Origin of the sequence: Xenorhabdus japonica, from assembly GCF_900115195.1 — a bacterium.
Taxonomy (GTDB): domain Bacteria; phylum Pseudomonadota; class Gammaproteobacteria; order Enterobacterales; family Enterobacteriaceae; genus Xenorhabdus; species Xenorhabdus japonica.
On sequence record NZ_FOVO01000013.1, the window covers coordinates 1 to 57,671 of the forward strand.

Annotated in this window: 58 protein-coding genes and 9 tRNA genes (1 of these 67 running past the window's edge); 22 read left to right on the forward strand and 45 right to left on the reverse strand. The window is 41.2% G+C overall.

The genetic code is table 11. The features are described from left to right. Positions 1 to 84: 84 nt before the first annotated feature. From BM135_RS06850 to BM135_RS06870, 6 genes are all read left to right on the forward strand, one after another. A complete protein-coding gene (locus BM135_RS06850; protein WP_092519045.1) occupies positions 85 to 459 on the forward strand; it encodes a glycosyltransferase family 9 protein in 375 nt (124 codons plus the stop codon). Between the two features lie 250 nt (positions 460 to 709). Next, positions 710 to 1,081, forward strand: a complete 372-nt coding sequence (locus tag BM135_RS06855; RefSeq protein WP_092519046.1) for a YkgJ family cysteine cluster protein — start codon at positions 710 to 712, stop codon at positions 1,079 to 1,081. A 141-nt stretch (positions 1,082 to 1,222) separates the two neighbouring features. Next, positions 1,223 to 2,488, forward strand: a complete 1,266-nt coding sequence (gene mtnK, locus BM135_RS06860; protein ID WP_092519047.1) for an S-methyl-5-thioribose kinase — start codon at positions 1,223 to 1,225, stop codon at positions 2,486 to 2,488. A 9-nt stretch (positions 2,489 to 2,497) separates the two neighbouring features. Beyond that, entirely contained in the window at positions 2,498 to 2,812 is a 315-nt protein-coding gene (locus BM135_RS17320; RefSeq protein ID WP_245737313.1) for a translation initiation factor eIF-2B alpha/beta/delta subunit family protein, read from the forward strand. A 3-nt stretch (positions 2,813 to 2,815) separates the two neighbouring features. Further along, positions 2,816 to 3,598 carry an S-methyl-5-thioribose-1-phosphate isomerase gene (gene mtnA / locus BM135_RS06865; RefSeq protein ID WP_245737314.1) on the forward strand — a complete coding sequence of 261 codons (783 nt, stop codon included), beginning with the start codon at positions 2,816 to 2,818 and terminating at the stop codon, positions 3,596 to 3,598. Positions 3,599 to 3,619: 21 nt separating this feature from the next. After that, positions 3,620 to 4,219 (forward strand): L-fuculose-phosphate aldolase, encoded by a 600-nt coding sequence (locus BM135_RS06870; protein ID WP_092519048.1) that lies wholly within the window; start codon positions 3,620 to 3,622, stop codon positions 4,217 to 4,219. Positions 4,220 to 4,358: 139 nt separating this feature from the next. Here the strand turns inward: BM135_RS06870 and BM135_RS06875 are convergent. The 7 genes from BM135_RS06875 to BM135_RS06905 form a co-directional block, all read right to left on the reverse strand. Beyond that, positions 4,359 to 4,434 (reverse strand) — tRNA-Val (locus tag BM135_RS06875). Positions 4,435 to 4,456: 22 nt separating this feature from the next. Continuing rightward, a tRNA-Lys gene (locus BM135_RS06880) sits at positions 4,457 to 4,532 on the reverse strand. A 30-nt stretch (positions 4,533 to 4,562) separates the two neighbouring features. Further along, positions 4,563 to 4,638: transfer RNA gene (locus BM135_RS06885), tRNA-Lys, on the reverse strand. 30 nt (positions 4,639 to 4,668) lie between these two features. Then, positions 4,669 to 4,744, reverse strand: a tRNA-Lys gene (locus tag BM135_RS06890). Between the two features lie 45 nt (positions 4,745 to 4,789). Continuing rightward, positions 4,790 to 4,865 (reverse strand) — tRNA-Val (locus BM135_RS06895). A gap of 43 nt (positions 4,866 to 4,908) precedes the next feature. Continuing rightward, positions 4,909 to 4,984, reverse strand: a tRNA-Val gene (locus tag BM135_RS06900). Between the two features lie 35 nt (positions 4,985 to 5,019). Continuing rightward, a tRNA-Val gene (locus BM135_RS06905) sits at positions 5,020 to 5,095 on the reverse strand. 264 nt (positions 5,096 to 5,359) lie between these two features. Here BM135_RS06905 and gltX point away from each other — a divergent pair. The 4 genes from gltX to BM135_RS06925 all read left to right on the forward strand — a co-directional run bounded on the left by gltX (position 5,360) and on the right by BM135_RS06925 (position 9,022). Then, the gene (gene gltX, locus BM135_RS06910; RefSeq protein ID WP_092519049.1) at positions 5,360 to 6,790 is read left to right on the forward strand and encodes a glutamate--tRNA ligase; all 1,431 of its coding nucleotides are present in this window, start codon (positions 5,360 to 5,362) and stop codon (positions 6,788 to 6,790) included. 214 nt (positions 6,791 to 7,004) lie between these two features. Further along, positions 7,005 to 7,080 (forward strand) — tRNA-Ala (locus tag BM135_RS06915). A gap of 56 nt (positions 7,081 to 7,136) precedes the next feature. Next, positions 7,137 to 7,212, forward strand: a tRNA-Ala gene (locus BM135_RS06920). 463 nt (positions 7,213 to 7,675) lie between these two features. Continuing rightward, positions 7,676 to 9,022, forward strand: a complete 1,347-nt coding sequence (locus BM135_RS06925; protein ID WP_092519050.1) for an MATE family efflux transporter — start codon at positions 7,676 to 7,678, stop codon at positions 9,020 to 9,022. A 238-nt stretch (positions 9,023 to 9,260) separates the two neighbouring features. Here BM135_RS06925 and BM135_RS06930 read toward each other — a convergent pair whose 3' ends face one another. The 4 genes from BM135_RS06930 to zipA form a co-directional block, all read right to left on the reverse strand. Next, positions 9,261 to 9,476: a DUF3820 family protein gene (locus BM135_RS06930; protein ID WP_092519051.1), complete on the reverse strand. Its 216-nt coding sequence runs from the start codon at positions 9,474 to 9,476 to the stop codon at positions 9,261 to 9,263. Between the two features lie 111 nt (positions 9,477 to 9,587). Further along, positions 9,588 to 10,778, reverse strand: a complete 1,191-nt coding sequence (locus tag BM135_RS06935) for a NupC/NupG family nucleoside CNT transporter (RefSeq protein ID WP_092519052.1) — start codon at positions 10,776 to 10,778, stop codon at positions 9,588 to 9,590. Between the two features lie 170 nt (positions 10,779 to 10,948). Next, positions 10,949 to 12,967 carry an NAD-dependent DNA ligase LigA gene (gene ligA / locus BM135_RS06940; protein WP_092519053.1) on the reverse strand — a complete coding sequence of 673 codons (2,019 nt, stop codon included), beginning with the start codon at positions 12,965 to 12,967 and terminating at the stop codon, positions 10,949 to 10,951. Positions 12,968 to 13,026: 59 nt separating this feature from the next. Further along, positions 13,027 to 13,974, reverse strand: a complete 948-nt coding sequence (zipA, locus tag BM135_RS06945) for a cell division protein ZipA (RefSeq protein WP_175486003.1) — start codon at positions 13,972 to 13,974, stop codon at positions 13,027 to 13,029. A 220-nt stretch (positions 13,975 to 14,194) separates the two neighbouring features. Here zipA and cysZ point away from each other — a divergent pair, with 220 nt between their 5' ends. The 5 genes from cysZ (at position 14,195) to crr (ending at position 19,437) form a co-directional block, all read left to right on the forward strand. Continuing rightward, positions 14,195 to 14,971, forward strand: a complete 777-nt coding sequence (gene cysZ, locus BM135_RS06950; protein WP_092519054.1) for a sulfate transporter CysZ — start codon at positions 14,195 to 14,197, stop codon at positions 14,969 to 14,971. 229 nt (positions 14,972 to 15,200) lie between these two features. Beyond that, the gene (gene cysK / locus BM135_RS06955; protein WP_092519055.1) at positions 15,201 to 16,154 is read left to right on the forward strand and encodes a cysteine synthase A; all 954 of its coding nucleotides are present in this window, start codon (positions 15,201 to 15,203) and stop codon (positions 16,152 to 16,154) included. A 613-nt stretch (positions 16,155 to 16,767) separates the two neighbouring features. Next, the gene (gene ptsH / locus BM135_RS06960; protein WP_092519056.1) at positions 16,768 to 17,025 is read left to right on the forward strand and encodes a phosphocarrier protein Hpr; all 258 of its coding nucleotides are present in this window, start codon (positions 16,768 to 16,770) and stop codon (positions 17,023 to 17,025) included. 127 nt (positions 17,026 to 17,152) lie between these two features. After that, positions 17,153 to 18,880 carry a phosphoenolpyruvate-protein phosphotransferase PtsI gene (gene ptsI, locus BM135_RS06965; protein WP_092519057.1) on the forward strand — a complete coding sequence of 576 codons (1,728 nt, stop codon included), beginning with the start codon at positions 17,153 to 17,155 and terminating at the stop codon, positions 18,878 to 18,880. A gap of 47 nt (positions 18,881 to 18,927) precedes the next feature. Then, on the forward strand, positions 18,928 to 19,437 hold the full coding sequence (gene crr, locus BM135_RS06970; protein ID WP_092519058.1) for a PTS glucose transporter subunit IIA: 510 nt from the start codon (positions 18,928 to 18,930) through the stop codon (positions 19,435 to 19,437). A gap of 186 nt (positions 19,438 to 19,623) precedes the next feature. Here the strand turns inward: crr and cysM are convergent, their stop codons facing one another. From cysM to BM135_RS07000, 6 genes are all read right to left on the reverse strand, one after another. Further along, positions 19,624 to 20,505, reverse strand: a complete 882-nt coding sequence (gene cysM / locus BM135_RS06975) for a cysteine synthase CysM (RefSeq protein WP_092519059.1) — start codon at positions 20,503 to 20,505, stop codon at positions 19,624 to 19,626. A gap of 134 nt (positions 20,506 to 20,639) precedes the next feature. After that, on the reverse strand, positions 20,640 to 21,731 hold the full coding sequence (cysA, locus tag BM135_RS06980) for a sulfate/thiosulfate ABC transporter ATP-binding protein CysA (protein ID WP_092519060.1): 1,092 nt from the start codon (positions 21,729 to 21,731) through the stop codon (positions 20,640 to 20,642). A gap of 10 nt (positions 21,732 to 21,741) precedes the next feature. Continuing rightward, a complete protein-coding gene (cysW, locus tag BM135_RS06985; protein ID WP_092519061.1) occupies positions 21,742 to 22,620 on the reverse strand; it encodes a sulfate/thiosulfate ABC transporter permease CysW in 879 nt (292 codons plus the stop codon). Further along, positions 22,620 to 23,450, reverse strand: coding sequence for a sulfate/thiosulfate ABC transporter permease CysT (cysT, locus tag BM135_RS06990; RefSeq protein WP_092519062.1), 831 nt, complete (start codon positions 23,448 to 23,450; stop codon positions 22,620 to 22,622). The genes cysW and cysT overlap by 1 nt, the downstream gene beginning before the upstream one ends. Continuing rightward, positions 23,450 to 24,487 (reverse strand): thiosulfate ABC transporter substrate-binding protein CysP, encoded by a 1,038-nt coding sequence (cysP, locus tag BM135_RS06995; RefSeq protein ID WP_092519063.1) that lies wholly within the window; start codon positions 24,485 to 24,487, stop codon positions 23,450 to 23,452. The genes cysT and cysP overlap by 1 nt, the downstream gene beginning before the upstream one ends. Positions 24,488 to 24,667: 180 nt before the next feature. Next, positions 24,668 to 25,246, reverse strand: coding sequence for an RpoE-regulated lipoprotein (locus tag BM135_RS07000; protein WP_175486005.1), 579 nt, complete (start codon positions 25,244 to 25,246; stop codon positions 24,668 to 24,670). Between the two features lie 349 nt (positions 25,247 to 25,595). Here BM135_RS07000 and BM135_RS07005 point away from each other — a divergent pair, with 349 nt between their 5' ends. Next, the gene (locus BM135_RS07005) at positions 25,596 to 25,856 is read left to right on the forward strand and encodes a hypothetical protein (protein WP_092519064.1); all 261 of its coding nucleotides are present in this window, start codon (positions 25,596 to 25,598) and stop codon (positions 25,854 to 25,856) included. 47 nt (positions 25,857 to 25,903) lie between these two features. Here BM135_RS07005 and BM135_RS07010 read toward each other — a convergent pair whose 3' ends face one another. Continuing rightward, on the reverse strand, positions 25,904 to 26,326 hold the full coding sequence (locus tag BM135_RS07010) for a GNAT family acetyltransferase (protein ID WP_092519065.1): 423 nt from the start codon (positions 26,324 to 26,326) through the stop codon (positions 25,904 to 25,906). Positions 26,327 to 26,465: 139 nt separating this feature from the next. On the opposite strand from BM135_RS07010, the gene hemF reads away from it, so the two are divergent. The 4 genes from hemF (at position 26,466) to BM135_RS07030 (ending at position 30,488) form a co-directional block, all read left to right on the forward strand. Beyond that, the gene (gene hemF / locus BM135_RS07015; protein WP_092519118.1) at positions 26,466 to 27,374 is read left to right on the forward strand and encodes an oxygen-dependent coproporphyrinogen oxidase; all 909 of its coding nucleotides are present in this window, start codon (positions 26,466 to 26,468) and stop codon (positions 27,372 to 27,374) included. A gap of 249 nt (positions 27,375 to 27,623) precedes the next feature. Beyond that, the gene (locus tag BM135_RS07020) at positions 27,624 to 28,688 is read left to right on the forward strand and encodes a M4 family metallopeptidase (protein ID WP_092519066.1); all 1,065 of its coding nucleotides are present in this window, start codon (positions 27,624 to 27,626) and stop codon (positions 28,686 to 28,688) included. A gap of 225 nt (positions 28,689 to 28,913) precedes the next feature. Beyond that, on the forward strand, positions 28,914 to 29,972 hold the full coding sequence (locus BM135_RS07025) for a M4 family metallopeptidase (protein ID WP_092519067.1): 1,059 nt from the start codon (positions 28,914 to 28,916) through the stop codon (positions 29,970 to 29,972). Between the two features lie 273 nt (positions 29,973 to 30,245). Beyond that, positions 30,246 to 30,488, forward strand: coding sequence for a protealysin propeptide domain-containing protein (locus tag BM135_RS07030; protein WP_092519068.1), 243 nt, complete (start codon positions 30,246 to 30,248; stop codon positions 30,486 to 30,488). Positions 30,489 to 30,904: 416 nt separating this feature from the next. Here BM135_RS07030 and der read toward each other — a convergent pair whose 3' ends face one another. The 23 genes from der to trmJ all read right to left on the reverse strand — a co-directional run bounded on the left by der (position 30,905) and on the right by trmJ (position 51,100). Continuing rightward, a complete protein-coding gene (der, locus tag BM135_RS07035; RefSeq protein ID WP_092519069.1) occupies positions 30,905 to 32,395 on the reverse strand; it encodes a ribosome biogenesis GTPase Der in 1,491 nt (496 codons plus the stop codon). Between the two features lie 161 nt (positions 32,396 to 32,556). Continuing rightward, positions 32,557 to 33,729, reverse strand: coding sequence for an outer membrane protein assembly factor BamB (gene bamB / locus BM135_RS07040; RefSeq protein ID WP_092519070.1), 1,173 nt, complete (start codon positions 33,727 to 33,729; stop codon positions 32,557 to 32,559). Positions 33,730 to 33,745: 16 nt separating this feature from the next. Further along, entirely contained in the window at positions 33,746 to 34,366 is a 621-nt protein-coding gene (locus tag BM135_RS07045; RefSeq protein ID WP_092519071.1) for a YfgM family protein, read from the reverse strand. 12 nt (positions 34,367 to 34,378) lie between these two features. Next, entirely contained in the window at positions 34,379 to 35,656 is a 1,278-nt protein-coding gene (gene hisS / locus BM135_RS07050) for a histidine--tRNA ligase (protein ID WP_092519072.1), read from the reverse strand. 170 nt (positions 35,657 to 35,826) lie between these two features. Next, positions 35,827 to 36,948, reverse strand: a complete 1,122-nt coding sequence (ispG, locus tag BM135_RS07055) for a flavodoxin-dependent (E)-4-hydroxy-3-methylbut-2-enyl-diphosphate synthase (protein ID WP_092519073.1) — start codon at positions 36,946 to 36,948, stop codon at positions 35,827 to 35,829. Positions 36,949 to 37,087: 139 nt separating this feature from the next. Beyond that, the gene (rodZ, locus tag BM135_RS07060) at positions 37,088 to 38,164 is read right to left on the reverse strand and encodes a cytoskeleton protein RodZ (protein ID WP_092519074.1); all 1,077 of its coding nucleotides are present in this window, start codon (positions 38,162 to 38,164) and stop codon (positions 37,088 to 37,090) included. A 120-nt stretch (positions 38,165 to 38,284) separates the two neighbouring features. Next, positions 38,285 to 38,575 (reverse strand): hypothetical protein, encoded by a 291-nt coding sequence (locus tag BM135_RS07065; RefSeq protein WP_245737315.1) that lies wholly within the window; start codon positions 38,573 to 38,575, stop codon positions 38,285 to 38,287. Between the two features lie 200 nt (positions 38,576 to 38,775). Beyond that, entirely contained in the window at positions 38,776 to 39,903 is a 1,128-nt protein-coding gene (gene rlmN, locus BM135_RS07070; protein ID WP_479688437.1) for a dual-specificity RNA methyltransferase RlmN, read from the reverse strand. A gap of 292 nt (positions 39,904 to 40,195) precedes the next feature. Then, positions 40,196 to 40,624, reverse strand: a complete 429-nt coding sequence (ndk, locus tag BM135_RS07075; protein WP_092519077.1) for a nucleoside-diphosphate kinase — start codon at positions 40,622 to 40,624, stop codon at positions 40,196 to 40,198. A gap of 407 nt (positions 40,625 to 41,031) precedes the next feature. Next, a complete protein-coding gene (locus BM135_RS17325) occupies positions 41,032 to 41,349 on the reverse strand; it encodes a hypothetical protein (RefSeq protein WP_245737316.1) in 318 nt (105 codons plus the stop codon). A 67-nt stretch (positions 41,350 to 41,416) separates the two neighbouring features. Next, positions 41,417 to 41,623: a helix-turn-helix domain-containing protein gene (locus tag BM135_RS07085; protein ID WP_086109981.1), complete on the reverse strand. Its 207-nt coding sequence runs from the start codon at positions 41,621 to 41,623 to the stop codon at positions 41,417 to 41,419. Positions 41,624 to 41,631: 8 nt separating this feature from the next. Further along, a complete protein-coding gene (locus BM135_RS07090) occupies positions 41,632 to 42,186 on the reverse strand; it encodes a DUF2975 domain-containing protein (protein WP_175486008.1) in 555 nt (184 codons plus the stop codon). A gap of 256 nt (positions 42,187 to 42,442) precedes the next feature. Further along, a complete protein-coding gene (locus BM135_RS07095; protein ID WP_092519079.1) occupies positions 42,443 to 42,871 on the reverse strand; it encodes an enhanced serine sensitivity protein SseB C-terminal domain-containing protein in 429 nt (142 codons plus the stop codon). Positions 42,872 to 43,042: 171 nt separating this feature from the next. Next, the gene (gene pepB, locus BM135_RS07100) at positions 43,043 to 44,338 is read right to left on the reverse strand and encodes an aminopeptidase PepB (protein WP_092519080.1); all 1,296 of its coding nucleotides are present in this window, start codon (positions 44,336 to 44,338) and stop codon (positions 43,043 to 43,045) included. A 177-nt stretch (positions 44,339 to 44,515) separates the two neighbouring features. Beyond that, entirely contained in the window at positions 44,516 to 44,710 is a 195-nt protein-coding gene (gene iscX, locus BM135_RS07105; RefSeq protein ID WP_092519081.1) for a Fe-S cluster assembly protein IscX, read from the reverse strand. Between the two features lie 14 nt (positions 44,711 to 44,724). After that, positions 44,725 to 45,060: an ISC system 2Fe-2S type ferredoxin gene (gene fdx / locus BM135_RS07110; protein ID WP_092519082.1), complete on the reverse strand. Its 336-nt coding sequence runs from the start codon at positions 45,058 to 45,060 to the stop codon at positions 44,725 to 44,727. 2 nt (positions 45,061 to 45,062) lie between these two features. After that, complete coding sequence (gene hscA / locus BM135_RS07115) at positions 45,063 to 46,910, reverse strand: Fe-S protein assembly chaperone HscA (RefSeq protein ID WP_092519083.1); 1,848 nt, start codon at positions 46,908 to 46,910, stop codon at positions 45,063 to 45,065. A gap of 112 nt (positions 46,911 to 47,022) precedes the next feature. Beyond that, the gene (gene hscB / locus BM135_RS07120) at positions 47,023 to 47,544 is read right to left on the reverse strand and encodes a co-chaperone HscB (protein WP_092519084.1); all 522 of its coding nucleotides are present in this window, start codon (positions 47,542 to 47,544) and stop codon (positions 47,023 to 47,025) included. A gap of 60 nt (positions 47,545 to 47,604) precedes the next feature. Further along, a complete protein-coding gene (iscA, locus tag BM135_RS07125; protein ID WP_092519085.1) occupies positions 47,605 to 47,928 on the reverse strand; it encodes an iron-sulfur cluster assembly protein IscA in 324 nt (107 codons plus the stop codon). Positions 47,929 to 48,022: 94 nt separating this feature from the next. Beyond that, complete coding sequence (iscU, locus tag BM135_RS07130; RefSeq protein WP_092519086.1) at positions 48,023 to 48,409, reverse strand: Fe-S cluster assembly scaffold IscU; 387 nt, start codon at positions 48,407 to 48,409, stop codon at positions 48,023 to 48,025. A gap of 24 nt (positions 48,410 to 48,433) precedes the next feature. Further along, positions 48,434 to 49,648: an IscS subfamily cysteine desulfurase gene (locus tag BM135_RS07135; protein WP_092519087.1), complete on the reverse strand. Its 1,215-nt coding sequence runs from the start codon at positions 49,646 to 49,648 to the stop codon at positions 48,434 to 48,436. 69 nt (positions 49,649 to 49,717) lie between these two features. Next, positions 49,718 to 50,209: a Fe-S cluster assembly transcriptional regulator IscR gene (gene iscR, locus BM135_RS07140; RefSeq protein WP_092519088.1), complete on the reverse strand. Its 492-nt coding sequence runs from the start codon at positions 50,207 to 50,209 to the stop codon at positions 49,718 to 49,720. A gap of 156 nt (positions 50,210 to 50,365) precedes the next feature. Continuing rightward, a complete protein-coding gene (gene trmJ, locus BM135_RS07145; protein WP_092519089.1) occupies positions 50,366 to 51,100 on the reverse strand; it encodes a tRNA (cytosine(32)/uridine(32)-2'-O)-methyltransferase TrmJ in 735 nt (244 codons plus the stop codon). 125 nt (positions 51,101 to 51,225) lie between these two features. Here trmJ and suhB point away from each other — a divergent pair, with 125 nt between their 5' ends. Further along, positions 51,226 to 52,029, forward strand: a complete 804-nt coding sequence (gene suhB / locus BM135_RS07150) for an inositol-1-monophosphatase (RefSeq protein WP_092519090.1) — start codon at positions 51,226 to 51,228, stop codon at positions 52,027 to 52,029. Between the two features lie 75 nt (positions 52,030 to 52,104). Here the strand turns inward: suhB and BM135_RS07155 are convergent, their stop codons facing one another. Together BM135_RS07155 and glyA are read right to left on the reverse strand one after the other, a co-directional pair. After that, the gene (locus BM135_RS07155) at positions 52,105 to 53,349 is read right to left on the reverse strand and encodes a 3-phenylpropionate MFS transporter (protein WP_092519091.1); all 1,245 of its coding nucleotides are present in this window, start codon (positions 53,347 to 53,349) and stop codon (positions 52,105 to 52,107) included. Positions 53,350 to 53,437: 88 nt separating this feature from the next. Next, positions 53,438 to 54,691 (reverse strand): serine hydroxymethyltransferase, encoded by a 1,254-nt coding sequence (gene glyA / locus BM135_RS07160; RefSeq protein WP_092519092.1) that lies wholly within the window; start codon positions 54,689 to 54,691, stop codon positions 53,438 to 53,440. A 359-nt stretch (positions 54,692 to 55,050) separates the two neighbouring features. Between glyA and hmpA the strand changes: the two genes are divergently transcribed. Next, positions 55,051 to 56,241, forward strand: a complete 1,191-nt coding sequence (gene hmpA, locus BM135_RS07165; RefSeq protein ID WP_092519093.1) for an NO-inducible flavohemoprotein — start codon at positions 55,051 to 55,053, stop codon at positions 56,239 to 56,241. 186 nt (positions 56,242 to 56,427) lie between these two features. Here the strand turns inward: hmpA and glnB are convergent, their stop codons facing one another. Continuing rightward, positions 56,428 to 56,766: a nitrogen regulatory protein P-II gene (gene glnB / locus BM135_RS07170; protein ID WP_045958055.1), complete on the reverse strand. Its 339-nt coding sequence runs from the start codon at positions 56,764 to 56,766 to the stop codon at positions 56,428 to 56,430. A 15-nt stretch (positions 56,767 to 56,781) separates the two neighbouring features. Continuing rightward, positions 56,782 to 57,671, reverse strand: partial view of an NAD+ synthase gene (locus tag BM135_RS07175; protein ID WP_092519094.1) — the 3' portion only. 733 nt of this gene lie beyond the right edge of the window; 890 of the gene's 1,623 nt are visible here — the last part of the coding sequence; its start codon lies off the right edge, out of view; its stop codon occupies positions 56,782 to 56,784.

Below are 57,671 nucleotides of genomic sequence, written 5' to 3' on the forward strand. Positions count from 1 at the left end.
ACACGAGATTACAAAACACCGAATGAGTTATTTAAAGGAATACCCACTCATTTACTTCGTTCATTACGGTGTTGCGCTTAATATGTGAATCCAAGAATACTAGATAATTATCCAGAGACAAAATTTATTATTTCTTCATATAAACAGAATATTCCTTTAGCCGAGGGTTTAAGAGCACGTATAGGGAAAAATAGTGAAGTTGTAATATCTGACTCACTAAATTTTTTTTTAACTTTATTGAACAGCATAACATTGATTATTGTCGGTGATGGTGGGATCTGTCATTTAGCTGCTGCATTACAAAAAAAGCTTATCGCCTTTTACGGTGTAACAATGCCTGAAAATTGGGCTCCACTGGCTACAGAAGATAAATGTATTGTATTTTACGATCCTGATGATGTTAACAATATTGATTTAAATACAGTCTATCCAGCTATATTTTCCTTACTTAAAAATTAAAAAACAATTTATACCTAAGGAGATAATAATCCATAATTACTATAACTTACCAATCGACACTTCAATAAAGAGTAATTTATTTAATAATTTCAAATGAATCCAAATAATATAAATTTTTCTTGAAGAAATATATAATTTGGTAACATAATCTCTTTTTAAAGAGACTCGCTTTTTATTGGAAAGCAGCCTTTTGAGGATAAGGTAATTTTACCTAAGTATATATCTTAAACATCAGATAGTGACATCTGGTATGAGCCAAACGTTAACTTCTCAATCTAAGTTACAGGATAATGCCTGCATTAGCTGTGGTGCTTGCTGCGCCTACTTTCGTGTTTCATTTTATTGGGCTGAAGCTGAGGATGGTGGCGGTACAGTTCCTATATCCATGACAGAAAAATTAAATGATTTCATGCGTTGCATGAAAGGAACAAATGAACCCTATCCCCGATGTATCAATTTATGCGGTGAAATTGGTGAGTCGGTCTCCTGCGCCATCTATGACAAAAGACCCTCTCCTTGTAGAGAATTTCCTCAAGCTTGGGAAAATGACGATTATAATGAAAGTTGTGATCGTGCCAGAGCAGCTTACGACCTTCCTCCTCTGCCAAAACCTCAAACATAACTGATGGTTAATGTTAGTTCCATCACAGACACCTTACTTTTGCATATCTATAGTTAATAAATGTAAATTCCATTACAGCAGAATAAGTTATCGCTGTGCAGTTTATGAACGTTCCTTCATAAAATTATCAGGATGAAAATAATGGCTGCTCATGTCCCTACAGGATATATCCCACAAACTTGCGAATCTTTACCTCACTATCTTGCTGAAAATTTACCAACAACCATTTCACTTGGCGGTTTCCCTGAAACTTGGCAAATTCAAGAAGTGGGTGATGGAAATCTCAACTTAGTATTTATTGTCTCCGGAAAAGAAAAAACGATTGTCGTGAAGCAAGCCCTGCCTTATGTTCGGGCTGCAGGGGAATCATGGCCGCTTTCTCTTGTTCGTTCTCATTTTGAATATTATGCCCTGATAGAAGAAAAGAAAATCGCCAAAGAATATGTTCCTGATGTCTATTTTTATGATGAGAAGATGTCTCTCTTTGCTATGGAGTATTTGTCTCAGCATATCATCCTACGCAAGCGACTTATTGCCGGAGAAAAACTTCCTCACCTCGCGGAAGATATTGGAATTTTCCTTGCGAATACGTTGTTTCATACTTCCGATATTGGAATAACGGGTAAAGAGAAAAAAAATCTCACTGCCTGCTTCGCTAATAATCATGAACTTTGCAAGATCACTGAAGATCTGATTTTCACTGAACCTTATTTCAACGCAGAGAGAAATAACTGGACAGCCCCTCAGCTTGACGACGAAATCTACTCCATCTGGCAAGATCGAGCACTCATTCAAGTGGCCATGCAGTATAAGTATCAGTTCATGACGCAAGCACAAGCCCTGCTACATGGTGATCTCCATTCCGGCTCAATCATGGTGACGCCAAATTCTACCAAGGTAATTGACCCAGAATTCAGTTTCATGGGGCCAATGGCTTTTGATATTGGTAACTACATCGGTAATTTATTGATGGCTTACTTTGCTCAGCCAGCTCTACGAGAAAATAATGCACAATGTGTTGATTATCAAACATGGCTTCTGGAGCAAGCAGAAACAACTTGGTCAGTATTTGAGCGTCATTTTCGTCAATTATGGAATGGGAAAGAGATTGGGGATGCTTATCCTGTTGTGCTTTATCAGCAAGGTACATTTGATGCATCCTTCTTAAAAACAGTACAAGATGACTTTCTATCTACTTTATTTAAAGACACGCTTGCTTATGCTGGTCTGGAAATCAATCGCCGTATTGTTGGATTTTCTGGTGTTGCCGATTTCAAGCAGATTGAAGATCAAAACCAGCGCGCCATCTGTGAAAAGCGGGCGCTGAAATTGGCGCGGGAATTGATAGTCAATCGAGAAAACTATCCCAATTTTTCGCTAATTAAACGTTATATTGCACAGTGTTAAGAAGTTGATATGAAAATTAATGGCATTCATTACTGTTCAGTCTGGCTTGCTGACGATGGTCATACCGTCGAAATTTTCGATCAAACCAAGCTCCCTTTTGAAGTGCAAACTATTCAACTACGCATTATACAGGATGCAGAGACAGCCATAAAAGAAATGTGGGTGTGGGGAGCACCTTTGATTGGTTCTGTTGCCGCATATGGTATGGCTTTGGCAATGCATCAGGAAAGTAGCGATGAGAATCTACGGCAATCTTACGATATTTTGGTTAAAACCCGCCCTACAGCAATCAATTTAAAATGGGCATTGGATCGGTCATATTGAATATTGGAAAATATAGAACATTCGTTACGTGTAGAAACCGCATACCGTATCGCCAATGAAATTGCAGATGAAGATGTAGAACTCTGTCGCAAAATTGGTGAGCACGGCTTAAAAATAATCCAAAGTATGGCAAAGACCAAATCAACAGGTGAAGCAGTCAATATCCTGACTCATTGCAATGCTGGCTGGCTCGCAACGGTAGACTGGGGAACTGCGCTGGCTCCTATTTATATGGCGCATGATGCAGGAATCAAAGTCCATGTCTGGGTTGATGAAACCCGCCCACGTAACCAAGGAGGATTAACCGCTTTCGAATTAGGTTCACATGGCATACCACATACTTTGATCGCTGATAATGCCGGAGGGCATTTGATGCAACATGGTAAAGTGGATCTCTGTATTGTCGGTACAGACCGGACAACCGCCCGGGGTGATATATGCAATAAAATCGGTACGTACCTCAAAGCATTGGCAGCCAAAGCCAATCAGGTACCTTTTTATGTTGCCCTGCCATCCCCTACGCTAGATTTTACTGTCTGGGACGGCGTAAAAGAAATTCCTATTGAACAGCGTTCAGGCGAAGAGCAATCCCATGTATATGGCATTACACCTGAAGGTACGCGAAGTTGGGTCAATACAGCACCACAGGGAACATCTTGTGGGAATTATGCCTTTGATGTTACACCTGCTGAACTTATCACCGGACTGATCACTGAACGTGGAATTTGCGATGCCAGTGCGGAAGGATTACGGGTTCTTTTCCCTGATTTATATGGAAAACCGTAATTATTATTCAAGGTAACAATGATGAATAGAGAACAAATCGCCCAAGAGATTATTGAAACTTGCCTCAAAATGAACACGCTCGGATTGAATCAAGGAACATCGGGTAATATTAGTGCCCGCTATCAAGACGGTTTTTTGATTACCCCCAGTGGGGTACCTTATGAAAAGCTAACATCCGAACAAATCGTCTATGTCAGTAATCAAGGCGAGTATGCAGCCAATAAAGTGCCTTCAAGCGAATGGCATTTTCATCTCTCTTGCTATCAAGCACGTTCTGATCTTAATGCCGTTGTACATAACCATGCTGTTAATGCAACAGCAGTTTCCATTCTCAATCATGCTATACCTGCCATTCACTACATGATTGCTGTTACAGGAACCGATCACGTTCCCTGCATTCCTTATTCCACTTTCGGAACAGCTGAATTAGCTGACAGTGTGAAAAAAGGGATCTCGTACAGTAAAGCACTACTGATGCAGCATCATGGAATGATTGCAATGGAAGTTAATCTGGAAAAAGCACTGTGGTTAGCAAATGAGATTGAAATATTGGCACAACTTTATTTAAAAGTGCTTCCAATTATGGAAACGGTTCCAATACTTCCTCCGGCAGAAATGTAACGGGTTCTGGAAAAATTCAAAAATTATGGATTAAAGATAAAATAGCCGCAAATCACATCCAGAGGCGTATTATCTTACAATTTTGATGGAGTATGGTTTTAGAGGAAGAAAATGCTATATAAGAAATTCTGAGATGAAGTGGTGGGCGATACCAGATTCGAACTGATGACCCCCTCCTTGTAAGGGAGATGCTCTACCAACTGAGCTAATCGCCCACTTCATATCTTCATACCTAGATGGTGGGTCGTGCAGGATTCGAACCTGCGACCAATTGATTAAAAGTCAACTGCTCTACCGACTGAGCTAACGACCCGATTAGGTAATTCTGATTTTTATATCTAAATGGTGGGTCGTGCAGGATTCGAACCTGCGACCAATTGATTAAAAGTCAACTGCTCTACCGACTGAGCTAACGACCCAATTAGATAATTTTGATTTTGATATTTGAATGGTGGGTCGTGCAGGATTCGAACCTGCGACCAATTGATTAAAAGTCAACTGCTCTACCGACTGAGCTAACGACCCATTCTAAATATCAATATGATATTGCTACGAAACAACCAAATGAAGTGGTGGGCGATACCAGATTCGAACTGATGACCCCCTCCTTGTAAGGGAGATGCTCTACCAACTGAGCTAATCGCCCACTTCATGATGACTATAACGACATCAATACCATGATTTATGATTGGTGGGCGATACCAGATTCGAACTGATGACCCCCTCCTTGTAAGGGAGATGCTCTACCAACTGAGCTAATCGCCCAATCATAAAATCATTTTTTATCACTACGAGATATATGGTGGGCGATACCAGATTCGAACTGATGACCCCCTCCTTGTAAGGGAGATGCTCTACCAACTGAGCTAATCGCCCCGTCGTGATGGAGTCGCATTATAGGGATAGTTCGAGGTGAGTCAACGCTTTTTATTACTAAAACAATCATTCGTCGTAAAATTAAACAGAATGAAACATTTATAATCACGCAATGGTATCATTTGGCCAATTTATTTTGGCTTTTCTCAATAACCTATCGTTAACGCCATTGAGGAATTGAAGTGCAGTGATAAAATAACCCCATTATTGTTACTTTGATCATACAAAACGCACTCTAAAAAGAGATAATTAAGGCAATTCCTGATGAGTAAAATTAAAACCCGTTTTGCACCAAGTCCTACTGGCTACCTTCATGTTGGTGGTGCGCGTACTGCTCTTTATTCTTGGTTATACAGTCGCCACAATAAAGGTGAATTTGTTCTTCGTATTGAAGACACCGATCTTGAACGTTCCACTCAAGAAGCCATCGATGCAATTATGGACGGTATGAACTGGTTAAATCTGAATTGGGATGAAGGCCCTTATTATCAGACCAAACGTTTCGACCGTTACAACCAAGTTATTGATGAAATGCTGGAGCAAGGTACAGCTTACCGCTGCTATTGCTCCAAAGAGCGTTTGGAAAAACTGCGTGAAACTCAAATGGCAAATGGTGAAAAACCCCGTTATGACGGACGATGCCTTGATAACGAGTGCCAGCATAATCATAATGAACTGCATCACGATAAACCACATGTTGTGCGTTTCCGTAACCCACAAGAAGGCTCCGTCATTTTTAATGACAGCATCCGTGGCTCGATTGAATTCAGCAATCAAGAGCTGGATGATTTGATCATTCGCCGTACCGACGGCTCACCAACCTATAACTTCTGTGTTGTCATTGATGACTGGGATATGGAAATCACCCACGTTATTCGTGGTGAAGACCATATCAACAATACTCCACGTCAGATCAACATCCTGAAAGCCCTCGGCGCACCGGTTCCAGAATATGCCCACGTTTCTATGATCCTCGGCGACGACGGTAAAAAACTGTCCAAACGCCACGGCGCTGTTAGCGTAATGCAGTATCGTGATGATGGTTATTTACCAGAAGCGCTGTTAAACTATCTGGTTCGTCTGGGTTGGTCACATGGCGATCAGGAAATTTTCAGCGTTGAAGAAATGACTGAATTGTTCAGCCTTGATGCTATCAGCAAATCCGCCAGTGCATTCAACACTGAAAAGCTGCAATGGTTGAACCATCATTACATCAATACCCTGCCGGCAGAAGAAGTTGCTGTGCATTTAGCATGGCATATTGAACAGCAAGGTATTGATACTCGTACTGGCCCAGAGCTGGTTGATTTGATCAAATTGCTGGGTGAACGTTGTAAGACACTGAAAGAAATGGCTGAATCTTGCCATTATTTCTATGAAGAATTTGCTGAGTTTGATGCAGATGCTGCGAAGAAACATCTGCGCCCTGTTGCTCGCCAGCCATTGGAAGTTGCCCGTGCGAAACTGGTAGCGATTACTGAATGGACACCTGAGAATATCCATCACGCCATTCAGGTGACGGCTGATGAACTGGAAGTCGGTATGGGTAAAGTAGGTATGCCATTGCGTGTTGCTGTAACAGGTGCAGGCCAGTCTCCGAGTGTTGATGTAACAATTCATGCTGTTAACCAAACACGTTCATTGTCTCGTATTGATAAGGCTCTGGCTTATATTGCTCAGCGTGAAGTACAATAAATCGTCATTTGTGAATAATGGCTCATAAATAAGCCACACAATTCATATGATATGAATAATAAAGGCACTCAATTTATTGCAGTGCCTTTATTTTTTGCTCTCAAAATTGGTCATTGATGGCTTTTCCAGCGCTTACACAGAGAATATAAATGAATCCATTGACAGAATTCTCTGGGTCTCATATGATTCGCCCCGTTCCACAGGATTTTGATTTGGGGCTATAGCTCAGCTGGGAGAGCGCTTGCATGGCATGCAAGAGGTCAGCGGTTCGATCCCGCTTAGCTCCACCAAATACTAGTATAACCAGTCATTAGTGTTTGGCATTCAAAACCTGAACCACATTTGTGGGGCTATAGCTCAGCTGGGAGAGCGCTTGCATGGCATGCAAGAGGTCAGCGGTTCGATCCCGCTTAGCTCCACCAAAATTCTGAATCCCTGAAGACGCAAATTTTCAGGGATTTTTCTTATATTCTTGCCTCTATGCATGTTTATATCTATGCCTGTATCAACTATTCTTTCAAAGATTGATTTATAATTAATTGTTTCTCATGATTTATTTCTTCTTATGATACAAGTTGGAAACTAAGTTAACATTTTAAAAATTAGGCATAGCCAATGTTTTTAAGAACAACTATAAGGAAATTGTATTATTTACTATTTTATGGCGATGATTTTATTGGCTTATTTATTTTTATTTTGTTATATTTCATTAGATCTACATAAAAAATCACGTCTCTATTTACTACAAAAATAAAGTTATTTTTAGCATTAATCATTTTTTCAGAATTCCTCCAAATCAATTAAAGCTTGAATTTTTCCTCACTGATTTACCCTTATTTTAAAATTTAGGCAGAGTAACTTACAAAAAATCCAATAAGGAAAGCCATGCAAAGAACAACATTATTAAGTGAAGTGAAATATCTATTTTTATTATCAAGTCCAGTTATAATAACTCAACTTGCCAGAACAGCTATGGGCGCAGTTGACGCTATAATGTCAGGTCACTATTCAACGAATGATCTGGCTGCTGTATCTTTGGGAAGCAGCGTTTGGTTTCCTATCTTTGTATTAGGTCACGGCGTTATTATGATGTTATCTGCTGATATAGCAAGGCACAGATCTCATAATGATATCGAAGGAATTAAAGAGAGCATTAATAACTACATTTCTGCCTCATTCATTTTATCGATACCCATTATTATCTTCCTATTAACAGCAGTGCAGGCTTTATCTCTTATTGGTGTTGATGAGGATGTTGTAAATATCACAAAAGGTTATATTACTGCGATGGCATTTGGTGTGCCTAGCGTGATGATATTCAATGTATTTCGTTCTCTACTGCAAGGACTCGAAGACACAAAAGCTGCAATGTATATTTCCTGTTTTGCTTTACTCATTAATATACCAGTCAATTATGCTTTCATATTTGGTAAATTTGGTATGCCAGAAATGGGAGGTATAGGAGCTGGCATAGCAACATCAATTATCAATACGTTTAGCGCCATTTTACTTGTTGGCTATTTCTTGTATAAAAAAGAATATAAAAAATACAAGTTTAAGTTATCAATCAAATTCAATGAAAAATTCAAGCAATTACTTGCAGTCGGTATTCCAAGTGGGATGGCACTCTTTATTGAAATGATTTTCATCGATATCATTGCATTTGGGATTGCTACTCTAGGCCCTGTTTATATTGCGGCTAATAATATCATGCTAATTATATCCTCTATAATGTTTACTGTTAGTGCAGGTTTTTCCGCTGCTGCAACAGTAAAAATCAGTTACTTAAATGCTAAGAGAGATAATCAGTCAATATTAAATTTTGGCATAATGGCATCTGGAGTCGTTTCATTAATAGCCTTTATCTTATGTGCTCTTTTCTATTTATATGCTGATTTTATTATTAGCTTATCTACAAAAGACATTCTTGTGATAAATACAGCGATCGGGATCGTATTATTTTTATGCCTTTTCCATTTTTTTGATGCTGTTCAGGCTATATTATCTGGTATTTTTCGAGGATTACATGAAACAAAAATAGTTTTCTATGCTCCTCTTCTCGGTTATTGGCTTATTGGAATTCCTCTAGGTTTTATCTTAGGGCTGACAGATATTATCACTGAGAGAATGGGGCTGATTGGTTTTTGGTACGGTCTTGTTTTAGGCTTACTTGTCAATGCGATGACACTCTCAATGATATTGAGAGCAAAATTTAAAAAACTGGCAAAATAAACTACATCAAGAGCCTATCTCTGTATCTGCTAAAATTGTAGATAAATTAGGATGGGCTCTTAATTTTTTACGTTATTGTGCTGTATAACCACCATCATGATTTAAAAAACAAATAACTTCAATTAATTACGCAATATATTAATGTTCTTCAAGAAATGGCGGTGGGACTTACGTCACTGATTTGGTGGTAAAGAATAGAAAAGCATGTGTTGTTCTTTATCTATCAGAACCTTATCTATCAGGGCTTCTTCAACGGTTTTACCAGCGAATCCAAGCCTTCAATTTTTATCGCAAGGGTCATTTTCATCAATACACCCAATTTACCCTGAGGGAATTCCTCCTTGCGGGCAAACCAAAGTAAATATTCTTCCGGCAAATCAATCAGCATTCGCCCCTTATATTTACCAAATGGCATAGCGGTGTTGGCTATTTCCAGCAAATTTTCTTTGTTCATAATGTCAGCTCCGTTACCTTGCGATAAAAGATAACTCTATCTCTATATAAAAAAATGGCATCCGCCAAGATGCCACTTTCAATTATTCTTATCAAATCTAACGATGAAAAATTAGATGCTCAAAATCAGACCTGTAATTGCAGCGGACAGGAAACTCACCAGCGTTGAACCAAACAGCAGTTTCAGGCCAAAACGCGCAACAGTATTACCCTGTTTTTCATTCAATCCTTTAATGGCACCTGCAATAATCCCGATGGATGAGACGTTAGCAAAGGAAACCAAAAATACTGACAGAATACCTTTCGAACGCTCACTCAGTTGAGCTGCAATTTCTTGCATGCCCTGCATCGCTACAAACTCGTTGGAAACCAGTTTCGTCGCCATGATGCTGCCTACTTTCAGTGCTTCATCACTTGGAATGCCAATGATCCATGCCAACGGATAGAATACATACCCCAGGCATTCCTGGAAGGTAATGCCAAATATCAAGTGAAAAATTGCGTTGATGCACGCTATCAAAGCAATAAATCCAATCAGCATTGCAGCAACAATTAAAGCAATTTTGAAACCCGCCAGAATATATTCGCCTAGCATTTCAAAAAAGCTTTGTCCCTCGTGGAGGTTGCTCATCTGGATTTCTTCTTCGCTCTCAATAGAGTAAGGGTTGATGAGCGATAAGATGATAAAGGTGCTGAACATATTGAGAACCAGCGCCGCGACCACATATTTTGCATCCAGCATCGTCATGTAAGCACCAACGATAGACATAGATACTGTGGACATGGCTGTTGCCGCCATTGTATACATCCGGCGCTCAGACATTTTGCCCAGAGCGTCTTTGTAAGCAATGAAATTTTCTGATTGACCCAGAACTAATGAGCTAACCGCGTTGAAAGATTCCAGTTTGCCCATGCCGTTTACTTTAGACAACACTGTACCTATCGCACGAATAATAATTGGCAATATATTGAAGTGCTGCAAAATACCAATCAAAGCAGAAATGAAGATAATTGGACACAATACATTCAGGAAGAAAAAGGCCAAATTCGCTTCTATCATGCCACCGAAAATAAATTTGGTGCCTTCTGCCGCATAAGACAATAGATGGACAAATAAATTGTCAAATCCTTTAACTATCCCCAAACCCGCGTTAGAGTTCAGGAAGAACCATGCCAGAAAAAGTTCAATTATAATCAACTGAATAATATAACGAACCCTAATATGCTTCCGGTTGTTACTCGCCAAAATCGCCAAGCCCCCAATTACGATCAATGCGAGGAAAAAATGAAAAATATGAGACATAATAAAAAGCTCCAAACATCATGTTGTGCAAATTTATAACTGTATTTTATGGAATGCATAATAGAAAATTTTGATTATTATCACATTTATTTACTGTTCAAATGGTTGCAAATTTCTATTTAACCAGCCCAATCACACTTTGATAATCATACCCTTAAGTGAAACGCACATTATTCCCCCAATAAACGGAGCATTTCCTCTTCATCAATAACAGCAATTCCCAACTCATTGGCTTTAGCTAACTTGGAGCCCGCTGCTTCACCGGCAATAACCAGATCTGTTTTTTTAGACACGCTTCCGGTGACTTTGGCACCCAAAGCTGTCAGTTTATCTTTGGCTTCATCTCGGGACAGGCGGCTTAATGACCCCGTCAAAACTACTATCTTGCCGGTAAATAGGCTGTTGACCTCATCCAAACCTGGACTTGCTACCGATTCCCAGTGAATACCAATATTGTCAACCAAATCATCAATCACTACCTGATTATGCGGCTCACTAAAGAAATTCACGACATGACTGGCAACAACGCCTCCCACATCCTGCACCGCAATCAGAGCCTCAATATCTGCTGCACGCAATTTTTCCAATGTACCAAAATGAGAAACCAGATTGGCGGCTGTCGCTTCGCCGACTTCACGAATGCCCAAAGAGTAAATAAAACGGGCGAAGGTGGTTTTCTTAGATTTATCCAAGGCAGTAATGACATTTTGTGCAGATTTAGGCCCCATTCGTTCAAGACCCGTTAATTTTCCGGCAGTCAGACGGAAAAGATCAGCCGGTGTTTTGACATACTCTTTATCCACAAGCTGCTCAATAATTTTTTCGCCCATGCCATCAACATCCATGGCACGACGGGAAACAAAATGTTTCAGCGCTTCTTTGCGCTGTGCTCCACAAAATAAGCCTCCTGTACAGCGAGCAACGGCTTCTCCTTCGACACGTCCTATATCTGAACCACAAACCGGACAATGTTCAGGGAAAATCACCTCCTGAGTTTCTGCTGGCCTGCTTTCATAAACAACACCCACCACCTGTGGAATAACATCTCCAGCACGGCGAATAACCACAGTATCACCAATGCGCAGCCCCAAACGTTCAATTTCATCTGCGTTGTGCAGTGTGGCATTACTTACTGTCACTCCGGCCACCAATACAGGCTCTAAACGAGCAACCGGAGTAATGGCACCAGTACGTCCTACCTGAAACTCAACATCACGGACGATAGTCATCTGTTCTTGAGCCGGAAATTTGAAAGCTGTCGACCAACGTGGTGCTCTGGCAACAAAACCCAGTCTTTCTTGTAATTCGAGGGAGTCGACTTTGATTACAACCCCATCAATATCAAAGCCCAGCGTCGAACGTTGCTGTTCAATGTCATGGTAAAAATCCATCACCTGCTGAGTACCCTGACATAACTTCATTTTGTCACTGACAGGCAACCCCCACTGCTTGAATTGCATCAGACGTTCGTAGTGACTTGCCGATAACTCTCCTCCCTCCAGAACACCGACACCATAGCAATAGAAAGTCAGTGGGCGTTTGGCAGTAATGCGAGGGTCAAGTTGACGTAATGATCCGGCAGCCGCATTGCGGGGATTAGCGAATACTTTATTTCCTGTACGGCGCGCTTCTTCGTTGAGTTTTTCAAATCCGCCTTGTTTTATGAAAACTTCACCACGAATTTCAACGCGGACAGGAATATTGTCTCCTTTCAAGCGCAAGGGAATGGCGCAAATGGTACGGACATTGGCGGTAATATTTTCCCCCGTTGTCCCATCGCCTCGGGTTGCAGCCTGTACCAACTCCCCATTTTCATACAGCAAACTGACCGCCAAGCCATCAAGTTTTAGTTCGCAACAAAATACCAAATCCTGACTGTCTTTCAGACGGTCACGAACACGCTTGTCAAAGGCAAGATAACTTTCTTCATCAAACACGTTATCCAGAGACAACATCGGGATCACATGGCGTACCTGCTCAAACGTCGTTAATGGTGCTGCACCCACGCGTTGGGTAGGGGAATCAGTGGTAATCAGCACTGGATGTTGCTCTTCCAGTGCTTTTAATTCCCGCATCAAACGATCATATTCTGCATCAGGGATCTCTGGCGCATCCATAACATGATACAAATATTCATGATGACGTAGTGTTGTTCTTAATTCGTTGATTTTTTGAATAATATTTTCCATGACTTCTCACCAGAGATGAAAAACCCCCGACTAGCGGGGGCTGATACTAAAAAGAGGGGTTATTCACCGACGTTGAGCGTATTGCGGATACGCGCTTTATAGAGTTCAATCATCTGTGGTGTAAGCATTTTGCGTTCACCATCCAGAACTACGCCTCCTACATCAGCAGCGATTCGCTGGGCGGCCTGCAACATCAGTTTAAAATTCTGATTGGAATCACCATATGAAGGCACAAGCATAAACATGGAGATCCCTGGAGTAGTGAAATCTGTCATTTGGTCTGGATCAAATGAGCCAGGTTTTACCATGTTAGCTAAACTGAACAACACAGCGCCGCTACCTGATGGATTCAAGTAACGATGGAAGATATTCATGTCACCAAACCGGAAGCCTGCCTGCAAAATGCTTTGCAACAAGACTTCACCATTCAGTTCCTGCCCATGATGAGCGGCAACATGCAATACCAACACTGTTTCTTTCTGGCTATGCTCAGATTCAGAAAGCACCTTACTTTCTTCTGTACTTTCTTCTGTTTTTAACTGCTCTGTCACAGCTTTAGAGCCTGACTCCGCTATCCCGGCTTCTTTTAATTCAGCGGATTCAACCAGATCGAACAACCCAAGCTGCGGTTCTTCCTGTTGATCATCGACACCCTTCCCTTTGGTTGCGGCTACATCAGATTGATGCCTTGCAAGTAAAGGATCCAAACCATCATCAGGCGTTACTGATGACGATTCAGGCGCACGACGTTTGATAACTGGCTCAGCACGCTGTTCAGTAAGCGGTTTTGCCGATTCCTGAACATTCGATTTTGGCATATTATCAAACAGTTCATCGCCATCATTACCCCCTGACTCCTCCTGACGCCCCTGTTTATGACGTTTAACTGGGCGATCACGAAAGAGTGATGAACGCTCTTTACGGCTGGTCCACAACCCATGTAATAGCAAAGCTATTATGGCTATCGCACCAACAACGATTAATATCAGACGCAAATCCTGCATCATTGCTATCTCTGTTGTTTAAATTAATTGCCACCACGGCGGAATATTCTTTAGATAAGAGTATTTGCCAAATAAGACAAGTGCAAGTCTCTACCTACTTTTCTTACCATAAAGTGATATTTCCTCTGTTTTTTCGGATGTTTTTTACCCACAAAACTACTGGTCAGTAGAAAATCCTGCCTATATCATACCGTCTCAATCATCTAGGAGAGAATAAGAAAATATGACGAATTCGACAAAGTTGCCAAAACATCCGAATGGATTCCATTATATTGTGCAAGGTTGGCAACTGATAACCCGCCCTGGCATTAAGCGATTCGTTTTATTACCGTTATTGGCCAATATCTTATTGCTAGGTGGTTCATTTTGGTGGCTATATCATAAACTGGATGGCTGGATACAATGGACTCTCGATAAAATACCAGATTGGATGCAATGGTTAAGCTATTTAATTTGGCCACTTGCGCTTATCTCCATTTTATTGGTTTTTACCTATTTTTTCAGCACACTTGCTAATTTTATCGCTTCACCATTTAATGGATTGCTGGCAGAAAAACTGGAAGCCGATCTAACAGGCACTCCAGCACCAGATGCTGGCGTTATGGACTTACTCAAAGATACTCCCCGTATTTTTAAACGTGAAGTAGTAAAAATTCTTTACTATATTCCTCGTGCATTTGTCCTATTGCTACTTTATTTCATTCCGGTAATAGGCCAAACCATCGCCCCTATCCTTTGGTTTATTTTCAGTGCCTGGATGCTGGCGATCCAATACTGTGATTATCCGTTTGATAACCATAAAGTCAGTTTCACCACCATGCGCAATAGCTTGCGCCAAGACAAAATAGATAACCTTCAATTCGGCGCGACAGTAAGTGTACTGACCATGATCCCTATTGTGAATCTGTTCATTATGCCCGTTGCTGTTTGCGGAGCGACAGCGATGTGGGTTGATCGCTACCGTGCTCAGCATGCCCTGGATCACAGCTCATCAAGCTAATTTAGTTTTTGTTGACTGCTTTCGCCAACGACAACAAAGCCCTTGATAAGCATAAATATATCAGGGGCTGTACCTAAAAAGTTACACTAATCTTAAATAATCAAAATAATATAAAATAGCTATCAAATATTCTTTTATAGAATAAGAATAGATTGAAACCTTATTTCCATAAATAAGATGTTAGCGTATGGTTAATCAGTATTTACGGTATTTTAGGGGCTATCGAACAATGAGCAAAATTTATGAAGATAATTCGTTGACTATTGGTCACACTCCGCTAGTGCGTTTAAAGAATTTCGCAAATGGTCGCATCTTGGCAAAAATAGAATCTCGTAACCCCAGCTTCAGTGTAAAATGCCGCATTGGTGCCAATATGATTTGGGATGCTGAAAAACGAGGCATCCTGACCCAAGATAAAGAACTTATTGAGCCAACTAGTGGCAATACAGGGATTGCGCTGGCCTATGTTGCTGCTGCCCGTGGTTATAAGCTGACATTAACCATGCCTGAAACGATGAGCCTTGAGCGTCGTAAGTTACTGAAAGCACTGGGCGCAAATTTAGTGCTGACCGAAGGCGCGAAAGGCATGAAAGGTGCTATTGATAAAGCTAACGAAATTCGGGATAGCAATCCTGACCGTTTTATCCTCCTGCAACAATTCAGCAATCCAGCCAATCCAGAAATTCATGAAAAAACTACTGGCCCTGAAATTTGGGAAGATACTGATGGTAATGTAGATGTTTTCGTTGCTGGTGTAGGAACTGGCGGTACAATCACTGGTGTTGCCCGTTACTTGAAAAATACACGTGGTAAACAAGTGACTATTGTCGCGGTAGAACCAGAAGATTCACCTGTTATCAGTCAAAAATTGGCAGGTGAAGAACTGAAACCAGGCCCACATAAAATTCAGGGAATCGGCGCTGGGTTCATTCCTGATAACTTAGATTTAACATTAGTTGACCGTGTATTTAAAATCAGCAATGAAGAAGCGATTCAAATAGCACGAAAAGTTACTGAAAAAGAAGGAATTCTTTCTGGCATTTCTTCAGGTGCTGCTGTTGCGGCTGCCATCAAAATATCCCAAGAGGATGAATACAAGGACAAAAATATCGTAGTAATTCTACCTTCTTCGGCCGAACGTTATCTGAGTACAGTGTTATTTACTGATCTACATAATGATTGAAAGTTGCTCTATAGGATTTTCACTACATTGACAAAAAAGCACTTCAAGGGTGCTTTTTTGTGCATCAGATCAAAGTTTAAAACTTTCCTAGATGATTTATTCAAGTAGCTTTAGTATTTAACCAGTAATTATTTTGATGCACGAAATTAATCGCCAAGCAGGCAGTAGAAAGGTTATTCAATTCAACCATTACTCAGATAGTGTGTATTAACACCAAATCAACAATTGAATGCATCAAATATGTTAATTTTTGGATAATGATTATTACAGGCCCAATAAATTTCGAGTGACAGTTAACAAAACAATAACTTGAGAGTCGAAGGGAATACGCTTTATATCATTATCATTTTAATAGTTGTACAAGTCGAAGCGAATTCAACTATCCCCAATGGATTTCGAGTTACAGCGCGACGGCAAGGAAACGAATCCCCGAGAGCATAGCTAATAACTATGTGGTTGTTAACTATGTGGTCGTTAACTATGTGGTCGTTAACTATGTAGCCGGGATGAGTGAGCATAGCCAGCAAAGCTCGATTTGAAAGACAAAGGGTATACACTAATTTTAGAATTCTCTTAGCTTATCAACGAACATTTAAGTTATTGAGGAAATACTATGTTCCAGCAAGAAGTTACCATTACTGCACCAAATGGCCTCCACACTCGCCCTGCGGCACAATTTGTCAAAGAAGCAAAAGGCTTTTCTTCCGACATCACACTAACTTCTGGAGGCAAGTCTGCTAGCGCAAAAAGCCTGTTTAAACTGCAAACGCTGGGATTGACTCAAGGTACAGTCGTAACGATTACTGCTGAAGGCGAAGATGAGCAACAGGCTGTTGAGCATTTAGTTAAATTGATGGGCGAATTGGAATAATCGTCCGCTCGATCAAGCCAGTCTATTCATTCAGTTCATCCCCGGGGTTTATTAATCCGGGGGATATTCAGAGGGTTCTCTCTGAAGGCTTAATGAAAGGTAATTATCCGCAGTAAGGTCATATAATATGATTTCAGGTATCTTAGTATCACCAGGAATTGCTTTCGGTAAAGCGCTATTACTGAAAGAAGATCCCATCATTATCAATCAGAAAAAAATTATTCCTGAACAAGTCGAACAAGAAATTTCCCGCTTTAAGCAAGGCCGAGACAAATCTTCCGCACAATTAGAAATAATTAGAAAAACAGCCGAAAAAAATCTAGGTGCAGAGAAGGCCGAAATCTTCGAAGGCCATATTATGTTGCTGGAAGATGAAGAGCTAGAGCAAGAAATTATCACCCTTATTAAGAAAAATCTGGCATCAGCAGATGCAGCTGTTTATTCCGTGATTGAAGATCAGGCCAAGGCGCTGGAAGAACTGGATGATGAATATTTGAAAGAGCGAGCTGCCGATGTCCGTGATATTGGCAAGCGCTTGCTGAAAAATATTCTGGATATGCCAATTATCGACTTAGGTTCCATTGAAGAAGAAGCTATTTTGGTTGCCAATGATCTAACCCCTTCAGAAACCGCACAACTCAATCTGGACAAAGTCCTCGGTTTCATCACTGATCTTGGCGGTCGAACTTCCCACACGTCCATCATGGCTCGCTCTTTGGAATTACCCGCCATTGTTGGTACAACCAACGCGACCAAGCAAATCAAAAACGGCAGTTATCTGATTCTGGATGCGGTCAATAACCACATTTATGTGAATCCATCCGATAGCGAAATCGAGAAACTGAAAACCGCGAAAAGTGAGTATCTGACAGAAAAATCCGAACTGGCGAAACTGAAAGACTTACCGGCCATCACATTGGATGGTCACCAAGTTGAAGTTTGCGCTAATATCGGTACGGTGCGTGATGTCCTGGGTGCTGAACGCAATGGTGCTGAAGGTGTCGGCTTATACCGTACTGAATTTCTGTTTATGGATCGCGATTCCCTGCCAACTGAAGACGAACAATTTGAAGCCTACAAAGCAGTTGCGGAAGCTGTTGGTAATCAAGCCATCATGATTCGGACGATGGACATTGGTGGAGATAAAGATCTGCCTTACATGAATCTGCCAAAAGAAGAAAATCCATTCCTCGGCTGGCGTGCGATCCGTATTTGTCTTGACCGTAAAGAAATCTTACATTCTCAATTACGTGCTATCCTGAGAGCTTCTGCATTTGGTAAACTTCGCATTATGTTCCCAATGATTATTTCAGTTGAAGAAATACGGGAATTGAAAGTCGAGCTTACGTTACTGAAAGAGCAGCTATGCAATGAAAACAAGGTATTTGATGAATCGATTGAAGTCGGCATCATGGTGGAAACACCTGCTGCGGCAACCATTGCTAAACATCTTGCAAAAGAAGTTGACTTTTTTAGTATTGGGACAAACGATCTAACTCAGTATACTCTTGCGGTAGACCGTGGTAATGAGCTGATTTCTCATCTTTACAACCCAATGTCACCAGCAGTACTGAGCCTCATCAAGCAGGTTATTGATGCCTCACACGCGGAAGGTAAATGGACTGGCATGTGTGGAGAATTGGCCGGCGATGAACGCGCTACGCTGTTGCTCTTAGGCATGGGGTTGGATGAGTTCAGTATGAGTGCAATATCGATTCCACGCATTAAGAAGATCATCCGTAATACGACTTACGATGATGCAAAAGCGCTGGCAGAACAAGCACTAACTCAGCCAACCGCACAGGAATTGATGGATTTGGTTGATACCTTTACCAGAGAAAAAACACTCTGCTAAAAAATTAGCCGGAATACGGTCCCATTAAAACAATTAGGAGAAGATTTATGGGTCTGCTTGATAAATTAAAATCTCTGGTTTCAGACGATAAAAAAAACAGCGGCAGTATTGAAATTATCGCCCCATTGTCAGGTGAGATAGTCAATATCGAAGATGTTCCGGATGTTGTTTTTGCCGAAAAAATCGTTGGTGATGGTATTGCCATTAAACCAACCGGTAACAAAATTGTTGCTCCTGTTGATGGCACCATTGGTAAAATCTTCGAAACTAACCATGCTTTTTCTATCGAATCAGATAGTGGCATTGAGCTATTTGTCCATTTTGGTATTGATACCGTTGAACTGAAAGGTAAAGGCTTTAAACGCATTGCCGAAGAAGGTCAGCGGGTACAAAAAGGCGATTTGGTTTTAGAGTTTGATCTGGCATTTTTGGAAGAAAGAGCTAAATCAACCTTAACTCCTGTTGTTATTTCTAACATGGACGAAATTAAAGAGTTAACTAAAGTAAGTGGATCAGTTATTGTAGGTGAATCTGTCATCATGCGAATCAAGAAATAACAGAAAAAATCATTGAGGGGATATTTCCCTCTTTTTCTGTTAGACGATTCATTTTAATTGATGAGCTATTTGTGAATCGCCACTGTTTTATCAGGCTGGGCAGTAGAATGTCTGATAAAACAGGGCGGTTTTTTATAGATAAGTCAAATACCAACAAAATTTAATATGTAAAAAATGAAAGGAATACTAATTAAATACCCCAGTAGACAAGTACCTGTCACCACGATCACAAATAATCGCTACAATAACTGAACCTGGATTTTCGGCCGCAATACGTAATGCGCCGGAAACGGCTCCACCTGAGCTGACACCGCAGAAAATGCCTTCCTTTTGCGCCAATAAACGCATTGTAGCTTCCGCTTCTGTCTGGGTAATGTCCAAGATCTGATCTACTAGCTCTTTTTGATAAATACCGGGCATATAGACTGGAGACCAACGGCGAATGCCGGGAATATGGCTATTTTCTGTAGGTTGCAATCCGGTAACTTTCACTTTGTCTGACTGAGATTTCAGATAGCGACTCACACCTGTCACTGTGCCTGTGGTGCCCATGCTGGAAACAAAATGCGTAATCCGTCCTTGTGTTTGCCGCCAGATTTCTGGGCCAGTGCTCTTGAAGTGTGCCAGTGAATTATCTGTATTATTAAATTGATCCAGAACTTTTCCTTCTCCATTTTTCTCCATTTCTTGTGCCAGATCCCGCGCACCTTCTATTCCCAATTCTTTACTGACCAAAATTAATTCAGCGCCGTAAGCTTGCATTGATGCCTGTCTCTCAAGGCTCATATTTTCAGGCATCAATAATTTTAGACGATATCCTTTTACTGCCGCGATCATCGCCAGTGCAATACCGGTATTGCCACTTGTTGCTTCGATCAGAACATCGCCCGGAGCAATTTCTCCGCGCAATTCCGCTTGTTTGATCATAGAAAGTGCAGCCCTGTCTTTCACGGAACCCGCTGGGTTATTGCCTTCCAGCTTCACCCAAATTTCCGCATCAATACTTTCTGTAATTCGCTGTAATTTTACCAGCGGTGTATTACCTATCAATTCTTCCAAGCTTGCCACAGCATTACCTAATTCATATGAGAATGGATAACCAAATAATCATATTAGATAAACTGTAGCAAGATATTAAGCAAAAAAATCCCTGCTTTCTTGCATAACAGGAAATAGGGATTTAAATTTACAGGTTAATTAGATCAGGCAGATTCAGCAAATTGCAAAATCTTTAATGACAACTCACCTGCATATAATCGAGCACCAGTGCCCCCAATAAAATAGCGATTTCCCCTGTCCGGAATGGATGAATTATCTTGCCAAATCACTGACAGGTATTCATCATCACCCCATCCTATCGGCTGAACATATAATAGTGAAAAATGACCGCGCGGATTGACTTCCACGATTTGCACTGGCAAAGGACAGGAAGCTGTTTGCTTGGTACTCAGTGTCATATCCCAAGGGCGAAAAAAGACATCAACATTGCCTTGATGCAGTGGGGTGATATCCAATGGAAAAACTTTCCCACCTATCCAAAGTTGGGAGCCTTTAATTTCACCATTCAGTTTGTTTATTTCACCCATAAATTCAAGGACGAAACGGCTTTCCGGCTCATGCCATACTTGCTGAGGAGTGCTGACCTGTTCAATACGCCCCTGATTCATCAGCACCACTCTGTCAGCCACTTCCATTGCTTCTTCCTGATCATGGGTGACAAATATACTGGTAAATTTCAATTCTTCATGAAGCTGACGTAACCAACGACGCAATTCCATACGTACTTGAGCATCCAATGCGCCAAAAGGCTCATCCAACAAAAGGATCTGTGGCTCAACGGCCAATGCCCTTGCTAATGCCACACGCTGTTTTTGCCCACCAGAAAGCTGCGACGGATAACGTTCTGCCAAATGGGAAAGTTGCACCATCTCCAGTAATGTCATGACCTTGCGACGCAATACTTCAGCGCTGGGACGCTGGCGACGGGGAAATACTGACAGGCCAAAAGCCACGTTATCAAATACCGTCATATGGCGAAATAAGGCATAGTGCTGGAATACAAACCCGACACGCCGATCTTGTGCATGTAATCGGCTGACATCCTGCCCGTGAAATTTCAACTGGCCTGTACTCTGCTGCTCAAGCCCCGCGATGATCCTCAACAATGTCGTTTTTCCTGAACCCGATGGGCCGAGCAGAGCTATCATCTCACCGGATTCAATATCCAGTGAAATTTCATTCAGTATCTGAGATCGACCAAAAGATTTACTGATTTTATTGATTTCAATACTCATACCTCACTCCTTAACTACCCTTGTGGCGGCTTAAACGCCATTGCAATGTACTTTTGACAATCAGAGTAATAATCGCCATCACCGCCAATAAGGCCGCTGCCGTAAACGCGCCGACCGTGTTGTAATCTTGATACAACAGATCAACCTGCAAAGGTAGAGTATAGGTTTCACCGCGAATTGCTCCCGACACCACAGACACAGCACCAAATTCCCCAATCGCCCGGGCATTAGTCAAAACAATGCCATATAATAATGCCCAGCGAATATTTGGTAATGTCACGCGCCAGAACATCTTCCAACCCGATGCTCCCAATAATATGGCGGCTTCATCTCCTTGGTTGCCTTGACTTAACATCACCGGCACCAATTCACGAACAACAAACGGAAACGTTACAAATACCGTCACCAGCACCATACCAGGCCATGAAAACATCAATTGAATGTCATAACCCCCTAGCCAACTACCTAACCAACCCTTGTCACCATAAAACAGAAGATAAAGTAGCCCCGCCACAACTGGCGAAACTGCAAACGGAATATCAATGAATGTCAGCAATAACTGCCTACCGGGGAATTGGAAACGTGTCACCAGCCATGCCGTCGTAACCCCGAAGACCAAATTGAGGGGAACGGTGATAAGCGCAATTATCACTGTCAACCAGATAGCATGCAGCATATCGGGATCGAAAAGGTTCTGGGCAACCATATCGATTCCTTTGGAAAAAGCGGTCAAGAAAATCCATGCTATCGGTATGACCAACAGCAGAACCGAAAAAAGTACGCCAGTGCCGATCAGTAACCACTTCCCCCAATTGATGGAGGGACGTTGTGCCTCTGTGTATTCAGAAACCGATTGCTCAGAAACAGAATGTTCGTAAAATCCAGTCATCAATGTCCTCCTATCCGTTTACCGAAGCGGCTTTGCAATATATTGACGCTAAACAACAATAGTAACGACGCGGCAAGGATGACCGAAGCGATCGCACTGGCAGCCGGGTAATCAAATTCTTGTAGGCGGATAAAGATCATCAGAGAGGCGACTTCGGTTTGCCAGGCAATATTGCCCGCAATGAAAATCACCGCACCAAATTCCCCTAAACTACGCGTAAAAGAGAGTACGGTTCCGGCAACCAATGCAGGTGAAACCTCAGGTAAAATAACCCGCTGAAAAGTTTGCCAACGGCTCGCTCCTAATGTCTGTGCCGCTTCCTCATATTCGGAGCCTAATTCTTCCAGAACAGGCTGAACAGTACGAACAACAAAAGGCAGGCTCGTAAATGCCATTGCAACCGCAATGCCCAGCCAAGTATTAGCAACTTTGATATCGAGGTTGCCAAGCCAGGCACCATACCATCCGGTCGCAGAAAAGAGTGTTGCTAGCGTTAAACCTGCTACGGCTGTCGGTAATGCAAATGGCAAATCCATCAAACCATCAAGTAAACTACGTCCCGGAAATTGATAGCGCGTTAATATCCAAGCCAGCAACATGCCAAAAACCATATTAAACAAACTGGCAACTGCGGCGGCCAATAATGTCACTTTGTAAGCGGCAACAATCTGCGGGTTGATGATAACCTGCCAATATTGCTCCCATGTCATATTGGAAAGCTGTACGACCAGAGCGCTTAATGGCAACAGCAGAATAAGACAGACATAAAATAAGCTATAGCCCAGACTCAGCCCAAATCCGGGCAAAACACGTTTGCTGAATACCGACATTATTTACACCCTTCTATCAATAACTGATCGAGCGTGCCACCAGTATTGAAGTGAGTTTTCATCACTTGAGGCCAATTACCGAATTGGTCTTCAAGGCGAAACAGTTTGGTTGCAGGAAAACGGGATTGCTGTTCTTTCATAACATTTTGATCAATCACACGATAATTAAAGCTGGCGATAATTTGCTGGGCAGCCGGACGATACAGATAATTTAAATACGCTTTGGCAGCCGCTTCAGTACCATTCTTCTGGACATTTTTATCTACCCAGGTCACCGGAAACTCAGCCAGAATATTCACCGGAGGCACAATGACTTGGTAATTATCTTCACCATACTGTTTACGAATATTGTTGACCTCAGATTCAAAGCTAATCAGCACATCCCCTATTTCCCGCTCGATAAAGGAAGTTGTTGCCCCACGACCTCCGGTATCAAACACTTCCACATTTTGTAAAAAACTCAGCATTAGTTGGCGAACTTTAGCGGGATCATGCGGATTTTTTTGCTGAAAAGCCCCCCATGCAGCCAGATAGGTATAGCGTCCATTACCTGAGGTTTTGGGGTTTGGGAAAATGAACTTCACATCATTTCGTACTAAATCTTCCCAAGTCTGGATATGTTTGGGGTTATCTTTGCGTACCAGAAAAGCCATTGTGGAATAATAAGGGGAGCTATTATTCGGCAAACGCTGCTGCCAGTTGGCGGGAATGAGATTGCTGTGATCGTGCAAAACCTGAACATCTGTGACTTGGTTATAAGTAACAACATCAGCCCGCAATCCATGCAGAATAGTTAATGCCTGTTTAGATGAACCGCCATGGGATTGTTTGATGGCCAATTTATCCTGTGGGTTCTGCGCATTCCATTGCTTTTTGAATTCAGAATTCAAGCGAGAGAATAATTCTCGCCCAATGTCGTAAGAACTATTCAACAGCTCGACAGACAAGGTGCTGGAGCTATAAGCGTTGAGGCTGGCAAAAAGCAATAAGGTAGCTACTTTGCCCAATAGTTTATTTTTTATTGTTATTATTTTCATCCAACACCTTACTCGTCACGTTATTTGACAATCCTCTCTTTACTGTATCCAGAATCTTTATAACAAGGTAGTTTACTAGCCTATGTTTTATATACCGAATTTTTATGAGAAATGATGAAAAGCAATAAGGTGTAGGAAAAGACTTTTTTACTTGATATCAAACCATTTTTTGGAATTTTATCAAGATTTCCAAACAATACGTGAAACTTTCCAATTCTTCAGAACATCATCAGAAGGCATTAATCCTTCAGGGCCATCCCAAATTCCGGTAAAAACATAGCTGACGTGCTGGCTTTGCGGAGCAGTACAAACAACAGTAGGCTGTATAGTAAGATCATGGGATCGCTGACATTCCCCAAATGCCTTTTTATACAGATCAGAGAAAGGAATTCCTATTTTCGCCCCCCAAACTGTTTTAATCCCGTCATCCAATATATCAATACGATTAACTTTACCATCAACCAGACCGTGAAATTCCAATTTCACCTGACCATCTTTCATGCCCTGAACCACACTGACCAACTTACCATTTTGCATTTCCATGCCACTACGCAAACGGTATTTTCCCGCCAAACTTTGTTCGATCGCGGATTGAGTCATATCTGTTTGTTTATTGATTTTCCCCATTCCTTGCTCAGAAACACTCAAGGAACTGCCAAACCAGTTAAAAGGCGATAAGGCAGTAGGCCATGATGCTCTTAATGTTCCAGCACAGGCAGTTAACAACAAAGAACAGCCTACTAAGCTAGTAGCTACCATAATCTTTTTATATTTTAAATGACTATGTTTTAAATACTTATGCTTGGAACACTTAAATGCAAAAATTTTATTCATCATTGTTTTCTTACCTTTATCTCTATGGAACTCTGACTTGATGTCTATCAGACCACATTTTCAAAAAAACATTCAGTTGTGAATATACAACCGTTCATAAACAAACATACAATAAAAATGTTTAAAAAATATTATTTATTAAGCATTTAGCATCTATTTACAAAATAAACGGTATGCTTAAAAGGCATTAAGTTTCTATCTATTATCCACGATATATCTGAAACATTCTATTTTAACCGCCAATTATCTTAGTATATAACTCAGGAGAAAAATTATGTTAGATTTTAATCATACAAAAAATATTGATTATCAGAATGAATCTAACTGGATTGTATTGAAAGGCACTTCTAAACAGAAATATCAATGCTATTTGATATGTAAGAATAAAGAAGAAGATATTAAAGTAATTCCTCACATCAACAAGGACAAGAAAAAAACTATAACTTTAGAAAATCGCCTTGTTGTAAAAAACAGATACATGAGAAAACTGGTAAATTATATTAAGACCATAGCAAAAAAAATAATAGCCAAATAGCATAATACTATCCAGCCATCTCATGGTTTATATATTTAATAAACAGTTCAATCGATAATCAGGCGCTTGCTAAACATCATATTTTCTTGGCCTAAATAATCATATTCCATCTTTTCACACATACAGATTGTTGCATCATTCTCTTCTGGAACCATAATCAAAATACTTGGACAACCTCTTGCCAATAATTTTTTTTCAAGGCGGGAAATCAGCGCATTAGCTATTCCCCTACCCCTGAACTCAGGATGAACTCCCAGATAATAGGCATGACCACGATGCCCATCATAACCGCCCATCACTGTACCAACTACTTCCCCCGCAACTTCAGCAACCAGAAATAAATCAGCATTATGGGTGAGTTTACGCTCAATATCTATTTCTGGATCATCATCAGAGTTAATCAAATCACAACGTTCCCAAAGTGTGATAACGGCTTCAAAATCGTCTTGCCGAAATACTCGAATTTCCATAGTTAGTAAGCCTATTTAATAAGCAATTGAATCAACGTTAATTATCACTGCTTTTATTTTGGAATCAATATGAAAATGCGTTTGCTGGTACTAACAGGTATACTGCTGGTCTTCATAACTAACCAAAATGAAAGCAGAAATGAATATACCTAATATATATCAAGTGAAGACTTTTTTCCTCTCATTGCAGGATCACATCTGCAAGCAACTGGAACAGCTTGATGGTCAATCAACTTTCATGGAAGACTGTTGGCAACGAGAAGAAGGCGGTGGTGGACGGAGCCGTGTGTTAACTGAAGGTAAGGTTTTTGAAAAAGCTGGGGTGAACTTCTCACATATAGCAGGGGCTTCAATGCCGGCTTCTGCCACAGCCCATCGTCCAGAGTTGGCGGGTCGCAGTTATCAGGCCATGGGTGTTTCCCTTGTCATTCATCCAATTAATCCCTATGTTCCAACGAGTCATGCCAATGTGCGTTTCTTTATTGCTGAAAAAGAAGGCGAGCCTCCTGTATGGTGGTTTGGTGGTGGTTTTGATCTCACGCCTTATTATGGTTTTGAAGAAGATGCTATTCATTGGCACACCGTCGCCAAAAATTTATGTCAGCCTTTTGGCGATGATATTTATCCCAAATATAAAAAATGGTGTGATGATTACTTTTTTATAAAACACCGAAATGAACCTCGTGGCATTGGTGGTTTATTTTATGACGATTTAAATATGCCTGATTTTAATATCAGTTTTAGTTTCACGCAAGCTGTCGGAAATGGATTTCTATCTGCTTATTTACCTATTGTAGAACGAAGAAAATATATCGCTTGGGGTGATCGTGAAAGACAGTTCCAGTTATATCGCCGAAGCCGTTATGTTGAATTTAATCTTGTCTGGGATAGGGGAACTCTCTTTGGCTTGCAGAGTGGTGGAAGAACTGAATCAATATTAATGTCCATGCCCCCATTAGTACGTTGGGAATATGGTTACTCTCCAGAAATTGACTCTCCTGAATCTGAGTTATACACTTCATTTCTAATAAAAAAAGATTGGGTATGACAATTAAAAACAGGAATATAAGGCAATCTCTTTATTCCTGTTTTATACCTTGTTTTAAAAAAATAATTTTAAATTCCTAGCGTATTTATCATAACACTGATAAAAAAATTTATTATTTTTCATTAGCAATACCCTGCCATAAAAAATCAATACTCATACTAATGACTCTCCTATTAATTACAGCTAGTATTCAGATTCGGGCCCGAAAAAAAACACACACAACATCTAAAGACAAAAAAGGGTATTATTATGAGCAATAATCAAACTAATATATATAGCTTAATTCCTCCATTTGTTTTAGAACATATCTCTGAAGATTGTGATACATGTACTAATCAATATGTATTAAAAACATTAGATCACGTTTATCAATTAATGCATGCTCCTGCTGAAGAAACTATATCTCAACAGGAAAACCTAGCAGGCAAAGATGATAAACTGCACCGTACTATCTATAATGCTAAAAATAAAGAGAAGTTTCCTGGGGAAGAATTATCTCGCAGTGAAGGAATGTCAGAAAGTTCAGATGTTGCAGTTAATGAAGCATATGATTATCTTGGCAAGACTCATGAGTTCTATAAAACAGTTTTCGGTCGCAATTCTCTTGATAACAAAGGGATAAAGTTAATTGCTACAGTACACTATGGTACAAACTATCTGAATGCATTCTGGTCCAGAAAACAAATGGTATTTGGTGATGGTGATGGAAAATATTTCAATCGTTTTACCTCTGCCATTGATATCATAGCCCATGAATTGACGCATGGTGTCATAGAAAGTGAAGCAGGACTGGATTATATCTATCAATCTGGTGCGTTGAATGAATCTATCGCAGATGTATTTGGTATTATGGTTAAACAATATTTCAATAACCAAAAAGCCGATGAGTCAAATTGGTTATTAGGCGAAGGTTTATTAGGAGAAAAATTTAATCCAGATAACAAACCCGATGTCGCTTTACGCACCTTTATTAAACCAGGAACAGCATTTTCTGGAGATAAACAAGTTGGTCATATGGATCAATATGAAGAACTTCCTTTCATCATTGACAATGGAGGAGTTCACATATATTCAGGCATTCCCAACAGAGCATTTTATTTAGTAGCAATGGAATTAGGAGGCTATACCTGGGAAAAAGCGGGTAAGATTTGGTATAAAGCATTATTGGATAATCGCCTGTCTTCAGATGCAGATTTTGAGGATTTCGCCAAACTAACCGTTGATAATGCAGAGCATTTATTTGATAAAAAAACAGCAAACATTGTCAGTAACTGCTGGAAAGAAGTTGGCATTCTACTTTCCAAAAAAAATTAAATTAATTAAATATCAATTAAAATTATTACCAGTAACATCAATATAATATTGAAAATAGATAATAAAGGGTTAAGGACAACCCTTTATTATCTTTATAAATTAACATATCAAACCAAAAAAAATCACTCATTAGTAGCCAATTATACCATTTAGACTCATAATTAACATAGGCTACAATATATTTAACACCTAAATATTTATAACATCTAAAATAAGGATATTATTATGCGAAAAAATCAAGATAAACTAAACAAATCCGGTATCATTCCACCATATTTATTAGAATATGTTGTTAAAATCTGTGGTCAATTCGATAAAGCACATATATTAAAAACATTAGATCATGTTTACAATCTAATGAATAACCCTGTTGAAATAGATACTTTAGCTCATAGATATCAGCCAGGTGCTGATAATAAATTAAATAGAACTATTTACAATGCTGAACATGATAATCAATATCCAGGAAAAATATTAATTTTACGCGAAGGCATGACTGTAATCGATGATATTTCAGCCACTGAAGCTTATAATTATCTTGGTAAGACATATGAATTTTATAAGGAAATTTTTGGTCGTAATTCAATTAATAATCAAGGTATTAAATTAGTTGCCACTGTTCATTATCAGAAAAATTATATGAATGCATTTTGGGATAATAATCAAATGATCTTCGGTGATGGTTATGCTCCTTACTTTAATAATTTTACATCGTGTATTGATATTACTGCACATGAATTAACCCACGGAGTAATTGAAAGTGAAGCAAATCTTGATTATGCCTATCAGTCAGGTGCATTAAACGAATCTATCTCAGATGTATTCGGTATTATGGTGAAACAGTATGCTAATAACCAAAAAGTCAACGAATCTGATTGGTTGATAGGTCAAGGGATATTTGGTCCTGCACTCAACCCGGACAATGACCCTAATATTGCCTTGCGCTCATTCAAAAATCCTGGTGCAGCAAATCCAAAAGATAACCAAGTTGGTCATATGGACCAATATCAAGATTTATCCGTCAGAGATGACAACGGGGGTGTCCACAAATATTCAGGCATTCCTAATAAGGCATTCTATTTATTGGCAATCACATTGGGAGGATATTCATGGGAGCAAGCCGGAAAAATTTGGTACAACACATTATTGGATAAACGTTTATCCCATAAAGCCAGTTTTAATGATTTTGCACAGCTAACCGTTGACAATGCTAATATATTATTTGATAAGAAAATTTCAAATATTGTGACTCATTCGTGGAATCAAGTCGGAATACTGCTTTAATCATTAAAGACCAGGGAAGGTCTTGATTATATTTAAATATCCTACACTTCCTCTACTCACGCCTACCGTCTGAACCAGATTTTTAATCTTTTTTAAACTTACAAATCATCAATAAAACACCATCCTCTACTTAATTAAATCAATTATTTTACTACTTTAACTCATATCATAAAAATTTACATTTTTAGTAGTGACTAACATGGTTAATTTAGTTACCATTTAGGTTAATCAAATATAAACCAACACGACAACATATACAAAAAAGGTATTATTATGAGTAACAATAAATCTAGCAAACAAAATATAATCCCTCCTTATTTATTGGAATATATTGCAAAAACCTGTGATGATAATGATAAAGAAGGTATTTTGAATACATTAGAGCATGTTAATAAACTAATGGAAAAATCAATCTATGAAGCCTCCTCAGATCCTAAAGATGACCCTGTATTCTATAAAAATAGAAATATTCCTAAACCAGAAGGAAAAGGCAGCTATCAATTATCAGGAAAATAAATTTGGGAAGGAGATTTTTTTAAAATAAATCTTATTTTAGAAAAGCATTTCATCATAGAAACAAGTAAGGATGCTAAAAAAGACTTGGTTGAAATGAAGTGAGATATAGCATTACTCGTTGATTTATATGCCATTTAAGATATTCAATAATAAAAACACCCAAATTAATGCAATCAGACATACCATAAATTAATTGATGTTCTTGAAAAATCTTTTCAACTAATTAACTTTACTTTTAAAATTATTTTTAATGTTTATGATAGTCAAATTTTTTCTTAGAAAGAAGAAATCGAAAAATCACAAGGTTATGCTTTTTTATTTAAAAATAAAAAGTCATAAATTCACTCAATAATAAAGGGCTGAAATAGCCCTTTATTTCTGAAACAGCCCTTATTTATAGCAGGATTTTTAAATAATTAACGTTTTTTCAGATGTTCCATCAAGCGCTTACGTTTACGGAGCTGAGTTGCTGTTAATGTATTTTTCTTATCCGCATAAGGGTTGGCCCCTTCTTTAAATTGAATGCGGATAGGTGTTCCCATTACCTTCAAAGAACGGCGGAAATAATTCATCAGATAACGCTTATAAGAATCCGGTAAATTCGTCACCTGATTACCATGGATAACCACGATAGGCGGGTTATATCCACCAGCATGAGCATATTTCATTTTCACTCTGCGACCGCGAATCATCGGTGGTTGATGATCATCTTCTGCCATGCGCATTATACGGGTCAATAAGGAAGTGTTAACGCGGCGGGTAGCGCTTTCATAAGCTTCCAGAATTGACTCAAATAAATTCCCAACACCGCTACCATGTAGTGCAGAAATAAAGTGAACACGAGCAAAATCAACAAAGCCAAGACGTAGATCAAGCATATCTTTGACGTGATCTTTATCTTCCTGACTCATGCCATCCCATTTGTTTACAGCGATAACCAGAGAACGACCACTGTTAAGAATAAAACCAAGCAGAGAGAGATCTTGATCAGAAATGCCTTCACGAGCGTCCACTACCAGCAATACAACATTGGCATCTTCAATCGCCTGAAGCGTTTTAATCACAGAGAATTTTTCAACTGTTTCAGTGACTTTCCCACGCTTACGAACGCCCGCTGTATCAATCAAAATATATTCACGGTCATCACGCTCCATGGGAATATAAATGCTGTCACGGGTTGTTCCCGGCATATCATAAACGATAACACGTTCTTCACCCAGAATACGGTTGGTTAATGTGGATTTACCCACATTAGGGCGGCCAACAATCGCAAGTTTCAAAGGCAAGGTTGTAGGATCAAATGCTTCCTCTTCTTCCTGTTCAGCAGAAATATCCAGCTCAGCTTGCTCCATTTCTGCCCAATAAGCTGCGTTAGCTTCTTCTTCAGTCAGTTCTACTTCTTCCGTGTCTTCTTTATCAGAAAACGGCAACAGCGCATGTTCAATCAGTTGTGTCACGCCACGACCATGAGAAGCAGCAATGGAATAAATATCCCCTAGCCCCAGTGAATAAAATTCAGCTACAGAGGTATCAATATCAATACCATCTGTTTTATTCGCCACCAGGAAAGTTGCTTTTTCACGGCTACGCAGGTGATTAGCAATCGCATGGTCAGCGGGCATCAGCCCCGATCGGGCGTCAACCATAAAGAGAACGATATCAGCCTCTTCTATGGCCATAAGAGATTGCGTAGCCATATGCGTTTCTACGCCATCTTCTGTACCATCGATACCTCCCGTATCAATGATGATGAACTCCTGCCCTTCAACCTCTGCCCGTCCATACTTACGATCACGGGTTAAGCCAGGGAAGTCCGCTACCAGCGCATCTCTGGTTCGGGTTAATCGGTTAAATAAGGTGGATTTTCCAACATTGGGACGCCCAACCAGCGCAACGACAGGTATCATTTTTTTGATGCCTCATAACTAAATTTAAATCGATATCCTGCTGAAAGTGCCCTTTCAATGTTGTTCACCACAGCAAGATAAAAGATACTAAAAAGACGAAACGGCCCCTGTTACTATTCAGGAGCCGTATAATTTCGTGTTAATTAAAACACACTCTGGAATTAGCGAGTATACAGGTAAACTGTCCCGTCCTTCGCTTGTATCATCAGTTTATCGCTGGCAACAACCGGGCGGCTCAGCAGGCCAGAACTATCAACCTTGTGCTGCACCACAAATTTGCCATCAGCCATATTCAACCAATGCAGATAACCTTCACCATCACCAACAACCAGATAACCATTATACATTTCTGGAGCTGTCAGGTTACGGTGCAAGAGAGCATTCTGCGACCATAAAGTCACACCATCACTCTTGCGCAAGGATAAGATACGGTCATTTTGATCAACAATGAAAATATTGCTGTCAGTGATAACCATATCATTCACCGATCCTAGTTCACGTTTCCAAATGATCTGACCTGAACGCATATCCATTGCCACTAAATTGCCGTTATAAGCAATGGCATAGATAATATTGTCAGAAATGACCGGGGTCATATCAATATCATTCAGGCGAGCTATTTCGGTAGAACCCGTTACCTGAGAAATACGCTGTTGCCAAATCAGTTGCCCCTGAGACAGCAAAACGGCACTGATCCGGCCATTGTCTCCACCTACAACGGCCGCACCATAGGCTACGGCAGGAGCAGATTCACCACGAACTGATAATGAAGGCGTATTCATGTTAACTGACCAAGCAACGCTACCATCAGTTTCGTTCAATGCCTGCAACATACCATTGCCAGTATGAATCAAAACAAAGCCATCACTCACTACAGGACGGGACAACGCTTCACCAGCAACCGTTGATTCCCATTCAATTTTGCCGTTCGTTGTATCCAGTGCGACGACTTTTGCCTTTTCTGTTCCGACATACAATCGATTACCGGATACAGTCAAACCACCAGAAAGCAGCGCTGGCAAGCGAGATGAGAGTAAACCTGCTTTTTCTGACAGATCTATTGCCCACAACTCTTTGCCGCTGTCTATATCAAGTGCTTTGATAACCCCATTACGATCAGCAACGTAAACCGTTGAACCCTGCCAAGCTGGTGATAAATGAGAGTAATACTGCCCAGTGCCACTCCCAACGGATTTATCCCAAACGATACGAGGTTTGAATTGATTTTCAACCTTCGGCAACGGTGACATTGTTACCGTATCCTGTTCGCTTGAACAACCTGCCAGCAGAACAGAAGCAACCAGCCCAACTAAGAGTGTTTTTCGCAGTTGCATTATGAAGTTGACTCCCTTAGTTGGATAAATTATTAAGTTTAATTTTCATGAACTCTTTGATTACCTGAGGGCCATCAGATCCAAGCCCCATGGAATATGCTGCACGCGCGCCAGCGATATCTCCTTTTTTGGTCAGAATATCCCCACGAATATCCTCAACCATCACCTGCCATCCCTTGCCTTTAACCAGCTCCAGCGTTTTCAACGCAGCATCCGTTTTATCTTCCGCCAATTGAACCCGAGCCAAACGAATGTCAGACAATGCTTGCATGTCCTTATCTTTGGCTTTACCAGATGCCACCAGCAAATTTGTCTCTGCCTGAGCCAAATCATTTTGGGTAATAGCCTGTTTTGCCAGTTCCAGATCCGCCATAACACCGTAGATATTATTCGTTTCATTAGCGAATTTTTCTACGGCAACAACGCTTTCTTTCGACCCCGATGCCAATGATTTGTTCAATTTTTCAAATACTGCCGCCGTGCCATGTAATTGGTTTGTTTGATGAGTCTGCCAGTAACGCCAACCAATCAAAGCACCAATGCCTAACACTAAACCAACAGCAAGATATTTACCGTTAGTAGATAAAAAACGCTTTATCGCGTCAACTTGTTCAGTTTCAGTGGTATAGACTTGCACTAGAGTCTCTCCTTAGCCTAACAGCGCGCTCAAACGCGCTGCGACCGTTTGTTGTGACAACGTTTCTTGCTCACCGTTTCGTAAATCTTTCACTGTGACATTGCCAGCTTGAATCTCATCTTCCCCAAGGATCAAGGCAACTTTAGCACCGTGTTTACCCGCACGCGCCAACTGTTTCTTAAAGTTGCCCCCACCATGATTGGTCATCAAACGCAATTCTGGCAGTTGATCACGGATTTTTTCTGCCAATATCAATGCCACTTGCTGGCTGCTTTCACCAAAGGAAGAGAGATAAACATCGGCAACTGTCAGGTCAGCAACAAAATCAGGATTAACTTCCTGCACTAACAGAACCATACGTTCCATGCCCATTGCAAAACCAACTGCTGGAGTTGCCTTGCCGCCCAATTGTTCAACTAAGCCATCGTAACGACCACCAGCACAAACGGTTCCCTGTGCACCCAAAGCCGATGTCACCCATTCAAAAACGGTACGGTTGTAGTAATCAAGGCCACGAACCAGACGCTGGTTGATACGGTATTTGATACCTGCGCTATCAAGTATCTGGCACAGTCCATCAAAATGTTCTTTCGACCCACTATCAAGATAGTTAAACAGCTCTGGTGCATCATTAAGAAGTTGCTGAATTTCAGGATTTTTGGAATCCAATACACGCAGTGGGTTGGTATACATACGGCGCTGGCAATCTTCATCCAGCTTCTCTTTGTGCTGTTCAAGGAAAGCGACCAGTGCTTCACGATAACTTGCACGGGCTTCCAGTGAACCAATGGAGTTCAGTTCAAGTGTAACGTGATCAGCAATACCCAGTTCACGCCACCAGCGTGCTGTCATTAAAATCATTTCAGCGTCAATATCCGGCCCTTGCAGACCAAACACTTCAGCTCCCAGCTGATGGAATTGACGGTAGCGGCCTTTTTGTGGGCGCTCATAACGGAACATAGGCCCGATGTACCATAAGCGTTGTTCCTGATTGTACAGCAGACCATGCTGAATACCGGCACGGACACATCCTGCCGTATTTTCCGGGCGCAGGGTCAGGCTTTCACCATTGCGGTCGTCAAAGGTATACATCTCTTTTTCGACAACATCGGTCACTTCCCCAATAGCACGTTTGAATAACGGGGTCTGCTCTACAATCGGCGTCCGAATTTCGCTAAAACCATAACCTGACAGCACGCGCTTCACCGTAGATTCCACTCGTTGCCAAATGGCTGTTTCAGCAGGAAGGCAATCGTTCATGCCACGAATAGCTGGGATATTTTTTGTCACGTTTTATCTCTTATTAAGATTTATATAATGCCGTCGATTATAAAAGCGAATGTTTATCTTTCAAGTTGCAGCTTGGTTATCTGAAACTCGAAATCCATTGGATTATAGATAAAGGGCATAAGATAAAAGGCATAGCTGGTGCATGATAACATGCGCCAGCATTAAGCATCTTATTCATCAAGCTGATTGACGTTAATCCGGTTGTTAACATCAAGGACAGCTGCCTTCGCTCGGATTTTTGCTTCAAGCTGATCAATCATATTTTTATTATCAAGACGCTCTTTTTGACGAATACCATCTTGGTAAAAGCCGCTTTTTGTTTTCGCTCCCGTTACGCCAATTGTCGAAACTTCTGCCTCCCCGGGACCATTCACGACACAACCAATGATAGAAACATCCATCGGTGTAATTAAATCTTCAAGGCGCTGCTCGAGTGCATTAACCGTACCGATAACGTCAAACTCTTGACGCGAACAAGTTGGGCAAGCAATGAAATTGATGCCCCTTGAACGAATACGCAATGATTTCAGTATATCAAAACCGACTTTAACTTCTTCCACCGGATCTGCGGCCAACGAGATGCGCAGTGTATCACCGATTCCTTCTGACAATAAAATACCAAGACCAATTGAGGATTTCACCGCACCAGCACGAAAACCACCTGCTTCAGTAATGCCGAGATGCAACGGTTGATCAATTTTTTGTGCCAGTAAACGATATGCTCCAACCGCCAAAAAGACATCAGATGCCTTGACGCTCACCTTAAATTGGTCGAAATTCAGGCGATCCAGAATATCAACATGACGCATTGCTGATTCAACCAATGCTTCTGGTGTAGGTTCGCCGTATTTTTCCTGTAGATCTTTTTCCAGCGATCCACCATTGACCCCAATGCGAATTGGAATATTATTGTGGCGGGCACAATCCACAACCTGACGGATACGCTCTTCGTTACCGATATTGCCGGGATTGATGCGCAGACAGTCAACCCCGTATTCCGCGACTTTCAATGCAATGCGGTAATCGAAATGAATATCAGCCACAAGAGGAATATTGACCTGCTGTTTGATGGACTTGAACGCTTCGGCTGCATCCATTGTTGGAACTGAAACACGAACGATATCAACACCAACACGTCCTAACGCCCTAATTTGATTGACTGTCGCCTCAACATCAGTTGTCCGTGTATTCGTCATTGATTGCACCGCAATCGGGGCGCCATCCCCTATGGGCACATTACCGACATAAATACGCGTAGATTTACGTCTTTTTATCGGTGATTCATTATGCATTTTTACATTACTCCCCTACATCCCTGTATTTTGTTTATAAAAATTACAACTATGCTGTGGTGAATAATACACGCTGTGATAAATAATACACACAGGCAAACATGAATTCTTATTCAATGTTTGCCCAAATTTAAGGGGGTTATTTCAGTTGCAGTTTAGCAGTGGCATGTTTCTTCACAAATGAACTTAAATCCACTGGTTTTCCTTGGAACAGAACCTCAACCTCTGCAGGCGCGCCAATCGTCAATGAGTAAAGCGATTTACCGGAAAATTTCAGGCTATTACCTTTCTTTTTGATGCCGCTGAACAGCACCTTGCCTTTGGCATCTATGACTTGCAGCCAGCATTCCCCTTTGAAATTCACAACTAATTCGTTGTTGCCCACCGCACTGATATTATTCACATCAACCGATGATGGACTTACAACAGAATTTTTCTCTTCTGCATTAGTGGCAGAAACCATATTTTCTGATGTTGCATTTGTTGCTGGCTGAGCTAATTGATTTGTTGCCGATTGATTAACAGGCAATGATTCTGCTTTAGGCTTGGAAGATACCGGAATATTGCTGCTTACATTTCCGTTTACTACCGTACCATTTGCTTCTGCTGGTGACGTTTTTCCTTGAGAAGCATTATCTTGAGAAGCATTATGTTGGGAAGCCACCCCGGATTGGCTGTCTTTAGCCGGAGCGGATGCATCATCCCCTTCAGTGCCTGGCGCTGTCGAAGAACCCTTTTCAGAATCTGTTACCTGAGTACTCTTGGTACCAGATTGTTCAGACATTGGAGACTGTGCTGTTTGTTGTGCTTTATAGTCCTGCCACCACCACAAGACTGTCATCCCTAACAACAAAATGATAACAACCCATGTTATCTTCATTAACCAACCATCACGCTTCTTGCGTTTTTTCCCTGCTGAAAAACTTTGCATAGGAGACGTTTTTATAGCCTTGGATGGCATCTGTTTATCCAAAATGCTCAAGATTTCCGACTCAGGTACTTGAACCAATTTCGCATAGGTACGAATATACCCACGCAAAAATGTCGGTGAAATATTTGACGGGATATTATCTTCTTCAATATCACGAACAGTGGACAGTTTAAGACACAAGCGATCTGCCACAGTTTGCTGAGAAAGCTCATGCTTTTCACGAGCCTGACGCAAAATCTGACCTGTTGTCAGATTGGCTTCTTCTGGGTAAGTTTCAGTCTTCATTATTAGCTAGGGACACTGGTACTGTTCTGGGTTTAAAGAATTTACACAAATTAAATTAATAGAACACATCACTTAATTTGTGTAGTGAAATCATCTAACGACTGCATCGAACGTAGAAAATCATCTATCACAGCTATAACGGCTTGTGCTATTTTTCATACTTTCCGTGATCAATTGCTCCGCTTTTTCATACTGCTTTTGTTCACAAAGAAAAATATAGTAGTGACGCACTACAGTATCACTTCTAGCCGTATACTGCATAGCCATTCTATAGTGCTGACTGGCGGTTTCCGGTCGGCCTGCATATTGTTCATGCAGTGCCATACCTAGATGTGCTTCTGAATGAAGAGGCTCCGCCAGCAAGACTTTTTGAAAATGATATTTAGCGGCCGGCAAATTTCGTTCCGACAAATAAGCCCTCCCTAGCTGCAATCGTGTATCTATGGCAACAACCTGATGAGCGCGATGCGTTGCTGGTTCTACACATCCCGTTAACAGGCTAAAACAAACTATAGTCCAATTTATTGATTTCCGTATCATACCATTTTCATTTATAAGATTATGTCAAACTTCGCCAGATTTTTAGCCATTAATCGATATTAAACAGAAAATTAGACTGCTTTTACCTGAATAGGTTCACCTGTCAGACGTTTTTTCAGTGTTCGTTTTGTTCTATCAATCACATCACCGGCAAGCTGCCCACATGCGGCATCAATATCATCTCCCCTCGTTTTACGTACGATGGTTGTAAAACCATATCCCATCAGCACCTTGGAAAAACGATCGATTCGGCTGTTCGAGCTGCGCCCATAAGGTGCGCCTGGGAACGGGTTCCACGGAATCAGGTTGATCTTGCTAGGAGTATCTTTCAGGCATTCCGCCAATTGATGAGCCTGTTCAACGCTGTCATTGACATGATCAAGCATTACATATTCCACCGTAACACGTCCCTGATTCGCATTGGATTTTGTCAGGTAACGACGCACGCTGGTCAGAAACTCTTCAATATTGTATTTGCGGTTAATGGGTACGATTTCGTCACGAATGTCATCAGTAGGTGCATGCAAGGAAATTGCCAGTGCAACATCGATCATGTCACCCAATTTATCCAGTGCTGGAACAACGCCAGAAGTTGACAGTGTCACTCGGCGTTTTGACAGACCAAAACCAAAGTCATCCATCATGATTTCCATTGCTGGCACAACATTGTTCAAATTGAGCAATGGTTCTCCCATTCCCATCATCACCACGTTGGTTATAGGACGGCGACCACTGGATTTCAGTGATCCAATAATCTTGGCGGCACGCCAGACTTGACCTATAATTTCAGAGACTCGCAGGTTGCGGTTAAAGCCCTGCTGAGCGGTAGAACAAAATTTACACTCTAAAGCACACCCCACCTGAGATGAAACACACAGTGTTGCGCGATCATCTTCTGGGATATAAACCGTTTCAACCTGTTGATCACCTACAGTAATCGCCCATTTTATAGTGCCATCAGAGGAGCGTTGCTCTTCTGCAACTTCTGGTGCTTTGATTTCAGCAACTTGTTGCAATTTTGCCCGGAGCACTTTGTTAATATCAGTCATCAGTTCGAAATCGTCATAGCAATAATGGTAAATCCATTTCATGACCTGATCGGCACGAAAGGGTTTTTCTCCCATATCGATAAAGAATTGACGCATTTGTTTACGGTTAAGGTCGAACAAATTGATTTTACCGTTTTTCTTTTCAGGCATGACGGATACAGAGGAGGTTTCAGGTGATACGGTTTCGTTAAGTTGGGACATTTTTACATCGCCTCGTTGTTACACTTTCGGCTCTATGCTGATCTGATTTCAGCACTAAGTTTTCATGCGGTAACTGCCAATTCAATGATCATTCTCTTTTTAGGCCAAATTGCATTCCGCCAAATTGAATGGACATTGAAATAAAATAATAAACGCCCCGCTGAATCAAATCAGTGGGGCGCATCATTGTACAAACTTTACTGTTTATATGCTACTTAGATGCTACATGTAGCTAAGGGCTTTAAAAGCGAGGAAAAACTTCATCATCACTGAAAAAGTAAGCAATCTCGCGGATTGCAGATTCAACAGAGTCTGAACCGTGAACCGCATTTTCAGTAAAGCTGTCTGCATAGTCTGCACGCAGAGTACCTGCCAAGGCATTATCAGGATTAGTGGCGCCCATCAGATCACGGTGACGTTGAACCGCATTCTCACCTTCCAGAACTTGTACCATAATTGAGCCAGAAGTCATGAACTCCACCAGACCATCAAAGAAAGGGCGGCCTTTGTGTTCAGCATAAAAACCTTCCGCCTGCTCGCGAGTCAAATGCAGCATTTTGGCCGCGATGATTTTAAACCCTGCGCTTTCAAAGCGAGCATAGATAGAACCGATAACATCTTTCTTAACTGCGTTGGGTTTAATAATGGAAAAAGTACGTTCAATTGTCATTGGGTAACCTCTTTGGCACTTTCAGCGATGATTTATTGTAATTTTTGCGCCCCAAACAAAATCGGAGGGACAGCTCTACCCTGTATCAGATATCTGACAGGAATAAAAATAGGCGTTGATTATAGGAGGAGACTTTCTGCTTGCCTACAAAAAACACAACATTTTATTAAAACTTTCTTAGCGAAAATTATCATTTTTTAGCATAAATCACATTTTTGCTTGATTACATCCGTCAAGTTAAACTGCTTTACTGATATTTAACCTTAATATTGGATAAAATATCTGCACTGTGTGTTATTTTCTCTTGTCTTATTGATTCTATAAAATAATGCCTACTCAGGCGAATAAATCCTAAATAGGTATTCTGATCAAGATCATTGAATTGGTGTTTTTTGACTGAATATCAATTATAAAACCGTATCTGTGACACATTGAACAAAAGGTTTAACCACATCGGTCATTTCCTTGTTTAACGGTTTATTAGTTTCATCAGAAACTTTAAGGTCCCCCTTTAGTCTCTCATTAGTATCTTTGGTTGTTTTATCCAATGTACCAATAATGCTAATGGTATATTTACGGTCTGTGGGTAATAAATCTGTACATTTTATCAAAGCTCCCTGTTGGGTAAGCTCTTGGTTATGTTTAACACCTGTAACTGATCTATCAGCAAAAGATACAGGAATATAAAATGCACCCAGCAATAGAACATATGAAAAATATTTCACTTTATTTCCTCACTGTTGACATTTAATTAATCTTCCAATTTATTTGGTATAATGATTGAATCACAGACTAATCTTCCTTAAATTCCAATATATCCCCAGGTTGGCAATCCAAATATTGACAAATGGCATTCAGAGTAGAAAATCGAATACCTTTAATTTTCCCTGTTTTCAGCAGAGAAAGATTCTGTTCAGTAATACCAATGGCTAGAGCTAAGTCTTTAGATTTAACCTTACGTTTTGCCATGATCACGTCAAGATTAATAAGAATTGCCACGGTATCTCCTATAAAATACTCTGGTTTTCTTCATATATATCACATGCTTGATAAAGAATACGCGAGATAATAGTCAGACAAACTGAAATGAAAATCGCAACAAAATGGCTGGAAGTTAAACTAAATGAAAAAAAGCGTTCGCCTACTGGCGCAGACATTGTTAACCACAACGTTAAGAGAGGCTCATACAAAATAATACTCCATAAAACCACTCCCCAACCTGCGTATTCTAAATATTTAACCGTACCCTTAGAGAAATAATCACCTTTTCTATAATTGCCGAACAATCGATAAAAAGCCCAAAAACTACCAACTAACGATAATAGTGGGATGGTCGATATCAATATTCCTCCCATTAACTTCCATGCACTAAAAGTGTCCCTATCAAAATGTGATAATATTCTCCCAGTCAGGGCAAACTCCAATCCATATTTTTCCAGAATTAATTTTGGTTCCAGCCAGCTAAGAACATTCGCCACCATCACAGCAATAATAATCAATAACGATAATTTAGACATCACTAAACTAAGTGTCGTCATTCGTGTAAGTTTTGAAGTGTGCATTATGCATATCATCCATTTTCGAATTTGGATCAAATTATAATCAATAATTGCTGTAAAACAATAATTATTTACCGTTAAACATGAAGTAAATTGCATGCATTAACAAAAACATGGCTAACACCATGTTTTTAATGAAATTATTTATGGATAATTTAATGCCGAAAGAAGTTTAATGCCAAAAACAGTGACTGAATCACTTCAACGCAAGCGCCAAGGTTAAAAATAAAAAATAGCGCTATGTTACAGAATATAACCACTATTGATTGACAACAGGAATGGTATTACGTAACCAACTACCTAGTTTACGCTGATAAAAAGGTTGAGTATGCTGAATCAAATAATGGCTAATGCCTTCTTCTTTTTCATCCAGCAGGCAGAAATCGACAGATTCGTCTTCATCAAGATATTCGCAAGCCAATTCACCTGCTTCTTGAATCAAGAAATTAATCTCACTATCTGTCAATGTCGCGCTGAATTCTAATCCAATTAACAAATTGGGTTTTTCATCCACATTTTTATCATGGGCCATGACTAAAAAAGCTCGCCGAACAGATTTATATTGTTTGAATAAATCAATCAGTGACTCAATAAGCTTAGCTGGCTGTTCTTCTGGCTGACTCAGAGTAATACGGCTTCCGCTAGGAACCTTTATTTCGGTAGCGATAGGCCCATTTGATAAACTCATGAAAATCTCCGAACAATGTTGTTTAACTAAATGTTGTTTAAATAAATATTTTTTAAGTTAGTGCTGTTTGAATTGAAGTAAAAACCATTAAAAATTTCAACAATAGCTCCCCATAAGAGGAGCTATTCAGAAAGCTATTTTTAATTTATTTCATTAATTTCATTAATTTCATTATCTTGCTTTTGCCATCAATAAATTAGCAATCGTGCGCACACCATAACCTGTTGCCCCCGCAGACCACTGTTCAACAGATGATTTACGGTAAGTCGCTGAACAATCGATATGTACCCAACCTTTTTTGTAATTTTCTACAAAGTGAGACAAAAACGCTGCTGCTGTGCTTGCTCCTGCCGAATGTGCTGGTGACGCAATATTATTCAGATCAGCAAAGTTGGATGGCAGTTGGCTACGGTGGAACTCCGCCAGTGGTAAACGCCAGAATAATTCATTTTCATTATCTGCCGCCACCATTAAGTCAGATACCAATTGATCATCAAAGCTCAGTACTGAATGGTAATCATTGCCTACTGCCATTTTTGCTGCACCAGTCAGGGTGGCAGCATCAATAATAAGTTGCGCTTTTTCTGCGCTGGCATCAACCAAACCATCAGCCAGAACCAGGCGACCTTCCGCATCCGTGTTCATCACTTCAACCGTTTTACCGTTGCGGTAGTGAATGATATCTCCCAATTTGAAAGCATTACCACTCACCATGTTATCAGCGATGCTCAAAAACAGTTTTACGCGATGTTTCAATCCACGGCTGATTGCCAGAGCCAATGCTCCCGTTAATGTCGCAGAACCACCCATGTCTGATTTCATAGAATCCATGAAATTCGAAGGTTTAATACTGTATCCACCGGAATCAAAAGTAATGCCTTTACCAACCAAGCAGGCAAAAACAGGTGCTTTTGCATCTTTTGTCGGATTGAAATCTAAGGCCAAGAACACAGGATCACGGGAAGAGCCGCGACCGACAGTATGTATCCCGGTATATCCCTGTTCATGCAATTCATTTCCTTTGATGATTTGATAACTAACAACATCTCCCGCTACATCAGTCAGTAAATTAATCGCTCTCTGGGCAAGCTGTTCTGGCCCCAAATCTTCTGCCGGAAGGTTGATGGTATCACGTACCCAATCAATGAATTTGATCCTTCTTTCCAGCTCTTGTTTTTCCGTCGCGGGTAGTTGCGGCCACTCAATTGTGCGCAATCCCTTAGGTGAACGGAAACCCAACCAGAATGCCCAACTTTTTTCCAGATCCCAATCATCACCCACTAAAGCAATATTGCGAATTCCTTGCCCATCAATTTTGCGTCCAGCGCGTTGGATTGCACCCAGCTTTCCTTTGCCTTCCAAATGGATAGTGATTCCCTGCTCGTTTGAACTAATTAATGCTCTTTCACCCCAGCAAGCGCTAGCTGGCTCATAAGACAGTGTTATGGGCATGATTTGCTTTGTCATTTTTTCTCACTTCTTATCTTATTTGTTCACTATGTCACATCGCTCACTGTTTCACAGTGAGGGTTTATTGATATAAAAAAACTGGCGATTGCCAGTTTTCCATTAAATTCAAACTATGCCAAGCCATTGAGTAAGGATCGGTGAGCTTGCGCTATTTTTTCTTGGGCAAATTTCGCACTACTCGTATTCATCCAACCATACTAGCAAAATAGCTTCCAATATTTTTTCATTGGATTTCTGTGGATCATCATCAAAACCATCCAGTTCACAAATCCATTCATGCATATCGGTGAAACGCACTGTTTTAGGATCTAAATCAGGAAATTTATCATACAATGCTTCGCCGATATCACGACAGTCAGACCATTTCATGTTCCGTTCTCCTGTCAGTGTTCACGCGCATGGTTAATGGTGTATTTAGGGATTTCAACAACTAAATCCTCATCAGTAACTTTGGTCTGGCAGCTCAATCGGCTTTCCGGCTCCAGCCCCCATGCCTTATCCAACATGTCATCTTCCAGTTCAGAGCTTTCTTCCAATGAATCAAAGCCTTCTCTGATAATACAGTGGCAAGTGGTACACGCACAGGACTTTTCACAAGCATGTTCAATTTCAATGCCATTGCGTAATGCAACATCCAAAATTGACTCGCCTTCCTTAGCGTCCAATACTGCTCCTTTAGGGCAAAGTTCGTTATGAGGTAAAAATACAATTTTAGGCATAATTAAATCTCATCCACAGAATGACCCGCCAAAGCCCGGCGGATTGATGTGTCCATACGGCGTGCTGCAAATTCCTGCGTTTGTTTGTCCAATTGTTTAATTGCACTTTCAATCGCATCAGGAGATATCCCCTGAACACTTTCAATTAATACTTGTGCAGCAGCATCAATGGCCGTTTGTTCTTCTTGAGTCAGTAAATCCGCATCTTTTTCCAATGCACTGGTTAAACTTTCCAGCACCCGAGCCGCTTCGACTTTCTGTTCAGCCAATTTACGTGCCTGGATATCTTCCTGTGCATTAGTCATGGAATCTTTGAGCATGTGAGCGATTTCTTGATCCGACAAACCATAGGAAGGTTTCACCTGAATAAAGGCTTCAACTCCCGTGGATTTTTCCAGTGCGCTAACACTCAACAGACCATCCGCATCAACCTGAAAGGTTACACGAATGTGTGCTCCACCAGCCGGCAATGGCGGAATACCACGCAGTGTGAAACGCGCCAGTGAACGGCAATCATTGACCAATTCCCTCTCGCCTTGCACCACATGAATGCTCATCGCGCTTTGACCATCTTTGAACGTGGTAAATTCTTGCGCTTTTGCAACGGGAATAGTGGTATTACGTGGAATGACTTTTTCCACCAGCCCTCCCATTGTCTCCAAACCAAGTGACAACGGGATAACATCAAGTAACAGCATTTCGCTGTCTGGTTTGTTGCCTACCAGAATATCAGCCTGAATTGCAGCGCCAACAGCGACAACTTTGTCTGGATCGATAGAAGTCAGCGGCTCACGGCCAAAAAATTCGCCTACCATAGTGCGCACCAACGGAACTCGCGTTGAACCGCCAACCATGACGACCTGCAAAACTTCATCAGTTGTTACGCCCGCATCTTTCAGTGCCCGACGGCAAGAGAGTAATGTGCGTTTGACCAAAGAAGTAATCAATTCATTAAATTCGGAGCGGGTAATACTGCCTTGCCAGTCAGCAATACTGATTGCTGCCCGATCTGCCTCACTCAAGGCAATTTTGGCTTGAGTGGCAATGTCCAGCAACTGACGCTGCAATTTGTGGTCGTTATCGCTGATTCCAGCCTGATCACGTATCCAATTTGCCAGCAGCGAATCAAAGTCATCTCCACCGAGGGCGGTATCTCCCCCTGTTGCCAGTACTTCAAACACTCCCCGGCTAAGGCGGAGAATGGAGACATCGAATGTTCCGCCACCAAGATCGTAAACGGCGATCACACCTTCCTGACCGGAGTCAAGGCCATAGGCAACGGCGGCCGCAGTAGGTTCATTCAAGAGGCGGAGAACATGCAAGCCAGCTAAGCGAGCAGCATCTTTAGTTCCCTGACGCTGTGCGTCGTCGAAATAAGCAGGAACTGTGATCACGACACCATCAAGTTTACCATCCAAGGTTTCTTCTGCCCGTTGTGTCAACGATTTCAATATTTCAGAAGAAACCTGAATAGGATCTACTAACCCCGCTACAGTATTGATCAATGGCAAACCATTTTCACTTGCCTGAAGCTGATATGGCAGGTTGGGATAACGTTTTTGAATGTCCGCCAGAGAGCGTCCCATCATACGCTTGACTGAGCTGACAGTATTAACAGGATCAGATGCAGCTTGCTGACGCGCCTGCCAACCGACTTGAATGTCTTCTTGACGATATTGTACAACAGAGGGAAGCAAGTGACGGTTATCACCGTCTGCCAATGTTTCAGCCTGACCGCTACGGACAGTCGCAACCAAAGAGTGAGTCGTACCAAGATCAATCCCCGCAGCCAGCCGACGCTGGTGCGGTGCGGCAGATAAACTAGGTTCGCTGATTTGTAATAAAGCCATGTATACCCCTATAAATCTATATCAGCCGAAATCTATTCAACTGAGAGCTATTCAACTGAAATCTATTCAGCCAAAAGTTATTCTGAACAATATGATTCAGCTAAAAAGTCTGCTAAAAATCATCCAATAACCGCTCTTCCAGTTGTTCAACCTGCTGCTGTAATTTATCCAGAAAGCGTAATTTACGGACTGTATCGGCTGCTATTGACCATTCGGCAGCATTTAGTTGCTGTTCCATCTGCTCACTACGCGTTTTAATCATTTTATTCAAGTGAGATGAAAAACCGTTCAATGCTGTTTCTGGATCTACGCTATGTTCAATGGCATCAAGCTCTTCACGTAATTCCAACTGCTGCATCAGGAAGGCCGTATCCTGCATCGTATTCTGTTCGTTGGATATATCGAACCCCTGCTGAGATAGCATGTATTCAGCACGTTTCAAGGGATGTTTTAGCGTCTGATAACCGTCATTGATAGTAGCGGCTTGTTGAAGTGCCAGCGTTTTTTCACGTTCTGGCTGGTTGGCAAAACGATCAGGATGAAACTGGCGTTGCAATTCCTGATAGCGGGTCGCCAACTGTTCACGATCAATCGCATAACGTGTGGGCAGCCCAAATAAAGTAAAATAGTCCATAAGTTACTCTTGTTTTGCAAATACAATTAGTTTCGCAAAATGCAGGGTCAAAAAATGGGGTTAAACGTGGAAACTTTCCCCACAACCGCATTCGCTGGAAACATTGGGGTTGTTGAATTTAAAGCCTTCATTCAGACCTTCTTTAACAAAATCCAACTCAGTACCATCAAGGTAAAGGATGCTTTTACCGTCAATGATGACTTTCACGCCCTTATCTTCAAAAATTTGATCTTCTTCATTAATTGCATCAGCAAATTCAAGTACATATGCCATACCAGAGCAGCCGGATGTTCTCACTCCCAAACGCAACCCTACACCTTTTCCTCGATTGTCAAGAAAGGCCAAAATGCGTTGAGCTGCACTTTCTGTCAGGGAAATTGACATACAACACCTCACTTTAAAACTAGTAAAGGTGGATATTGCTGCAATATCCACCAGAATTATTTTCTTTTTGCGAATTCTTTCTTTATGAAAAGCGTTATTTGGCTTGGCGCTTGCTCTTGTAATCAGCAATAGCAGCTTTGATAGCATCTTCTGCCAAAATAGAGCAATGGATTTTCACTGGTGGCAATTCCAATTCATCAGCAATCTGAGTATTTTTAATCTTCTCAGCCTGTTCCAATGATTTACCTTTCATCCATTCTGTTACCAAAGAACTGGATGCAATTGCAGAACCACAACCATAGGTTTTAAAACGCGCGTCTTCGATGATACCTTCATCGTTGACTTTTATTTGCAGTCGCATAACGTCACCACAAGCGGGTGCGCCTACCATTCCACTACCCACTGAAGGATCTTCGCTGTCGAATGAACCAACATTACGTGGGTTTTCATAGTGATCAATTACTTTGTCGCTGTAAGCCATGTCGTTACTCCTGAAACCGTCTGATTAATGATGAGACCATTCGATGGTGCTGAGATCCACACCCTGTTTGAACATTTCCCACAATGGAGAAAGATCGCGCAGGTGACCAATCGCGTTATAAATCAACTTGATTGTATAGTCTATTTCTTCTTCTGTGGTAAAACGCCCCAAAGAGAAACGAATAGAACTGTGTGCCAGTTCATCATTCATGCCCAGTGCACGCAGGACATAAGAAGGCTCCAGACTCGCTGAAGTACATGCTGAGCCGGAAGATACCGCCAAATCTTTCAATGACATCATCAATGATTCACCTTCAACATAGTTGAAGCTGACATTCAAAATGTGTGGCGCACCTAGTTCCAAATCACCATTCAGGTAAACTTCTTCAATATCTTTAATGCCGTTCCACAAACGCAGACGCAAACCATGCAGACGTTCTGCCTCTGATTCCAGCTCTTCTTTTGCAATACGGTAAGCTTCACCCATGCCAACAATCTGATGAACAGGCAATGTACCTGAACGCATGCCGCGCTCATGACCGCCACCATGCTGTTGTGCTTCAATACGCACACGCGGTTTACGGCGAACATACAACGCACCAATTCCCATCGGCCCATAAAGTTTATGAGCAGAAAAAGACATTAGATCAACTTTCAGCTTGCTGATGTCAATCGGCAATTTACCAACACTTTGAGTTGCGTCAACATGGAAAATAATGCCACGACTACGGCACATTTCACCAATGGTCATGATGTCCTGAACAATACCGATTTCGTTGTTAACGTGCATGATGGAAACCAGGATTGTATCTTCGCGCATGGTTGCTTTCAGCTCTTTCAGATCCATCATACCATTGCTCATCGGTGCCAGATAAGTGATCTCAAAGCCTTCGCGCTCCAGCTGGCGGCAAGTATCTAAAACCGCTTTGTGTTCAGTTTTGCTGGTGATGATGTGCTTGCCTTTCTTCTGATAAAACTTTGCAGCACCTTTAATTGCAAGATTATCTGATTCTGTTGCACCTGAAGTAAACACGATTTCACGCGGGTCTGCTCCAATTAAATCAGCAATTTGATTACGCGCAATATCAACCGCTTCTTCAGCTTGCCAACCAAAACGATGTGAACGGGAAGCCGGATTACCGAAGATCCCGTCAATAGTCAAATAGTTCATCATCTTTTCAGCAACACGTGGATCGACTGGTGTTGTTGCTGAATAGTCCAAATAAATGGGTAATTTCATTGCTCACATGCTCCGTAAGACACTTTTAATACTTTCATTGCCACACAAGTATTTGTATTTGCCGCAAGGTTACGCTCGCAGGTTAACGTTAATCATCTCTTGAGACCTACCGTTGGTACGGCGCTTATCGCTGTCTTGACGATCAGCAACATTTAATACTTCTTGGTTATTCACTAATTCTTCTAAACTGATGCTACTCAGAAAACTCGTGATGCGCTCACTGAGGTCACGCCACAAGGCATGAGTCAAACACCGATCGCCACCTTGACAGCCTTCCCTGCCCTGACAACGAGTGGCATCAACGGATTCATCAACAGCTGAAATCACTTCGGCAACGAAAATTTTACCGGTTTCTCTGCCCAATAAATAACCGCCACCTGGACCACGGACGCTAGAAACCAGACCATTTTTACGCAGGCGGGAAAACAACTGCTCAAGATAGGAAAGGGAAATTCCCTGACGTTCAGAAATGTCGGCTAATGGCACCGGCCCTTCTTGTGAATGCAACGCCACATCCAGCATGGCTGTTACTGCATAACGTCCTTTTGATGTCAGTCTCATAACAAAAACTCCGTGGTAAAATATGGGTAAAATTGTGGCATTCCTGACTATTTTAGTCAACTATTTAACCAAGTAATTTACTCAACTATTATTTGGCTACCTTTCACTTTTCTCACCTATCTACTCGGCTTTCCGATATTTTTTAACCGCATCAGTTTATTTTTTATCCCATTTTTCCATAGAAGTCAGTATACCACGCAGGATATTCAGTTCTTGGGTTTCTGGTCGCGCACGGGTATAAAGACGTCTTAATTTATTCATTATCTGACCCGGATGTGCTTTGCGGATAAAGCCAGATTCATGCAATACCTGCTCAAGATGCTGATAAAAACGCTCCATATCTTCGACAGGCGGATACTCTGCCCCGTGCTCTGGAGACGTTGCTTCTTCTGGCTGTTCTTGAGCCGCAAGATTCGCCATACGAATTTCATAGCTAACCAATTGAACAGCCATAGCCAAATTCAACGAACCGTATTCTGGGTTGGTTGGAATATAAAGGTGATAATTACACTTCTGTAGCTCTTCGTTAGTTAAGCCTACACGTTCACGACCAAAGACAATGGCAACCGGAGAGTGACTGGCAGTTTTGACGCAACGCTCGCCACATTCACGTGGTTCAACCATTGGCCAAGAGAGGGTTCGGGAACGGGCACTGGTTCCAATGACCAACTCACACCCAGCCAATGCCTCATCCAACGTATTCACGATCGTTGCATTGCCGATAACATCACTTGCACCGGCTGAAAGTGCGATAGAATGAGAATCAGGTTGGACAAGAGGATTCACCAGATATAGATTGGTCAATCCCATCGTTTTCATGGCCCTAGCGGTTGATCCCATGTTACCTGTATGGGAGGTTTCTACCAGAATAATGCGGATATTCTCTAACATGACGGCTTTTAAATTCAGTATAAGAGCCGAATATCTTAACACAGCATTAGTCATTTTGACGAACTACTGCTATAATGCGCGCCGATTTGTTTCTCGTTCTTTAAAATTCTGGTGGAAGATACCCCATGCATCCGATGTTAAACATCGCTATACGCGCTGCGCGTAAAGCCGGCAACTACATTGCCAAAAGCTACGAAACTCCTGATGCCATTGAAGCAAGCCAAAAGGGCAGTAACGATTTCGTCACCAATGTTGATCGTGAAGCAGAAAAGCTGATCATTGACATCATCCGCAAATCTTACCCTAAGCATACGATTATCACCGAAGAAAGTGGTGAGCACTTAGGAGAAGAAGACGATTTCCAATGGGTTATCGATCCACTGGATGGCACCACCAACTTTATTAAACGTCTTCCCCATTTTTCTGTTTCGATTGCCGTGCGTATTAAAGGCCGCACTGAAGTGTCCGTTGTTTACGATCCAATGCGCAATGAACTGTTCACCGCAACTCGTGGTCAAGGCGCTCAATTAAACGGCTACCGTCTGCGTGGTGCCAATGCCCGTGATCTGAATGGAACTATCCTTGCAACTGGTTTCCCATTCAAAGCTAAGCAGCACTCCATTCCTTATATGAATGTGCTGAGTAAATTATTTGAACGCTGTGCGGATTTTCGCCGCACTGGCTCTGCGGCACTGGATATGGCGTATGTTGCTGCGGGACGCGTAGATGGCTTCTTCGAAATTGGCCTGAAACCGTGGGACTTTATGGGTGGTGAACTGCTTGTACGTGAATCAGGTTGCATCATCACTGATTTCGTTGGCGGACACAACTACATCAACTCCGGTAATATCGTTGCGGGCAGCCCACGTATCGTTAAAGACATTCTGTCTGAAATGCGTGAAGAATTGACGGAAGCATTGAAACGTTAATTATTAAATAAATATAATTTGAGCAATGTTATTTTCAGGGCACCTAATTTGGTGCCCGTTTTCTTATTTTCGCTTTTAATCAGTGTGAAGTGCATGAGCTTCAACTTTTGGTCTCAGAAACAGGGCTGGCAACGCAACCAACGCCATAACCCAAAATATGCCACTTCCTATATGCTCATACATGAAACCAGCAATTATACTCATGACGGCAATACCGCCTCCCATGGCTAAAGCAGAGTAAGTTGCCTGCAACCGAATAATTTCGTTTTCTTTTCTGGCACCAATAAAGCGCATTGCTGCCAAATGGCAAACAGTAAAAGTGCCACAATGCAGGATTTGAATAATAATCAATACTGGTAATTCGGTTGATATTCCCATTAATCCCCAACGAATAACACCACAAATTCCTGATAACAGCAGCAAATTACGTGCACTCCAACGGCGAAATAGCTGTTTGCTGAAAGTAAATATTACAACTTCCGCCACAACTCCCAATGACCAGAGATAACCAATGGTTGATGAGGAATAACCTGCCTGCTCCCAGTAAATGGAGCCAAAACTGTAGTATCCCGCATGGGCAGCCTGCAATAAAGTTACGCATACTAAAAACTGCCACACTAATTTTTCGGATAAGAGTTCTTTAAAAGAAACAGTATTCGTATTTGTAGCCTTAATTTTTCCTATCGGCATGACAGAAGGTTTCAACATCATTCCCAATAGCATGGCTGTGATACTGAATAACAAAAAAGCAAGAATAATACGATGTGTTCCAAATAATTCACTGCCAATCCAGTTAATTAAACTGTCAAGAGATATGTTCCAACCAAAATCCAAACGACTGACTGAGAAATTTATTCCATCGGCAGACATTAATATACCCGTTAACGAAGAGCTAATAATAAATGCAACCGATCCCCAAACTCTTACCTTGCCATAATCAAATGTAAATTGTTTTTGCCATGTTCCTGCCAAAGCATCTGATAAAGGGACTAATGGTGAGAAAAATAAGTTGAAACCTACCATGACAAAGAAAAGCCATGCCCAGTGACTACCAAATACAAAGCCAGTGGCAAAAAGTAATGCCAACAATGAGAGGAAACGCAGTGCTTTAATTAATTTAGAAGGATCTTTTACTGTAGGAGAGATAACCAGACTACCGATAAAACGGGCAACCATTCCAATACCTAGCAGCATTCCTATCATTGAAGCTTCAATACCTTCACCTTTCAACCAGACAGACCAAAAAGGCAAAAATATTCCAAAAGAGAAAAAATAGGTGAAATAACCTAGCCCTAGCCAAAATGTTGATGGAACAACCATCCAAATGCCCCTATTTTTTAATGCAAAAAACCCGCTCAAAACTAATGTTATGAGTCGGGCTTAGTACTAAACTACATTTTATTTTAAATTATGCGTAAACCGGATATTTTGCGCAGATATTCAATACTTTTTGCTTAACACTTTCAATGGTCGCTTCATCATTGATGTTATCCAGTACATCACACATCCAGCCTGCCAGTTCGCGAGTTTCAGCTTCCTTAAAGCCACGACGGGTAATTGCAGGCGTTCCGATACGAATACCTGAAGTGACAAATGGACTACGCGGATCGTTAGGCACGCTGTTTTTGTTAACAGTGATATTGGCACGCCCCAACGCTGCATCAGCATCTTTACCCGTAATGTCTTTATCCACCAGATCCAGCAAGAACAAATGGTTTTCGGTTTCTCCGGAAACAACTTTGTAACCACGTTGCAGGAATACTTCTACCATCTCTTTCGCATTCTTAGCAACTTGATGTTGGTAAACCTTAAATTCAGGCTCCATCGCTTCTTTCAATGCAACTGCCTTACCAGCAATAACATGCATCAATGGGCCGCCCTGAGAACCAGGGAAAACAGAGGAATTCAGTTTCTTGTAAAACTCTTCATCGCCACCTTTCGCCAGAATCAGGCCTCCGCGTGGGCCAGCCAGCGTTTTATGCGTTGTGGTTGTTACAACATGCGCATGAGGAACTGGGTTTGGATAAACACCAGCAGCAACCAGACCAGCCACGTGAGCCATGTCAACGAATAGGTAAGCACCAATTTCATCGGCAATTTCACGCATCTTCGCCCAATCAACAATACCAGAATAAGCAGAGAAGCCACCGATGATCATTTTAGGCTGATGTTTTTGTGCCTGAGTACGAATATCTTCGTAGTCGATTTTGCCTGCTTCATCAATACCATAAGGAACGATGTTATAAAGCTTACCGGAGAAGTTAACTGGAGAGCCGTGAGTCAGGTGGCCACCGTGCGCCAGATTCATCCCTAAAACAGTATCGCCGGGCTTCAGCAATGTCATATACACCGCAGCATTTGCCTGAGAACCAGAGTGCGGCTGGACATTAGCATAATCTGCACCAAACAGCTCTTTTGCGCGGTCAATCGCCAGTTGTTCAACTACATCGACATATTCACAGCCACCGTAGTAACGTTTACCCGGATAGCCTTCCGCATACTTGTTAGTGAGCTGAGATCCTTGAGCCTGCATAACTCTTGGACTAGTGTAGTTTTCAGAAGCAATCAATTCAATGTGTTCTTCTTGACGACAAACCTCCTGTTCCATCGCTTGCCACAGTTCGGGATCGTAATTCGCAATATTCATTTCACGCTTTAACATTTGGTTCTCCTGACTCAGCTACATCTCTAAAAAATACCCCTGAGGGCCAGAATGTCACACAGTGTAAACTCTTTTTATCGAATGAGATAGTCTTGACAAAACAAATTACGCAAACGTTTGCATGGCGTATTAATAGCCCATTGGAAGCTGAACAACCTAGTATTGAGCCAATGATTTCAGATTTATCAATGATATTTGTGATATTGATCGAGATTTACAGTGATATAAATTCTAATTTTTTGATTTAAATCAATATGATTATCTTTTTTCAAATTGACATGTTCCCAAACCCTATAAGTTGCATTTAAAATGCAATTTATAGACTTCGGCATCATTTGAGAAAAATTTAGGAGATCCCCATGCTAGACAGTCAGGTCATCGCAACCATAAAATCCACCATTCCATTAATTGTTTCTACAGGCCCTAAGCTAACTGCACATTTTTATGAACGCATGTTCAAGCATAATCCTGAATTAAAAGATATTTTTAATATGAGCCACCAGATCAATGGTGATCAACGTGAAGCTCTTTTCAATGCCCTTTGTGCATATGCTGCCAATATCGATAATCTGTCAGCACTATTACCCGCTGTAGAAAAAATCGCCCATAAACATGCCAGCCTCAACATTCAACCTGAGCATTATCAAATTGTAGGTACTCACCTTTTGGCGACACTTGATGAAATGTTTCATCCCGGTGACGAAATTCTCGATGCTTGGGGAAAAGCCTACAACGTATTGGCTGGCGTATTTATTAATCGAGAAGAGGAAATTTATCAAAGCGGTGAGTCCTTGGAAGGCGGTTGGCGTGATATACGTCAGTTCCGTGTTAGCCGGAAACAATCACAAAGTGAAGTCATCACTAGCTTTGAGTTTGTCCCTGTTGATGGTGGCAAAGTGATGGATTACAAACCAGGGCAATATTTGGGAGTCTATATAGAAGATTCAGCATTTGAAAACCGTGAAATCCGCCAATATTCACTGACCGCCGCACCAAACGGAATCAGTTATCAAATTGCCATTAAACGTGAATCTCAAGGCAAGGTTTCAAATCACATGCATGATAATGTACAGGAAGGGGATATCGTAATGTTGGCAGCGCCACGCGGTGATTTTTTCCTTGACGTGCAAACTGACACGCCAGTGACACTGATTTCTGCTGGGGTTGGTCTGACTCCAATGATGAGTATGCTGCAATATCTGCATAACCAACATCATACTGGCTCAGTAAATTGGTTCCACGCAGCAGAACATGGTGGTTACCACGCTTTCGCCAATAAAGTAAGCGAGATGTCTGAATCCATGCCTAATTTGTATTCACAAGTTTGGTATCGTGAACCAAGAGATTCCGATCAGAAAGACATTCATTATCAACACATTGGGCTTATGGATCTATCTCTCGTGAAAGACGCAATAATGGTGGAAGGGATGCAATTCTATTTCTGTGGCCCCGTAGCTTTCATGCAACATATCGCCAAGCAATTGTTGGCAATGGGCATTAATGAACAATATATCCATTATGAATGTTTTGGCCCACATAAAGTGATGTAATAAAGATTACTAAATATACAAAACAAGTGATAACGGTTTTAACATCAGGTATTCCCACATTCCATCTCCCATTAGAATGTGGGTTAACTGACAATATTTTCGTTATCACTATCTACAATTAATTTAATTTCAATTGATTCAGTTTCAATTTATTCAGTTTCATTGATTGAATTTCAGTTAATTAAATTAAATCGCTTCTTCGTCCTGTTCACCAGTTCGGATACGCACAACACGAGCAACATCGAAAACAAAAATTTTGCCATCGCCAATTTTGCCTGTTTGTGCAATCTGCATAATTGTCTCGACGCAGGTATCAACAATATCATCCGGTACGACAATTTCTATTTTTACTTTCGGCAGAAAATCCACCATATATTCTGCACCACGATACAGCTCAGTATGTCCTTTCTGACGACCAAACCCTTTTACTTCTGTCACGGTCATACCAGTGATACCTACTTCAGCCAGCGCTTCACGCACATCATCCAGCTTGAAAGGTTTGATAATTGCATCAATCTTTTTCATGAAGTTTTCCTGTTATTACCAGTTCTTACGCCCGAAACCAGAAGTAATCGGGTAGCGCCTGTCTTTACCAAAATCACGGTGCGTAATGCGTGGGCCAATAGGTGCCTGACGACGTTTATATTCATTGCTGTCAACCAGCCGGATCACCTTACGGACGATGGTTTCATCAAAACCTTCAGATACCAAATCAGCCACTGATTTGTCTTTTTCAACATATCCTTCAAGGATAGCATCCAACATGTCGTACGGAGGAAGGCTATCCTGATCCAGTTGATCCGGCGCTAACTCTGCTGATGGTGGACGATCAATCACACGCTGAGGAATAGCCGGAGATACTGTATTACGATATTTAGACAATGCAAATACCATAGTTTTAGGAACATCTTTCAAAGCATTAAAGCCACCAGCCATATCACCATACAGGGTTGAGTACCCTACTGCCGATTCACTTTTGTTGCTGGTCGTCAGTACCAAGCGGCGACGCTTGTTAGACATTGCCATCAAAATCACTGCGCGGCAACGTGCCTGCAAATTCTCTTCTGTCGTATCTTTTTCTGTTCCCGAAAACACCGGTTCAAGCTGTGTCATAAAGGCATCAAACATGGGTTCGATGGAAACAACGTCAAACTCAACGCCCAGTAATTCTGCTTGTTCTCTGGCATCGTGAATACTCATTTCTGAGGTATAGCGGAATGGCATCATGACCGCCTGCACATGATCTTTCCCTAAAGCATCCACGGCAATCGCCAATGTTAGCCCTGAGTCAATTCCACCAGACAAACCAAGCAAAGCACCTTTAAAACCGTTTTTATGCACATAATCACGCACAGAAATCACCAAGGCCTTATAGATTTGCGCCAGTGGTGGCAATTGAGGAATAGGGGCCGCCATTCGCTCAATATTCA

Bases quoted from the DNA above. Each gene is read 5' to 3' on its own strand.
- zipA (WP_175486003.1), bottom strand. From the start codon at position 13,974: ATGATGCAGGATTTGCGTCTGATATTAATCGTTGTTGGTGCGATAGCC.
- ptsI (WP_092519057.1), top strand. From the start codon at position 17,153: ATGATTTCAGGTATCTTAGTATCACCAGGAATTGCTTTCGGTAAAGCG.
- hmpA (WP_092519093.1), top strand. From the start codon at position 55,051: ATGCTAGACAGTCAGGTCATCGCAACCATAAAATCCACCATTCCATTA.
- iscA (WP_092519085.1), bottom strand. From the start codon at position 47,928: ATGTCAATTTCCCTGACAGAAAGTGCAGCTCAACGCATTTTGGCCTTT.
- ispG (WP_092519073.1), bottom strand. From the start codon at position 36,948: ATGCATAATGAATCACCGATAAAAAGACGTAAATCTACGCGTATTTAT.
- BM135_RS07090 (WP_175486008.1), bottom strand. From the start codon at position 42,186: ATGCACACTTCAAAACTTACACGAATGACGACACTTAGTTTAGTGATG.
- BM135_RS07135 (WP_092519087.1), bottom strand. From the start codon at position 49,648: ATGAAATTACCCATTTATTTGGACTATTCAGCAACAACACCAGTCGAT.
- BM135_RS07030 (WP_092519068.1), top strand. From the start codon at position 30,246: ATGAGTAACAATAAATCTAGCAAACAAAATATAATCCCTCCTTATTTA.
- glnB (WP_045958055.1), bottom strand. From the start codon at position 56,766: ATGAAAAAGATTGATGCAATTATCAAACCTTTCAAGCTGGATGATGTG.
- fdx (WP_092519082.1), bottom strand. From the start codon at position 45,060: ATGCCTAAAATTGTATTTTTACCTCATAACGAACTTTGCCCTAAAGGA.
- glyA (WP_092519092.1), bottom strand. From the start codon at position 54,691: ATGTTAAAGCGTGAAATGAATATTGCGAATTACGATCCCGAACTGTGG.
- BM135_RS06925 (WP_092519050.1), top strand. From the start codon at position 7,676: ATGCAAAGAACAACATTATTAAGTGAAGTGAAATATCTATTTTTATTA.
- BM135_RS06935 (WP_092519052.1), bottom strand. From the start codon at position 10,778: ATGTCTCATATTTTTCATTTTTTCCTCGCATTGATCGTAATTGGGGGC.
- BM135_RS06870 (WP_092519048.1), top strand. From the start codon at position 3,620: ATGAATAGAGAACAAATCGCCCAAGAGATTATTGAAACTTGCCTCAAA.
- ptsH (WP_092519056.1), top strand. From the start codon at position 16,768: ATGTTCCAGCAAGAAGTTACCATTACTGCACCAAATGGCCTCCACACT.
- BM135_RS06930 (WP_092519051.1), bottom strand. From the start codon at position 9,476: ATGAACAAAGAAAATTTGCTGGAAATAGCCAACACCGCTATGCCATTT.
- BM135_RS07095 (WP_092519079.1), bottom strand. From the start codon at position 42,871: ATGAGTTTATCAAATGGGCCTATCGCTACCGAAATAAAGGTTCCTAGC.
- crr (WP_092519058.1), top strand. From the start codon at position 18,928: ATGGGTCTGCTTGATAAATTAAAATCTCTGGTTTCAGACGATAAAAAA.
- mtnK (WP_092519047.1), top strand. From the start codon at position 1,223: ATGGCTGCTCATGTCCCTACAGGATATATCCCACAAACTTGCGAATCT.
- cysW (WP_092519061.1), bottom strand. From the start codon at position 22,620: ATGACTGGATTTTACGAACATTCTGTTTCTGAGCAATCGGTTTCTGAA.
- BM135_RS07005 (WP_092519064.1), top strand. From the start codon at position 25,596: ATGTTAGATTTTAATCATACAAAAAATATTGATTATCAGAATGAATCT.
- BM135_RS07010 (WP_092519065.1), bottom strand. From the start codon at position 26,326: ATGGAAATTCGAGTATTTCGGCAAGACGATTTTGAAGCCGTTATCACA.
- BM135_RS07020 (WP_092519066.1), top strand. From the start codon at position 27,624: ATGAGCAATAATCAAACTAATATATATAGCTTAATTCCTCCATTTGTT.
- cysK (WP_092519055.1), top strand. From the start codon at position 15,201: ATGAGCAAAATTTATGAAGATAATTCGTTGACTATTGGTCACACTCCG.
- BM135_RS07155 (WP_092519091.1), bottom strand. From the start codon at position 53,349: ATGGTTGTTCCATCAACATTTTGGCTAGGGCTAGGTTATTTCACCTAT.
- suhB (WP_092519090.1), top strand. From the start codon at position 51,226: ATGCATCCGATGTTAAACATCGCTATACGCGCTGCGCGTAAAGCCGGC.
- hscA (WP_092519083.1), bottom strand. From the start codon at position 46,910: ATGGCTTTATTACAAATCAGCGAACCTAGTTTATCTGCCGCACCGCAC.
- ligA (WP_092519053.1), bottom strand. From the start codon at position 12,967: ATGGAAAATATTATTCAAAAAATCAACGAATTAAGAACAACACTACGT.
- cysT (WP_092519062.1), bottom strand. From the start codon at position 23,450: ATGTCGGTATTCAGCAAACGTGTTTTGCCCGGATTTGGGCTGAGTCTG.
- iscX (WP_092519081.1), bottom strand. From the start codon at position 44,710: ATGAAATGGTCTGACTGTCGTGATATCGGCGAAGCATTGTATGATAAA.
- iscU (WP_092519086.1), bottom strand. From the start codon at position 48,409: ATGGCTTACAGCGACAAAGTAATTGATCACTATGAAAACCCACGTAAT.
- rodZ (WP_092519074.1), bottom strand. From the start codon at position 38,164: ATGAAGACTGAAACTTACCCAGAAGAAGCCAATCTGACAACAGGTCAG.
- cysZ (WP_092519054.1), top strand. From the start codon at position 14,195: ATGACGAATTCGACAAAGTTGCCAAAACATCCGAATGGATTCCATTAT.
- hscB (WP_092519084.1), bottom strand. From the start codon at position 47,544: ATGGACTATTTTACTTTATTTGGGCTGCCCACACGTTATGCGATTGAT.
- rlmN (WP_479688437.1), bottom strand. From the start codon at position 39,903: ATGCCTGAAAAGAAAAACGGTAAAATCAATTTGTTCGACCTTAACCGT.
- bamB (WP_092519070.1), bottom strand. From the start codon at position 33,729: ATGCAACTGCGAAAAACACTCTTAGTTGGGCTGGTTGCTTCTGTTCTG.
- pepB (WP_092519080.1), bottom strand. From the start codon at position 44,338: ATGACAAAGCAAATCATGCCCATAACACTGTCTTATGAGCCAGCTAGC.
- BM135_RS07025 (WP_092519067.1), top strand. From the start codon at position 28,914: ATGCGAAAAAATCAAGATAAACTAAACAAATCCGGTATCATTCCACCA.
- BM135_RS07000 (WP_175486005.1), bottom strand. From the start codon at position 25,246: ATGGTAGCTACTAGCTTAGTAGGCTGTTCTTTGTTGTTAACTGCCTGT.
- hemF (WP_092519118.1), top strand. From the start codon at position 26,466: ATGAATATACCTAATATATATCAAGTGAAGACTTTTTTCCTCTCATTG.
- BM135_RS06855 (WP_092519046.1), top strand. From the start codon at position 710: ATGAGCCAAACGTTAACTTCTCAATCTAAGTTACAGGATAATGCCTGC.
- der (WP_092519069.1), bottom strand. From the start codon at position 32,395: ATGATACCTGTCGTTGCGCTGGTTGGGCGTCCCAATGTTGGAAAATCC.
- trmJ (WP_092519089.1), bottom strand. From the start codon at position 51,100: ATGTTAGAGAATATCCGCATTATTCTGGTAGAAACCTCCCATACAGGT.
- cysP (WP_092519063.1), bottom strand. From the start codon at position 24,487: ATGAAAATAATAACAATAAAAAATAAACTATTGGGCAAAGTAGCTACC.
- gltX (WP_092519049.1), top strand. From the start codon at position 5,360: ATGAGTAAAATTAAAACCCGTTTTGCACCAAGTCCTACTGGCTACCTT.
- BM135_RS17320 (WP_245737313.1), top strand. From the start codon at position 2,498: ATGAAAATTAATGGCATTCATTACTGTTCAGTCTGGCTTGCTGACGAT.
- cysA (WP_092519060.1), bottom strand. From the start codon at position 21,731: ATGAGTATTGAAATCAATAAAATCAGTAAATCTTTTGGTCGATCTCAG.
- ndk (WP_092519077.1), bottom strand. From the start codon at position 40,624: ATGACAATTGAACGTACTTTTTCCATTATTAAACCCAACGCAGTTAAG.
- iscR (WP_092519088.1), bottom strand. From the start codon at position 50,209: ATGAGACTGACATCAAAAGGACGTTATGCAGTAACAGCCATGCTGGAT.